Here is a 56,104-nt window from a genome sequence, read left to right as displayed (position 1 = left end):
CGCGCAGCCCGGTACGTGAGCAGGCGCATCACCGACGACCGCGGCCAGACCTCCTTCGAGTATCTGGGCATAGCGGTGGTGATCGCGGTGATCATCGGGGTCCTGACGAGCACGACGGACATCGGCCGGGCCGTCAAGAAGGCGATCACCAACGAGATCACCAAGATCGCCGGCGGCGGGGGCAAGTAGCCCGCGGGTGGGACGACAGGGGCCAGACCCTGGGGATCTACATCGTCGCCATGGCCGCCCTGTTCTTCCTCGCCTTCGCCTTCTTCGCCGTCGGCCAGGCGTCGGTCACGCGCAACAGCGCCCAGACGGCGGCCGATTCCGCGGCGCTGGCGGCGGCGAGGGAGCGGCGGGACGCGGTGCAGGACCAGTTCCTCGCCGCGCTGGCCGCGGGCGATCCCGACCTGCTGGGCCGCCTGCTGACGACGGTGGGTACCGTCGACCGCGGTGACCCGTGCGGCACGGCACGGCAGTTCGCAGCCGACAACGACGCCACCACGACCCGCTGCGACGCGCTCTCGGGACCGGTGGGCTACGTCGTGGACGTCGTGACGCGCGGCACGGTGGGTACGTCGGTGGTGGACGGCACGGAGAACGTCCGTGCCACCGCCACCGCGACGGCCGTGGTCGAACCGCGCTGCGTCTTCCGCGACAAGCTGGCGGCGGCACTCGAGTTCACCTGTGACCACCGCGAAGTGACGATCGATCCGAAGGCCGGGAACTTCCGGCTCAATCTGGCCACCTTCTACACAGTCCACCTGACCAAGTGAGAGGCGGTCGCGTGGTGCGGGAACGGGGAACGATGGGACACAGGCGCGGTGCCGCGTCCGCGGCGGTGACCGCCGTCGTGTTCGCGCTGGCACTCACCGGCTGCGGAGGCGGTGGCGGCGGGGCGAAGGGCGACGGCAAGCCGGCGGGATCCACGAGCGCCTCCCACGGAGCCGGGGCCACCGGAGCCGACAGCACACCCAGCGACGAGCCGTCGAAGGTGATCGCCCAGCTCAAGGGTGAGGCGGGCATGGTGGTGACCATCAACTCCGCGGTGCGCGACAGCGGCGGGTACGTCACGGTCAAGGGCGAGATCACCAACAACGGCGACGAGCCCTTCAGCGCCACCGACTGGATGGGGGAGGAGGTCGCGCTGCAGGCCTCGGGCGACTCGGTCGCCGGCGCCTCGCTCATCGACGAGGCGGGCAAGAAGCGCTACTACGTCCTCCGGGACACCGGCGGCATGTGCCTGTGCACGATGGGCCTGACCGGCATCGAGCCCCAGGAGACGCGGCCGTTCTTCGCGCAGTTCCCCTCCCCACCCCCCACCACCACCCAGGTGGAGTTCGAACTGCCCACCATGCCCCCCGCCAAAATCACCATCTCCGAGGGGTGATCCGGATGAGAAGCGCGGCGGCAGCCGCAAAGCTCACGCTCACCGTGGTCCTGTTCGCCGCGGCCACGGGTGTGGCGGTGGCACCGCAGGCGGTCGCGGACACGAATCCGCCGCCGAGCGCGGGGGAGCCGTCCCCGAGCGCACCGGTCCGCATCGACCCCGCCTCACCCAACCTCCAGCTGCCCGAGGGCTCGACGCTGGCGCCGCCGAAGGTGCTGGACATCGTGTCGGTGACGGACGAGTCCTCGGTGGCGGCGAGTCAGCCGGAGCAGCGGCAGGAGACGTCGAACTCGACGGTGACCTACGCGCTGCAGTCGGAGGTGGCGTTCGGCAAGGACAGCGCGGTGCTGTCGGCCGCCGCGACCTCGCGGATCCAGGCGATCGCGGCGGACATCAACACGCGGCACGTCACCTCACCCATCCGTGTCTTCGGTTTCACCGACGATCTGGGGAGCAGCGAGCACGGGGACGCGCTGTCGAAGCAGCGCGCCCAGGCGGTGTACCAAGTTCTGGCAACGGCGCTGAGCAGCGCCGGTGACTCATCCCACACATTTCAGGTGCGCGGCTACGGCGAGGACTATCCCATAGCGGACAATTCCACCGAAGTCGGCCGCCGGCAGAACCGCCGGGTGGAAATCACTTTCACGCCTCCTGCCGCGTAACGTGCGGGATGCGCGCCAGGACGCGGTACGGTGTAACTCCCCCCCTCGGGCCGGTTCGCTCTCCCCCCCTGCGAACCGGCCCGTTTTCTTTTCCCGGCCCCGGGTCAGCCGGTGACGTCCAGGCGTACGCCCGGCCGTACGCCCCAGCGGGCCAGTGCGCCCGCCTCGGCCTCCAGCACGTGCCGGGCCAGCAGCCGCGGGCGGCCGATGCGGCCGGGGGGCATCGTGCGGACCGCGATCACCCGCAGCCGGCGGTCCAGATAGGCCACGTCGATCGCGAACCGCATCCGCACGGTGTGCACGCTGGACGCGGGCGTCAGCAGCAGCGCGCCCTGCACACCGTCTGCTCCGAGCAGTCCGCGGGTCCTGGCCCGGTAGGTCGCGGCGACCCGCAGCGGCACGTCGGCCCGCGGGGCGTGCAAGGTGAGGTCACCGTCTCGCCAACGTCGGCCCATGGCCCCTCCCTTCGCGCAGGTGTCCGTGTACGGTCGGCCCGGTGCATGTCTATCCGATCGTGGCCGCCGCCGTGTGGGGAACGCTCAGCGGGCTGCTGCTGCCGCGCGCCGCGCACCGGTTGGCGGTCCCGTCCGGCGAACCCTGGGCCGCGGCCTGCCCGTCGGGCCACCTGCTGCCGCCGGGGCCGCGCGGCTGGCTCGGACCCGAGCGCTGCTCCGACTGCGGTGCGCCGGGCGGGCGTTACGGCCCCTGGCTGCTCGCCGCCGGGTGCGCGCTGCTGTGCGCGGGCCTGGCCGCCGCGGTCGGGCCGCACCCCGAACTCGCCGTGTGGCTGCTGCTGGTGCCCGTCGCGCTGACCCTCGCCCTGGTCGACCTGCGGGTCTTCCGGCTCCCCGACGTGCTGACGCTGCCGGCCTTCGCGGCCACCGCGGCCCTGCTCGGCGCCGCCGCGCTGCTGCCCGACCACCGGGGTTCGTGGCTGCGCGCCCTGCTGGCCGCCGCGGCCGTCGGCGCCCTCTACTTCCTGCTCTTCCTCATCAACCCGGCCGGCATGGGCTTCGGCGACGTCAAACTCGCCCCGACCGTCGCGCTGCCGCTGGGCTGGTACGGGTGGGGCACGGTCGTCGGCGGCACGTTCGCCGCGTTCGCCCTGGGTGCGGTGGTCGGCCTGGCCCTGCTGGCCACCGGCCGCGCCAGCCGCAAGTCCCCCCTGCCCTTCGGCCCGTTCATGCTCCTCGGCTCCGCCGCGGCCCTGCTGCTGACCTAGGCCGTGTTTTGGAAGTAGCGCCGTCCGCCCACAGGGCGGGCCCCGCGGCGTCTGGTGCGTGCGATCGCAAGGCGGAGGGTCGTCCTCGTAGTGGGCCTGCTCGGACGACTCCGACAACGCAGCGAGCGTGCGTGCCAGGCGTCGCGGGGCAGGCGGGACTTCCACAACACGGCCTAGAAGCCCAGCGCCCCTGACGGTTCCCTCTGCGCGAGAGGGTGAGCCATCAGGGGCGCGGGGAACTGCGCGCGCAAGCCACCCACCGGGGGAAGGTCCCGGGTCCACCGCGGCGGAACCTCCCGGGGAGCCCGGCCAAAGAACTACGCGTCGCTGCTGACCGACCAGAGGTTGACGCCCTCCGGCTCGACCGCGTGGCGGTCGATCTCGGCCAGCTCCTCCGCGGTGAGCGGGGCGGCGCCGACCGCCGCGACGTTGGCCTCCAGCTGGGCGACGGAGGACGCGCCGATCAGGGCGGAGGTGACGCGCGGGTCGCGCAGGACCCAGGACAGGGCGAGCTGGGCCAGGGACTGGCCCCGCCCCTCGGCGACGGAGTTGAGTGCCCGCAGCCGGGCGACCGTCTCCTCGTTGACCAGCGCGGGGTCGAGCGACTTGCCCTGCGCCGCCCGCGACCCCTCGGGGATGCCGCCGAGGTAGCGGTCGGTCAGCAGGCCCTGGGCGAGCGGCACGAAGCCGATGCAGCCCATGCCCTCCTCCTCCAGGACGTCCAGCAGGCCCTCGTCCTCGACCCAGCGGTTGATCATCGAGTACGAGGGCTGGTGGATGAGCGCGGGCACACCCAGGTCGCGCAGGATGCGCGCGGCCTCCCGGGTGCGCTCGGGGCCGTAGGAGGAGATGCCGACGTAGAGCGCCTTGCCCTGCTGGACGGCGGACGCCAGCGCGCCCATCGTCTCCTCCAGCGGGGTGTCGGGGTCGTAGCGGTGCGAGTAGAAGATGTCGACGTGGTCCAGGCCCATGCGGCCCAGCGACTGGTCGAGCGAGGAGAGCAGGTACTTGCGCGAGCCCCATTCGCCGTACGGTCCCGGCCACATGTCGTAGCCGGCCTTGGTGGAGATGACCAGCTCGTCGCGGTAGGGGCGGAAGTCCTGGGCGAAGAGCGTCCCGAAGTTGGCCTCGGCGGCGCCGTAGGGTGGGCCGTAGTTGTTGGCCAGGTCGAAGTGCGTGACGCCGAGGTCGAAGGCGCGGCGCAGGATGGCGCGCTGGGAGTCCAGCGTGCGGTCGTCGCCGAAGTTGTGCCACAGGCCCAGCGAGATCGCGGGCAGCTTCAGTCCGCTGCGCCCGGTCCTGCGGTACTCCATGGTCGCGTAGCGCTCTTCGGCGGCGCGGTAGAGGTCTCTGATGTTCACGGTTCCTCCTTATCACGGGCGCCTGAACCGCTTACTACCTGGCGGGAGATCCGTCCGCGTGCCGCGCCGGGGGGCCGGCCGCGCCGCGACCCGGTTCGTCCGGACGGCCTTTCGGGCAGTACCCTGGCGCCCGGGCGACCGAGCGCAGGAGGGGCTGGTACGCGATGAATCTGCGCGAGCTGGTGTACGGGCTGTACTCCCGCAGAGTGGAACGCCGGCTCGACGTGGCCCAGGGCCCCAAGCACATCGGTGTGATCCTCGACGGCAACCGGCGCTGGGCGAAAGCCGCGAGCAGCACGGCGGAGCAGGGCCACCAGGCGGGCGCGGACAAGATCGCCGAGCTGCTGGGATGGTGCGAGGAGACCGGTGTCGAGGTGGTCACCCTGTGGCTGCTGTCCACGGACAACTTCGACCGGCCCTCCGCGGAACTGGTGCCGCTGCTCGGCATCATCGAGGACGCGGTGGCGGGCCTGGCGGCGACCGGCCGCTGGCGGGTGCACCACGTGGGCACCATGGACCTGCTCCCCGACCGTACGCAGGCGGTGCTCAAGGAGGCGGAGCAGGACACCCACAACGTGGCGGGCCTGCTGGTGAACGTGGCGGTCGGCTACGGCGGCCGCCAGGAGATCGCCGACGCGGTCCGCTCGCTGCTGTACGAGCACGCGGGGCGCGGCACGTCCATCGAGGATCTGGCCGAGATCCTGGACGTCGAGCACATCTCGGAGCACCTCTACACCCGCGGCCAGCCGGACCCGGACCTGGTGATCCGCACCTCGGGCGAGCAGCGTCTGTCGGGCTTCATGCTCTGGCAGAGTGCACATTCCGAGTACTACTTCTGCGAGGTCTTCTGGCCGGCCTTCCGCAAGGTGGATTTCCTGCGGGCGCTGCGCGACTATGCCGCCAGGCATCGCCGCTACGGAGCGTAGCCAGGCGCTGACCTGGGCGAAAAGGGCTGTTGACGGCACAGGAAGCCGAGTTAACGTGGCGGGTGTCGCGGCCCGTTTGTCGCCGAATCGTGGATGAGCGGTCAGTGACCGGATCATGACCGTCGGATGACTGTCATATGCATCCGCATGGGTACCGGATTTCCCGGGCATACCACTGGCAGACCGGCATCCGGCCCACGGTTGCCGGACCGCAGCCTCACCTCTCCCCGAGGGGGTTCGTCCACACGTGGTGACAAGCAAGAATCGCCGTGTTCACGACCGGCGCACGTACGTACTCGACACCAGCGTGCTGCTCGCCGACCCCAATGCCTTCACCCGCTTCGACGAGCACGAGGTCGTGCTGCCGGTCGTGGTGGTGACGGAGTTGGAGGCCAAGCGCCACCACCCCGAGCTGGGTTACTTCGCCCGCCAGGCGTTGCGGCTGCTCGACGAGTTCCGGATCAGGTACGGCAGGCTCGACGCCCCGATCCCGATCGGCGACTTCGGCGGCACGCTCAGGGTCGAGCTGAACCACTCGGACCCCGGGGTGCTCCCCGCGGGATTCCGGCTCGGCGACAACGACTCGCGCATCCTGGCGGTCGCCCGCAACCTGCAGGCGGAAGGGTACGACGTGACCGTCGTGTCCAAGGACCTGCCGCTGCGGGTGAAGGCGTCCTCGGTCGGTCTGCTGGCCGAGGAGTACCGGGCCGAGCTGGCGATCACCTCGGGCTGGACCGGCATGGAGGAGCTGGTGGTCGGCGCCGAGCAGGTGGACGCGCTCTTCGCGCAGGAGACCGTCGACCTCCCCGAGGCCGCGGACCTGCCGGTGCACACCGGTCTGGTGCTGCAGTCGGAGCGCGGCAAGGCGCTGGGCCGCGTCACCGCCGACGGCAGGGTGCGGCTGGTGCGCGGCGACCGCGAGGCGTTCGGCATCCACGGCCGCAGCGCCGAGCAGCGCATCGCGCTCGACCTGCTGCTCGACCCGGACGTCGGCATCGTGTCGATGGGCGGCCGGGCCGGCACCGGCAAGTCGGCGCTGGCGCTGTGCGCGGGCCTCGAAGCGGTCCTGGAGCGCCGCCAGCACCGCAAGGTGATGGTCTTCCGGCCGCTGTACGCGGTGGGCGGCCAGGAGCTGGGCTACCTGCCGGGCAGCGAGGCGGAGAAGATGAGCCCGTGGGCTCAGGCCGTCTTCGACACGCTGTCCGCGGTCACCTCCAAGGAGGTCATCGAGGAGGTCGTGGCCCGCGGCATGCTGGAGGTGCTGCCGCTGACCCACATCAGGGGCCGCTCGCTGCACGACGCCTTCGTGATCGTCGACGAGGCGCAGTCGCTGGAGCGCAACGTGCTGCTGACGGTGCTGTCCAGGATCGGCGCCGGCTCCCGGGTGGTGCTCACCCACGACGTGGCCCAGCGCGACAACCTGCGGGTCGGGCGGTACGACGGCGTGGTGGCGGTGGTGGAGAAGCTCAAGGGACACCCGCTGTTCGCCCATGTGACACTCACCCGTTCCGAACGCTCCCCGATCGCCGCGCTCGTGACGGAGATGCTGGAGGACGGCGGGGCCTGATCGTTTTGTACGATGCCCCGATGTGCCCATGTATGACGTGAGTTGAGGCTGCTGCGCCCGGCGTGAAGGGCGCAGCAGCCTAGCGTTTTCCGGCCGCGATTTCCGAGTATCGACGCGCTTCCCGCGATGTGACCTTTGCCACTCAACCGGAAATTGCCGCGCGGCGTCTGCGTACGGCAGGGTGTGAGGCTGTCAGGCCCCGCTCATGGCACGCCCGGACCCTTCGGGGAAAGGGCGGACAGCACCACCACAAGTCAACATCGACCGCCATGAGCCGCCCGAGCAGTACGCGAATCCGCCACGGACTTCGCACCGGGCCAGTGCCCCCGTGACCGACCGGCCCGTACGGCGGACCGGAGAAGGGGGACAGCGCCAGGGGCACGATTTCGTCCGTGCGGTCACCAAGCGGGCGATGCCGGAAGGAAACCGTGTGAGCCGGATCTCGGTCCGGGGATTCGCGGTGGCGTCAGCCACTGCGGTCACCACTGTGGGCGCCGTTGTGGGCGTCGCGTCGGGCGCTGACCAGGGTGCGGGCAACGAGCCCGTGGAAGCGGCCGGTACGACGACCCTCCTCGCGGACATTCCCGCTGGACAGCAGGTTCAGCAGGCGTCGTTGACCGACCAGGTCGTGGCGCAGTCCGATGCGGCCGACGCGTCAGCGCGGCAGGCGGCGGAGCAGGACGCCCGCAAGCAGGCAGCGCAGGACGCGGCAGCCAAGAAGAAGGCAGCGGACGAAGCAGCCGCGAAGAAGCGCGAGGAGACGCTGGCGGCCAGCCGCGGCGACTCACGCGCCACCTTCCCCTTCAAGGCGTCCTACACGGTCGCCGAGGTCAAGGCGATGGCCCAGCAGATCGTGGGCAGCGGGCAGTACGCCTGCTTCTCCAACATCGTGACCCGGGAAAGCGGTTGGAACTACCTCGCGACGAACGCCTCCTCCGGTGCCTACGGCCTGGTCCAGGCGCTGCCCGGTTCCAAGATGGCCTCCGCGGGCTCCGACTGGCGGACCAACCCGGCCACGCAGATAAAGTGGGGCCTGAACTACATGAACGTCCGCTACGGCAGTCCGTGTGACGCCTGGGCGTACTGGCAGGTCCACCACTCGTACTAGAACGGCCGCCCGCCGTTCGACTGCACTTCGCGAAACCCCCGAGGCCGACCGCAGGCCCGGGGGTTTTGCCGTGCCTCCCCCGTCCGGGTGAGGGTGTGCCCGCCGAGGCAACCCCCGTGGCAGGTAACGTCGTCCTGCACAGCAGTGCCAAAGAATGGTCAAGGGCGGGGGAGAGCGATGCCGGACAAGCGCCACTGGAGCAGCGCGCTCGCAGCGGGGCTGGCCAACCTCGCGGGCCGGCTGGAGGATCGGCACACCGCGGTCACCGCACGGGAGGCCGCGCACCACCCGGACCTGGTCGACAGCGAGCCCGACGCCGACCACCTGCCCGCGGCAGCGCCCGCACCGCCCGCCGCACCCACGGCTGCTGACCCCGCGTCGGCCGGGCCGGACCCGCAGGCACCGGCCCCGGCCGCCGTCGTGCCCGCCCAGCGCTCGGCGCCGCCGCCCATGGACCCGGTCGCCGTGGTGCCCTGGAGCATGCGGGTCGCCGCCGAGATCGGCTGGCGGCTGCTGATCCTGGCGGGCACGGTCTGGGTGCTGATGCGGGTCATCGGCGCGGTGCGCCTGGTCGTGCTGTCCTTCGCCGCGGCCCTGTTGATAACGGCGCTGCTGCAGCCGTTCGTCGCCCGGCTCAAGAGGCTCGGCGTGCCGCGCGGGGTGGCCACCGCGATGGTCTTCGTCGGCGGCTTCGTCATCATGGGCCTGGTCGGCTGGTTCGTCGTCTGGCAGGTGATGGACAACATCGACAACCTGTCCAGCAGCCTCCAGGACGGTATCGCCGAGGGCAAGAAGTGGCTTCTCAACAGCCCTTTCCATGTCACCGACGACCAGATCAACCAGGTCGCCAAGAACCTCAGCGACGCCATCGGGTCGAACACCAAGGCGCTCACCGACGCCGGGCTCGAAGGCGTCACCGTCATCGTCGAGCTGCTGACCGGGGTGCTGTTGGCGATGTTCAGCACGCTCTTCCTGCTCTACGACGGCCCCAACATCTGGAAGTGGGTGCTGCGGCTGTTCCCCGAGGCGGCCAGGGAGGGCCTGGCCGGAGCGGGGCCGCGTGCCTGGCGGACGCTGACGCTGTATGTGCGGGGCACGGTGATAGTCGCCCTGATCGACGCGATCTGCATCGGCATCGGCATCTTCTTCCTCGGGGTGCCGATGGCGGTGCCGCTGGCCGTCGTCATCTTCCTGTCGTCCTTCATCCCGCTGGTCGGCGCGGTCGCCTCCGGCTTCATCGCGGTCGTCGTCGCGCTGGTCACCGAAGGGCCGTTCACCGCACTGCTGGTGCTCGCGGTGGTGCTGGCCGTGCAGCAGATCGAGGGCCACATCCTGCAGCCCTTCATCCTGGGCCGCGCCGTCCGGGTCCACCCGCTGGCGGTGGTGCTGTCCGTGGCGGCCGGCTCGATGGTCGCGGGCATCGGCGGCGCCGTCGTCGCGGTCCCCCTGGTCGCGGTCTCCAACACGGTCGTCGGCTACCTGCGCGCCTACTCCCGGGAGAAGGCGGCGCCCTCGGCCCCGCCGGCCCCGACCCTGCCGCCCGAGCCAACCCCGGAGCCCGCCCCGGCTCCAACCCCGGAGCCGACTCCGGAACCTGTCCAAGACCCTGCGTAGGGGCCGAGCACACAGGGGCGCGGGGAACTGCGCGACCAGCCCCCACCGGGCCGCGGGTCGTCACCGACCCGAAGGGGCTGTTTCTGTCGGAGACGGACCACCGGCCGGTGGCGGGTTGCGCGCGCAGTTCCGCCCCCAGAGCTTCGCCTGGGGTACCCCCAGCGCCTCCTGATGGCGCGCCCGGGGGCGCATTACTCGGTCTGGAGGCCGTCCGGGCGCATGAGGCGCCACAGAGGCGGAAGACTCAGCAGGGTCACCGCCAGGACGACGCCCGCGGCGATCGCGGACATCAGGGCCACGCTGGACCAGTCCATCTGGAAGGCGCGGCCCACCATGGCGATGAGCGCCGCGCCCAGGCCGACGCCGCCGGCGCAGGCCAGGGCGAGGCCGAGCACGATCGGGACCGCGGTCTGCCACAGCACCGACCACGCCAGCGCGCTGCGCCTGGTGCCGAAGGCGACCAGCACCGCCAGCAGCTTCTTGCGGTCCCGCAGCTGCTCCAGGATCGTCACCAACAGGCTCGCCCCGATCAGCACCATGGTCAGCGTGGCACCCGCGTACAGCCCGCGGCGCAGCTGCGTGTAGCTCGCCTTGGTCGAGGTGCCGCTGATGGTCATGACGTAGGTGTCGACGCCGAAGGACGCCGCGGTGTTGCGCACGTACTCGACGGCGTCGGGCTGCCGGTGGTCCAGGCCGATCATGATCTGCGAGCTGGGCTCGAACAGCCGGCTGCCGTCGATGGCCTCGGGGGTGGCGAACACCCCCCACTGCCGGTAGCCGGTCGGGTCGCGCCGGGAGCCCACCGTCGGGGTGCCGGCCGGGATCGTCCACAGCCTGGGGGTGCCGACGTAGTGGTCGTCCCACGCGGTGTTGAGGTCGATCCGGTGGCCCGCCCTGAGGAAGGCCGACGTCCCGCCGACGGCGTCGTCGGAGGACGGCGGCACCAGGAAGGTGCTGCCCGGCCTGCAGTCGGCGCCGATCGCGGCCAGCTCCCGCAGGCCCTTGCAGTCGCCGACGATCACCGGCAGGTAGACCCGGTCGGCGATGTCACCGGTGAAGGTGGCCGCGTCCGGCCGGGTGGCCTGGGAGCGCAGGTAGCCGGAAGCGGTGGCGACGCCCTTGGTCGCGGCGAGCTGCCGCAGGTCGCGTGCGGTCTGGTCGCTCGTGGTCCCGTTGGTGGACACCACCAGCTGGGCGCGTGAGAGGTCGGCGCCGGTGTCGAAGACGAAGTCGTGGTCGACGGAGGCGAACAGCATCTGCAGCCCGATGGCGCCGGCGACGGCCACCGTGACCCCGCTGACCAGCCGGGCCGAGGCGCCGCTGTTGAGCTGGAGCCTGCGGGTGGCGAGCTGCCAGGCGACGGGTCCGCCGCGCAGCCGCGCCACGGCCGCCTCGACCAGCCACGGCAGCACCGCGGTCACCCCGATCAGCAGCAGGACCACGCCGGCGGCGACCTGGTACTCGTTGATCGACGCACTGCCCTTGACCGTGCCGAACAGCGGTACGAGCAGGGCGAGTCCGCCGGCGGGGATCAGCAGCCGCCACCACAGCCTGCGCCGCCGCCCCACCCCCAGGCGGAAGACGCCGAGCGGTTCGATGACCGTACGGCGCAGGCTCAGCATCGTCACGGCGACCGCGGCCACCGGCACCGCGACCGCGATGAGCACGGTCAGCGCGGTGTCCGGCGCCAGGTCGGAGGGGAAGGCGGAGATGTCCCGTATGGTGACGTGTCCCGCGAACTGCCGGGCGGCCAGGAAGAACACCCCGCCGAGCAGAACCCCGAGCAGCGCCCCGAAGAGCGCCTCGCCCGCCGCGATCCGCCGGGTCGTGCGGATGTCGGCGCCGACCAGCCGCAGCGCGGCCAGCCGCCGGTCCCTGCGCTCGCCGCCGAGCCGTACCGCGGTCCCGATGAAGACCGCGACCGGCAGCAGCAGCACCACCAGGACCGTCACCAGCAGCAGGTCGAAGACCGGCCCGCGGATCTCGCTGTTGCTGTGCGCGCCGAACCGCCGCGCCCGGTCGGCGTTGCCGTGCTGCTGGGGGCCGCCGTAGGCGACGAGCTTGTCGCTGCCGGCGTAGTAGTAGAGGTCGGCGGGTCCGGTCAGGCCGGCCTTGCCGATGGTGCCGGTGATCTCGTACGGGATGCGCTCGCGCAGCAGCGGCGAGGACGCCAGCAGCTTCTTCAGGGCGGGGGAGACCACCATCGTGCCGGTGCGCGGTATCGCCGTGACGCCGGGCGGGGGTGTCGCGGCAGGACCCTCGGGGTGCAGCAGGACCCCGCTGATCGCCTCGCCGCGGAAGGTGGTGTCGGCGTCGGCCAGCAGGAAGGTGTCGGGGGCCGGTTCGATGTGGTCGCCGACGGACACGATGTCGCGGGCCACCCGCCGGTGGTCCCGGTTGTCCATCATGCCCGGCACCGCGGCGGCCAGCAGCAGCAGGCAGACGCCGAGCGCGACACCGACCGCGGTCAGCACCGTACGCAGCCAGCCCTCGCGTCCGCCGCCGGCCGCGAAGCGCGCGCCCATCGCCAGGTCGCGCAGCCAGGTGCGCAGGTCGGCGGGCGGCTCGGGTGCGGCCCGCCCGCGGGCGGCGGCGTCGAAGCCCGCGAAGGGCTCGTGCCCCGAGGAGGGCGAGGAGGGCGAGGAGGGGGAGGTCATGACACCCGCTCCATGTCGCGCGACTTCCCGTCCCGCACGACGATCTCCCGGTCCGAGTACGCGGCCACCCGCGGCTCGTGGGTGACGAGGACGACGGCGGCGCCGGTGTCGTGCGCGGCCTCGGTCAGCAGCCGCATCACCCGCTCGCCGTTCAGCGAGTCCAGCGCGCCCGTCGGCTCGTCGGCGAACACCACCCGCGGGTCGCCCACCAGGGCGCGCGCCACCGCGACCCGCTGGCCCTGCCCGCCGGAGACCTCGCCGGGCCGCTGCCCTGCGATGTCGGCGACCTCCAGGCGGTCGAGCCAGGTCGCGGCCAGCGCCTCGGCGTCCTTGCGCCTGCGGCCGGCGAGCCGCATGGGCATGGCCACGTTCTCCAGGCAGGTCAGCTCGGGCACCAGCTGGCCGAACTGGAAGACGAAGCCGAAGTCCGTACGGCGCAGGGCGCTGCGCTCGCCGTCGGACATCGCCGACAGCTGCCGCCCGCGGTAGCGGACCTCGCCCGAGTCGGGCGTGACGATGCCGGCCAGGCAGTGCAGCAGGGTCGACTTGCCGGAGCCGGACGGCCCCATCACGGCGACCACCTCGCCGGCCCGCACGGTCAGCTCCGCGCCGTCCAGCGCGGGCGTGCGGCCGTACGTCTTGCGCAGGTCGGTCGCGACGAGCAGCGGTTCCGCGGCGGTCACCTGGTCACCTCCGCGGCGAGCTGGTCGAGCCGGGCTGCGGTCAGTTCCAGCCAGCGCAGGTCGGCTTCGAGGTGGAAGAGGGCGTGGTCGCAGATCAGCTGGTCGGTGAGGTCGCCGCCGGACTTGCGCCGGGTCAGCTCCCGCATCAGCCGCAGGTGCTCCGCGCGCTGGGTGTCCAGCAGGTCGGCGGCGGGGCGGCCGGTCAGCAGGGCGAGGACGACCTTGGCGTAGAGGGTCGTCTGCAGATACGGCTCGGGCTTCTCCGGCTGCGCGAGCCACTGTTCGACGTCGGTGACCCCGGCGTCGGTGATGGCGTACCGCTTGCGCTCGGGTCCGCCGCCGGGCTCTATCCCGTCGACCTCGACCAGGCCGTTCTTCAGCAGTCTGGCCATCGTCGAGTAGACCTGGCCGTACGCGAGCGGCCGGTCGTGTCCGAAACGTTCGTCGAAAGCGCGCTTGAGGTCGTAACCGTGGCGCGGCCCGGACTCCAGAAGTCCCAGCAGGGTGTGGCCGATTGACATGCCGAGCACACTACACCATGGGTATACATCATGTGTATACCCATGGTGAATAATGGACGGCCGGAGTATATCCGCAGGTCAGGCCGGGCTTTCCGGCTCCTGGGGTACGGGCGGCTCGGCCTTCGGCGGCCGGCCGCGGCGCGGGATCGGGCGGGCCGCCGACGGCAGCCGGCCCGCGTCGGCCAGCGCCCGCCGCAGCAGGAACTCGATCTGCGCGTTGGTGCTGCGCAGTTCGCCCGCCGCCCAGGCCGCGAGCGCGTCGTGGACGGCGGGGTCGAGCCGCAGCAGCACTTGCTTCCGGGCGCGGGGGGCGGGCGCGGCGCCGGCCTGCTCTGCCAGGCCGGCACCGCCTGCGGGGTCGGCCTGTTCCGGCCGGCCGGGCTCCGTCACGTCGGGCGCTCCGTCACTGGTAGAGGGTCCCGGTGTTGAGCACCGGCTGCGCGGCGCGGTCGCCGCACAGCACCACCAGCAGGTTGCTCACCATGCTGGCCTTGCGCTCCTCGTCCAGGTCCACGATGTCCTGCTCGGCGATCCGGGACAGTGCGGACTCCACCATCCCGACGGCGCCGTCCACGATGGTCTGCCGCGCGGCCACGATGGCCCCCGCCTGCTGCCGCTGGAGCATCGCAGAGGCGATCTCGGGCGCGTAGGCGAGATGGGTGAAGCGGGACTCGATGATCCGCACGCCCGCCGACTCGACGCGGGCGGCGATCTCCGCGGACAGCCGCTCGGTGATGTCCTCGGAATTGCCGCGCAGCGACAGGGTCCGGTCGTCGTGCGCGTCGTACGGGTAGTTGGTCGCGATGTGCCGCACGGCGGTGTCGGTCTGGATGCCGACGAAGTTGGCGTAGTTGTCCACCTCGAAGACCGCCTGGGCGGTGTCGGCGACCTGCCACACCACGACCGCGGCCAGTTCGATCGGGTTCCCGTAGGCGTCGTTGACCTTCAGCACCGCGGTCTCGTGGTTGCGCAGCCGGGTGGAGATCTTGCGGCGGCTGGTCAGCGGGTTCACCCAGCGCAGGCCGTCCTGCCTGATGGTGCCCTGGTAGCGCCCGAACAGCTGGCACACCCGCGCCTGGCCGGGGGCGACCTGGGTGAGTCCGAACAGGGTGAGCAGCGCGCCCACCACGATCACGACCCCCAGTGCGATCAGCGTCGTCGCCAGCGCGCCGGGGTGGTCCTTGGCGTGCACCCCGCCCACCGCGATCAGGGCGGCGCCGCCCAGCACCACGAGCAGGGCGATCAGCAGGAAGGGCAGCCCCGGCATCCCCACCGCCCGCCGCTCCTGCACGCGGGGTGCGGGCATCGCGGGTATCGCGGGATCACCCGTGCTTCTGGGCTGGTTCTGTGCGGTGGGCTGGGACATGGCGTTTCCCCCTGCTTCCTGGGTGGTCGGTCTATCATAGTGATATCACATTGTCGCCATCACGCCCACACGATGCAGCCCCGGGGCACGGGGCTGTCAGCACGTGCCTCGGGGCTGCGGTCTCGCGTGTCCTCACGGCCACGCCACGTTCCTACGTTCACACCCTCCCGCCCTCAGCGCGCGGTGGGTTTGCGCTTCCGGGCGCGCCGGTCTTTCAGGGGCGCGGGGAACTGCGCGCTCAGCCCCCACCGGCCGGTGGTCCGTCTCCGACAGGAAAAGCCCCTTCGGGTCGTTGACGACCCGCGCGCCCGGTGGGGCCTGGGCACGCAGTTCCCCGCGCCCCTATGTGCTCGGCCCAGCCGAAGAGGAGGCGTACCCCTCGCGCAGAGGGACCTCCGTCAGAGGGGGAGCTCGAACCAGACGACCTTGCCCGCGCCCAAGCGGGTGGCGCCCCACCGCTGGGCCATGCGGTTGACGAGGTACAGGCCGCGACCGCCCTCCTCCTCGGGCGCGGCATGGCGCATCCGGGGAAGGAGCGGCGCGTCGTCGCCGACCTCGCAGCGCAGGACGTCGGTGCGCAGCAGCCGGAGCGTGATCGGACGCTCCGCGTACCGCACCGCGTTGGTGACGATCTCGCTGACGAGCAGCTCGGCCGCCTCCAGCTGGTCCTCCAGGTCCCAGCGGCGCAGCGCCTGGCGGACCAGGCGGCGGGCGCGGCCGGGGGTCTGTGCCTGCGGCTCCAGGAACCAGTAGGCGACGTCGCTGGGCGCGATGCCGTCGAAGCGGGCGGCGAGCAGCGCGATGTCGTCGTCGCGGTCGCCGGGGCCGAGGATCTCCAGGACCTCGTCGCACAGCGGTTCGAGCGGCGGCGGTGAGACCACCGACGCCGCGTCGTGCAGCCGCTCGCGCAGCAGCTCGATGCCGCCCCACACGTCGCGGCTGCGGGACTCGACCAGGCCGTCGGTGTAGAGCAGCAGCGTGGCCCCCGCGGGCGCGGGCAGCTCGACCGCCTCGAAGGGCACACCGCCGACGCCGATGGGGGCGCCCGGCGGGACGCGCAGCACTTCGGCGAGGCCGTCGGCGTGCAGCAGCACCGGCGGCGGGTGGCCCGCGTTGGCCACCACCAGGCGGTGCGCGATCGGGTCGTAGACGGCGTAGACGCAGGTGGCCATGCGGTCCTGGCCGAGCCGCTGGGCCTGCTCGTCGAGGTGGTAGAGGACCTCCTGCGGCGCCAGGTCGAGGCCGGCCAGGGTCTGCACGGTGGTGCGCAGCTGGCCCATGATCGCCGCCGAGGTCATGGAGTGGCCCATGACGTCGCCGACGACGAGCGCGACCCGGCTGCCGGGCAGCGGGATCGCGTCGTACCAGTCGCCGCCGACCCGCGCGGACTCCGCGGCGGGCAGGTAGCGGCTGGCCAGCTGGACGCCGGTGGGCTGCGGCAGCGAGTCGGGCAGCATCTCGCGCTGAAGCGCGTCGGCGATGTAGGCCTCGCGCCCGTAGAGGACCGCCTTGTCCACACCGAGCGCGGTGTGGGTGGCCAGCTGGGCCGCGACCAGCAGGTCGTCGGACTCGAAGGGCGCGCGGCCGGCCCGCCGCAGCAGCACCGCGGCGCCGATCACCCGGCGGCGGCCGCGCAGCGGGGCGAGCAGCGCCCGGCGGCCGGTCGGCAGGCCCACCGGGTCGTCGGGGCGGCCCAGCAGCTCGGCGAGGGCGTCGGCGGAGCGTACCGAGTCGGCGAAGACCGGGCGCACCCCGCGCAGCACCTCGGCGAGCGGCCCGTCGAGCAGCACTCCGATGGAGTCGCTGCTGCCGCCGTAGGAGGGCTCCATCGTCGGCAGCAGCGCGGGCAGCAGCGGGGTCGCGCCGACGGGCGCGTCGTCGTCGGCCTCGGTGGGGCCTTCGAGGCCGCCGTCGGAGCGGCGCAGCCGCAGCCGCAGCGGACCCGAGGGGCGCTCGTCGCCGACGGGCAGCGGGTCGCGCAGGTAGACCAGGATCGCGTCGGCGAAGGCGGGCACCGCGGAGCGGCACAGGCCGAGCAGGATCTCGTCGAGGTCGACACCGCGCGCGATCCGCCGGGTGGCCGCGCCGACGTAGCGGAGCCGGTCGGCCTCGGGACCGGTCTGCGCCGGCATCGGGATACGCATCCCCGCCGACTCCTCGTCCGCCGGGTGCCCGGCCGCCTCGATGGGGGTGCCGCGCGGCGGGGTGCTGACGAAGGCCGTCAGCGACTCCTCACCGGGGCGCTGGTCGTGGCGCGGCAGCCCCGCGCCCTGGTCCTGGCCCGATGCGCCCTCGTCCGGCTCCGGCCGGTCGTGGTCGCGGCGCCCCGCGGCCTGCGGCGGCGCGGGGCGTGCGGGGGCGCCGAGCGGCGGGGCCGCGTCGTCCGCCGGCTTTTCCGGCAGGCTGTACCCACCACGCGGGTCCGGCGCAGGCGGGGCGGGGTGCCTGGGTGGTCGGGGCGGGTCGGTGGTCACGCGAGTCTTTCCATCCGTGTGTGCGCCACGCGCTGGCCGCGGCGGTCTCGGGCCTTGTCGGTGTCTGCCGTCCTGCGTGCGTTCCTACCTGCGTTCGTGCCTGGGGCCGAAGGTGCGACGGCCCGTACGTCCCGGATGCGCGCCGCGGATCACCCGCGTCGGCAGCGGAGGAAGACCTGCAGCTCCGGCGGCACGTCCGAAGTGGCGGGCGCGTACGCGTACGCATCCTCCTCGATCACCTCGAAGCCCGCATCCGTGACGACCTGTCGCAGTTCGTCCCGTAGGTATCCCGATACCCGGATCGTGTTGCCGAGGAACGGAATCGGCACATCGTCCACATCGGCCTCGACCATCGACAGCGCCAGCAGCCCGCCGGGCTCCAGCAGGCCGTGCACCGCCCGCAGGGTGTCGGGGATCTCCGAGCGGCGCAGCATCAGCAGCGAGAAGAAGGCCGCGACCCCGGAGAAGCTGCCGGGCAGCAGCGGTTCGCCGGCGGGCAGGTCGGCGATGTCCGCCTGCAGGAACTGGGCCTCGGGCACGTGGGCGGCCGCCCTGGCGAGCATGCCGCCCGACAGGTCGACGCCGACCACCTGCAGCCCGGCGTCCACCAGCTGCCGTGCCGTCGGCAGGCCCGTGCCGCAGCCCAGGTCGAGCACCCTGGAGCCGGGCGGCACCGCGCCGGCGAGCCATTCGGCCGCGGCGACCTGGCCCTCCTTGTGCGGGAAGGCCTCGTCGTACCGGTCGCCGATCGCGTCGAACGCCTCGGCCTGCTCCATCCGGCCGCCCCAGGGCCGGTCGTCCACCGGCAGGTCGTTCACCGGCAGGTCCTGGCCGCCCTGCGTGCTCCGCGTCGTGCCCTCGCGCTCGTCGCCGCCGGTTCCCACTGCTCAGGGCCTCCCTGACTGGTTCTTCTGTCGTGACGGTCGTGCCGGTCGTCTCGGTCGTGGTGGTCGTCGTGCTCCGCCACGGGCTGGTGCCGGCCCACAGCGGGTCCGTGCCGGCGGCACCGGCGCCCCGCGTCCCGGCGGGCCTGCCGGTGACAGGGCGTCAAACTCTAGGCCTTACCCGGCGTTTGTGCGATGCTCCGGGGACCGATCCTACGGTTGACGGTCAGGGGCGCAACAAGGGGTTCAGGCGGATCGTCTCGCGGGCCGGACCCCGAAACGGTCACCTGCCGCGTGACCTGGGCCGTCCGCCGGGCGGTCCCAGTCGGCCGGCAGCGCGGGCACCGGCCACCGCGGGTCGGGCCGCCAGTCCTGCCAGTGGTCGCTGAAGGGCGGACCCCAGGCCTCGATCACCCGGACCGCCCGCCACCCCGCCTGCCGCACCCGGGCGGCCAGGGCCGCGGTCATCAGGCCGTCGGCCTGCGCCTGCGCGAACTCGTCCTCGTCCAGCCAGCGCCAGCTGCGGTCCTGGTGGACGGAGATGTCGAGGAAGTGGTCCTCCGAGTCGACCCCCGCCGACCAGCGGCGCAGGGGTTCCTCCAGGTTCACGTACCAGCTGCGGAACCGCCATTCCTGGTCCCAGAACAGCCACACCGACCACGGCTCACCCGGACGGGCGAGTTTCAGCACGCCCGCACCCCACCACTTCTCCACCCGGGTGGCCCGCGGCCTGACGTAGCGGGTCGCCAGCGGCTCGCGGTGCACCGGCGTGCCGTCCGCGATCACCGGGCGCACCACGGGGGTGTTCGGCGCCATCCACACCGCGAGCAGATCGGCGTCGTCGCGGACCACGGTCACCGGGCGGGCGATGTGCACCGCGTCCGTACCGTTGCCCCGGTAGCGCCACAGCACCTGGTCGCCGGGCGTCCAGAAGCGCCCCTGCGGTTCTCCTGCCGGGGTCGCGGTCCCCGTCTCGGTATGGGCTGTCATGAACAGAGCTTACGGATCACACGTTACGAGCGGGTCATACGCAACACGTCGAGTGCGTCGTCCAGCTGCTTTTCGGACAGCAGCCCGCGCTCCACGTAACCGCCGTCGATCACCGCCTGCCGGATCGTCTTGTGCTCCGCCAGCGCCCGCTTGGCGACCTTCGCGGCCTCCTCGTAGCCGATGTACCTGTTCAGCGGGGTGACCACGGACGGCGAGGACTCGGCGTACTCCCGTGCCCGCTGCTCGTTCGCGGTGATCCCGTCGACCGTGCGGTCCGCGAGCAGCCGGCTGACATTGGCCAGCAGCCGCACCGACTCCAGCACATTGCGGGCGATCACCGGCAGCATCACGTTCAGCTCGAAGTTGCCGGCCGCGCCCGCCACCGTGACGGTCGTGTCGTTGCCGATCACCTGGGCCGCGACCATCAGCACCGCCTCCGGGACCACCGGGTTGACCTTGCCCGGCATGATCGAGGAGCCCGGCTGCAGGTCGGGCAGCGTGATCTCGGCCAGTCCGGTCCGCGGCCCCGACGCCATCCAGCGCAGGTCGTTGGCGATCTTCGTCAGCCCGACCGCGATCGTCCGCAGCTGGCCCGAGGTCTCCACGACGCCGTCCCGCGCACCCTGCGCCTCGAAGTGGTCGCGCGCCTCGGTCAGCGGCAGCCCGGTCGCCCGCGCCACCTCGGCGATCACCGCGGCGGGGAAGCCCGCGGGTGTGTTGATCCCGGTGCCGACGGCCGTACCGCCCAGCGGCAGTTCGGCGAGCCGGGGCAGCGACGCTTCGAGCCGCTCGATCCCGTACCGCACCTGCGCCGCGTAACCGCCGAACTCCTGGCCCAGCGTCACGGGCGTGGCGTCCATCAGATGGGTGCGGCCCGCCTTGACCACCGACGCGAACTCCGCCGCTTTGGCCTCAAGGGACTGCGCCAGCCGGGTGAGCGCGGGGATCAGGTCGCGGGTGACGGCGGCGGTCGCCGCGATGTGCAGCGAAGAGGGGAAGACGTCGTTGGACGACTGGCTGGCGTTGACGTCGTCGTTGGGGTGGACCGGTCGGCCCAGCCGCTCGCTCGCCAGCGTCGCGATCACCTCGTTGGCGTTCATGTTGGACGAGGTGCCCGAGCCGGTCTGGAAGACGTCCACCGGGAAGTGCTCGTCCCAGCGGCCCGCGGCGACCTCCTCGGCCGCCTCCGCGACGGCCTCGGCCACGTCCTTGTCCAGGACGCCGAGCTGCCCGTTGACCCGGGCCGCCGCCGCCTTGACACGGGCCAGCGCCTCGATGTGCGCCCGCTCCAGCGGGCGGCCCGAGATCGGGAAGTTCTGCACGGCCCGCTGCGTCTGCGCCCGCCACTTCGCCGCCGCGGGCACCCTGACCTCGCCCATCGAGTCGTGCTCCGTGCGGTAGCCGCCGCCGTCCGTGGTCGCGTCGCTGTCACTCATACCTATAACAGTGCCCGGGAACACCGCGGTGTTCCCGGGCGGTGGCGCGGGACAGGCGGCACCTGCGCGTCCGGCGTTGCGGGAGCGGCAGGTCAGTCGATCGCGCCGCCGGCGCCGTCGGAGCGCCAGCGCACCCCGGGGGTCGCCTCCTCGGGCTCCTCGTACCAGCCCTCCTGGCGGCGCGGGCGCGGGATCTCGGCGCCGCGCCGCAGGATGCGCACGTCGCGCAGGTGCCGGCCGAGCAGCGCGCCGCCGAAGACCACGAAGCCGACGCCGACCAGCCAGGTCACCACCGTCAGCACGGTGCCGACCGGGCCGTAGGCGTCGCCGTTGCTGACCATCAGCCGGGCGAAGAACAGGTGCGAGAAGACCCGCAGCCCGGCCAGGCCCAGCATCGTGAAGACCGCGCCCGGCAGCGCGGTGCGCACCCGTACGGCCCCGTAGAGCAGGAAGTTCTGGCCCCAGGCGAAGAAGGCCACGCCGAGCCCGAAGGTCAGGGCGACCCGCAGGACGCCGCGGACCGGGCCGCTGCCCATGGCCGCTGCGCTCTGCGACTCGGCGAACAGATACGCCGTCATCACCGCGAGCCACACCGCCCGCCGGTAGTCCCGGTGCCACGGCCCCGAGGGCAGGTCCCAGATCTTGCGGTAGCCGGTCTCGACGCTGGCGACGAAGGTCAGCCCGAAGTAGGCGAGCGAGGCCAGGCTCCAGGCGCTGGTGGCGCTCAGCACGTTCCTGGGCGCCGCGAAGAGCGTACGCACCCGGTGCGAGCCGTCCACGTCGAGGCCCATGCCGTCCACGACCCACTGGGCGAACCCGGGCCTGTGCTCCCACGGCGTGGCCGCGGCGACCACGACGAGCAGCGGCATCAGGGTCACGAACCCGAGTGCCGCGAAACCCATCGAACGGTGCATCAGTTCGATGTGCGTGGCCTGCTTCCACAGCCGCCCGGCCGCGGACCGCTTCCATGCGCTGACCACACCGGCCATGGCGCACCACCCTCCCCAGCGTCTCCGCTGTGGATACCGGCCCACCTCCCCTCCGCGCAACTCGCCCCCTCTGTACAGGCGTTACGCCCCACATTGCCCGCCCCCCGCGGCGCCCCCGCCCGCCGCGGGCGGCTTCACGGGTGCAGCACCGTTTTTCCGGTGGTCGCGCGTGCCAGCAGCGCCCGGTGGGCGGCAGCGGCGTCCTTGAGGGCGAAGCGCAGCCCGACGACCGGGGTGAGCTGCCCGTGGGCGGCGGCCCGCAGCGCGCGCTCCTCCAGCGGGCGCAGGCCGCCGGGCCGTTGCAGGATGCGCGCGCCGACCGCAGCGCAGACGGTGATGCCGCGTACGTAGACGTCGCCCGCCGACAGCTCGGTCAGTGTGCCCGAGGCGGAGCCGAACATCACCAGCCGGCCGCCGACGCCCAGCAGCTCCATGGTGTCGCGCCCGACCGCGCCGCCGACGCCGTCCACCGCCAGGGTGACGGGCCGGCCGCCCACTGCGGTGCTGACGGCGGCCGGCCACTGCGGCTCCGCGTAGTCCACCGCGGTGGCGCCCAGCGAGCGGACCAGGTCGAGCTTGTCGGCGCCGCGGGCCAGCCCGACGACCTCGGCGCCCGCATTGCGCAGCACCTGGACCAGCAGGGTGCCGACACCGCCCGCGGCGGAGGTCACCACGGCAAGGTCACCGGGGGTCGGAGCCGCCAGCTCCATGACGGCCATCGCCGTACGGCCGGTGCCGACCATGGCCACCGCCTGGTCCGCGTCGAGCCCGGCCGGCAGCCGGTGCAGGGCGGCGGCATCGGCGAGCGCGGCCTGTGCGTAACCGCCGCCCGCGGTGCCGAGGTCGGCCACGACCCGCAGGCCGAGCAGGGCGGGGTCGACGCCGTGCCCGACCGCGTCGACCGTGCCCGCCACCTCGCGGCCCGGCGTCACCGGCAGGGCCGGCGGCGGCATCGGGCGCCCGGGGGAGCCGCCCGCGCGCAGCACCGCGTCCAGCAGCTGCACGCCGGCTGCCGCGACCCGGATGCGGACCTGGCCCGCGCCCGGCTCCGGCTCCGGCACCTCCTCGGGTACGAGGACCTCGGGTCCGCCGAAGGTGTGTTGTCTGATCGCAAGCACCGGGTCACCGCCCCGCTGCGGTGGGCGTCCGCAGGCCGTGCCGGTCGGCCCAGGAGGCGAGGGCCGCGGCGATGCGGTCGGGCTGGTCCTCGGGGGCGTGGTGGCCGGCCGGGCCGCACTCGGCGACCTCCAGGGCCGCGACGGCGGTGCGGCACCACTCCAGGACCGGGCCGGCGATCATGATGCCGGGTCCCGGGTCGAAGGCCAGCAGCAGCTTGGGCACCTCGGGGGTGGCCGCCAGCCAGCGGCCGTACTCCTCGATGCGGGCGACGACGTCGGCGGGTTCGCCGTCGAGCGGCATCGCGCGCGGCCACTCAAGGAGCGGGCGGCGGCTCTCGGGGGTGGGGTAGGGCCTGCGGTAGGCGGCCAGGTCGGCGTCGGAGAGGCCGCCGGCCACGCCTGCGGGCAGCGCCTGCTCGATGAAGACGTTCTCCTCGAGCACGAGCTGCTCGCCCGCGCCCGGGGTGCGGAAGGCGCGGAAGATCTGCTGGGCGCTCGCGGGGAACTCGCTCCAGCTCATGGGCCGCATGATCGTCTCCAGGAAGGCGACCCCGCGGGTCCTGCCGGGGTGCCGGGCGGCCCAGTCGAAGGCGAGGGCGCCGCCCCAGTCGTGGCCGACCAGGACCACGTCGTGCAGGTCGAGGGCGTCGAACCAGGCGTCGAGGTAGCGGGCGTGGTCGGTGAAGCGGTAGCCGCTGTCCGGCTTGCCCGAGTCGCCCATCCCGATCAGGTCGGGGGCCAGGCAGCGCGCCCGTTCTGCGACGCCGGGCAGCACGTTGCGCCACAGGTGGGAGGAGGTGGGGTTGCCGTGCAGGAAGACGAACGGGGCGCCGGTTCCGGCCTCGCGGTAGGCCATGGACGAGTCGAGGACATCGACGGCGGGCATGGGGATCTCCGTTTCCCTAGAATGGACAGGTGACTGACCAATCTACCCGATAGGCAGGTGCCTGACTATGTCGGAGTCCGCCGGTGCCCCGCCGCTGCTGGGACTGCTGCTGCGGCTGGCCACCCAGTACTGGACGGACGAGGTCGACGCGGCCCTGCGCGCGGCCGGTTTCGGCGACCTGCGCCCGGCGCACGCCAACGTGTTCCCCTTCGTCCCCGAGGAGGGCATCCAGGTCACCGAGCTGGCCAGGCTCGCCCGGGTGCGCAAGCAGAGCATGGCCCAGTCCGTCGAGGAGCTGGAGCGTGCCGGGTACGTCGAGCGCCGCCCCGACCCGCGCGACCGCCGCGCCCGGCTGGTCTTCCTGACCGAGCGTGGCGCCGCGCTGCGCCCGGTCGGCGTCACCGCGGGGCGCCAGGTCGAGCGGCGCTGGGCAGAACTGGCCGGCGAGACCGAGGTCGAGGCGCTGCGCGCCACCCTGCAGCGGCTGCTCGCGCCGCCGCCGGGCACCGACGCGTGAGGCCCCCCGCCGTGTGGCGGGGGGCCTCAGAGGGTGCGGGCAGCCGCGTCAGGCGCCCGGGCAAAGGCGGGCAGCCGGGTCAGGCGCCCGGGCGGAGGGGGATCGAGGTGAAGGTGGGGGCGGGGGAGGGGTCGGTGAAGAAGTCGTTGCCCTTGTCGTCCACGACGACGAAGGCCGGGAAGTCCTCGACCTCGATGCGCCACACCGCTTCCATGCCCAGCTCCGCGTACTCCAGGACGTCGACCTTCTTGATGCAGTCCTGGGCCAGCCGGGCGGCGGGGCCGCCGATCGAGCCGAGGTAGAAGCCGCCGTGGGCGGCGCACGCGTCGGTGACCTGGCGCGACCTGTTGCCCTTGGCGAGCATCACCAGGGAGCCGCCGGCCGCCTGGAACTGCTCGACGTAGGCGTCCATCCGGCCCGCCGTGGTCGGCCCGAAGGAGCCGGAGGCGTACCCCTCGGGGGTCTTGGCCGGGCCCGCGTAGTAGACGGCGTGGTCGCGCAGGTACTGCGGCATCTCCTCGCCCGCGTCGAGGCGCTCCTTGATCTTGGCGTGCGCGATGTCGCGCGCGACGACCAGCGGACCCGACAGCGACAGCCGGGTCTTGACCGGGTAGCGGGTCAGCTCCGCCCGGATCTCGTCCATCGGGCGGTTGAGGTCGATACGGACGACGTCCTCGTCCAGGTGCTCGTCGGTGGTCTCGGGCAGGAAGCGCGCCGGGTCGGTCTCCAGCTGCTCCAGGAAGACGCCCTCCGCGGTGATCTTCGCCAGCGCCTGCCGGTCGGCCGAGCAGGACACCGCGATCGCCACCGGGCAGGACGCGCCGTGCCGCGGCAGCCGGACCACCCGGACGTCGTGGCAGAAGTACTTGCCGCCGAACTGCGCCCCGATGCCGATGGTCTGGGTCAGCTCGAAGACCTTCTGCTCCAGCTCCTTGTCCCGGAAGCCGTGCCCGGCAGGCGAACCCTCGGCGGGCAGCTCGTCCAGGTAGTGCGCGGAGGCGTACTTCGCGGTCTTGAGGGCGAACTCGGCGCTGGTGCCGCCGACCACGATCGCCAGGTGGTACGGCGGGCAGGCGGCCGTACCCAGCGAACGGATCTTCTCCTCGAGGAACTTCATCATCGAGGCCTCGTTCAGTACGGCCTTGGTCTCCTGGTAGAGGAAGGACTTGTTGGCGCTGCCGCCGCCCTTGGCCATGAAGAGGAACTTGTACGCGCCGCCGTCGGTCGCGTACAGCTCGATCTGCGCGGGCAGGTTGGAGCCGGTGTTCTTCTCGTCCCACATCGTCAGCGGCGCCATCTGCGAGTAGCGCAGGTTGAGCTTGGTGTAGGCGTCGTAGATGCCGCGCGAGAGCGCCTCCTCGTCGCCGCCGGAGGTCAGCACCTGCTGGCCGCGCTTGCCCATGACGATGGCGGTGCCGGTGTCCTGGCACATCGGCAGCACGCCGGCCGCGGCGATGTTGGCGTTCTTGAGCAGGTCCAGCGCCACGAAGCGGTCGTTGGGGCTGGCCTGCGGGTCGTCCAGGATGCGGCGCAGCTGGGCGAGGTGGGTGGGGCGCAGGTAGTGCGAGATGTCGTGCATCGCCTCGGCGGCGAGCCGGCGCAGCGCCTCGGGTTCGACGGTCAGGAAGGTGCGGCCCTCCGCCTCGAAGGTGCTCACCCCTTCCGAGGTGACGAGGCGGTACGCGGTGGTGTCCTCGCCGAGAGGGAGCAGATCCGTATATTCGAACTCGGGCATAAGGGGCATTCCTCACTCGGCTGCGTCGTCGCTGAAGCCCGTCCAGCATACGAGCGCGGCGCCGCCGCCCGTGCTGTGAGGTAGGGCTCACCGCTACGGCGACCCTGGCTTCCGGCCACCGGCGGAGGCCCAACCCCTAGGGGTCGACTGCGGGTCGGCTCCGGCCGTTCTCGGGGTAGTCGCGATCTATCGCGTCTGTGTACGGTGGAACGGTGGATGAATCGCAGCTCCAGAAGCCCGCGCAGCAGCCCGTAGAGCCCGCGCAGCGCCCGGCGGAGACGGCCGTCGCGGCCACGCCGGCCGCACCTGCGGCACCCGCCGCGACCGCACCCGCCGCCGAGGCTGACCTGCGGGCGTCGGACGCCGACCGGGACCGGATCGCCGACATCCTGCGCGAGGCGCTGGCCGAGGGCCGGCTCGACTCGGCCGAGCACTCCGAGCGGCTCGACCGGGTCTACGCGGCAAAGACGCTGGGCGAGTTGGAGCCGCTGGTGCGCGACCTGCCGGTCGGGCGGGCCGCGACCGCGGCGCCCGCACCTGCCGCCCGCCCCTATGCGGGCGACGGCAGCGGCGAGAACCCCAACCTGGTCGGCATCCTCGGCGGCGCCGAACGCAAGGGCCGCTGGCGCGTCGGCCACAAGATCACCGCCGTGGCCATCATGGGCGGTGTCGAGATCGACCTGTCGGAGGCCACCTTCACCGCCCCCGAACTGGTCATCCACTGCACCGCCGTGATGGGCGGCGTCAGCATCCGGCTCCCGGAGAACGTGACGCTGCGCGGCGGCGGCGTCATCGGCATCATGGGCGGCTCCGACATCAAGGCCTACGAGTCGCCCGACCCCGGCGCACCCGTCGTCCGCGTCGACGGGGTCGCCTTCTGGGGCGGCGTCGAGGCAAAGGCCAAGCGGGGCAAGAAGATCAAGGACTGGACCAGGAAGTAACTCCCTCCGGCGCACGAACACGGTGCGCATGAAGTCGCGTACAGCGGGTAGGGGAACGGGACACGCCGCCGCGCTGCCGCCGCCGCACGCTGCGCACGGGGAGCAGTCGGCGCGGGCCAGCGTGGCATACCACGAGCCGTCGTCAGGAGTTTCCCGTGCTTCAACCGATCGAGCCCGTCATGGATCCCGCCACTCCACCAGGTCATCCACGCGACTTGGGCGGGCCCTGGCACTCGGAGGCGGCATGCCGCAGTGACGAGGCGGGGCTGTTCTTCGCACCGTCGAAGGAGCCCACCGCGGCCCGGCTGGCCCGCGAGGAGGCGGCCAAGCGGGTCTGCGCCCGCTGCCCGGTGATGCTGGAGTGCCGCGAGCACGCGCTGCTGCAGCCGGAGCCCTACGGCGTGTGGGGCGGTATGACCGCAGCCGAGCGCCGGGTGGTGCTGGCCCGCAGGCGCCGCCGCGAGGTCGAACTGCAGCGCCCCGCGGCCGGTATAGCCGTCGCGGGCTGACCGCCGCCCCGCACGTCCTGCCCGCCCGGTGCGCGCTCGGGGCGGTCCGGTCAGGGCAGGAGGTGCGGCGGGGCCGGCGGCGTGAGCAGGTGAGCAGGGGTCAGCGTGCCCGGTCGAAGTCGATGGCGCTGTAGGCGCGCAGCTTGGACAGCCGGTGCTCGGAGTCGATCTGCCGGATCGTGCCCGACTTGGACCGCATCACCAGGGACGACGTCGTCGCCGTCTCGCGCCGGTAGCGCACCCCGCGCAGCAGTTCGCCGTCGGTGACGCCGGTCGCCACGAAGAAGACGTTGTCGCCGCTGACCAGGTCCTTGGTCTCCAGGACCTTGTCCAGGTCGTGCCCGGCGTCCAGCGCCCGCTGCCGCTCCTCGTCGTCCTTGGGCCACAGCCGGCCCTGGATCGTGCCGCCCAGGCAGGTCACCGCGCAGGCCGCGATGATGCCTTCGGGCGTACCGCCGATGCCGAGCAGCAGGTCGACGCCGGTCCCTTCGCGTACGGCCATGATCGCGCCGGCCACGTCGCCGTCGGCGATGAACTTGATACGGGCGCCGGTCTCCCTGATCTCCCGCACGATGGCGTCGTGCCGCGGCCGGTCGAGCACGACGACCGTGACGTCCTCGGGGGCGCTGCCCTTGGCCTTGGCCACCCGGCGGATGTTGACCGAGGGCGGCGCGGTGATGTCGACGAACTCCGCCGCCTCCGGGCCGGCCACCAGCTTGTCCATGTAGAAGACCGCCGACGGGTCGAACATCGTGCCGCGGTCGGCGACCGCGAGCACCGAGACCGCGTTGGGCATTCCTTTGGCGGTGAGCGTGGTGCCGTCGACCGGGTCGACGGCGACGTCGCACTCGGGTCCTGTGCCGTCGCCGATCCGCTCGCCGTTGAAGAGCATCGGCGCTTCGTCCTTCTCGCCTTCGCCGATCACCACGACGCCGTTCATCGACACGGTGTGCACCAGGGTCCGCATCGCCTTGACGGCGGCGCCGTCCGCGCCGTTCTTGTCGCCGCGGCCGACCCACCGCCCGGCGGCCATGGCGGCGGCTTCTGTGACCCGGACGAGTTCCAGGGCCAGGTTGCGGTCAGGGGCTTCCGGGCTCACTTCGAGGGCGGGGGGCAGGTGTTGGTCGGTCATCGCAGCGCACCTTTCTGTACGAGGACGGCCGGATATGAGGGTGCTGCGACCTTATCGGTTTCCCGCGAATATGAGCAGGGTGCTTGTCACATGAGCGCATCGGGGCCGGGCGGCGGGCGGCCGGCGGGACCCGGCGGTCGGGGCACGCTGGGGCATGGGGGACGATAGGGGCGTGGCAGCAGACAAGCGTGGCAACAAGACGGTGAAGGACCTCGTCCTGTCCTTGATGGTGCTCAGCGTCGTCGTCGCCGTCATCTACATCTTCATCCCGCACGACTCCAAGGCCGACCCGGTCAAGCCGATCAGCTACTCGGTCGAGCTGGGCCAGGCCAGGCGGGACGCGCCCTACAAGGTCGCCGGTCCCGAGGGGCTGAGCGCCATGTGGCGCGCCACCTCGGTGCAGTACAACGCGGTCGACCCGCACAAGGTCACCTGGCACGTCGGCTTCGTCGACCCCGAGCAGCAGTACGTGGCGATCGAGCAGAGCAACGGCGACCCCGACCCCTTCATCGCCGAGGTCACCCTGAACGCGCACCGCGACGGCACCCGTACGGTCACCGCCGGCGGGCAGGTCTGGGAGCGCTGGACCGGCAAGCGGTACACCGCACTGGTGCGCAAGGAGCCGGGCGTGACCACGATCGTGCTCGGCACGGGTCCCGACAGCCAGCTCACGCAGATGGCCGCCGCGCTCAGGGAGCGCAGCGGCCAGTGAACCCGAACGGCCGGGCGGATGCCCGGCCGGCGGGGGATCCGGTCCCGGAGGACCGGACCGTGCGGGGTCAGACGGTGGTGACGACCTCGTCGTAGGACAGCCGCGGGTTGCGCGGGAACCACGCGTTCTCGCCGGGCTTGCCGATGTTGACCACGGCCAGCACCGAGTGCTCGCCGTCCGCGAAGAACTCCTTGTTGATGCCGTCGGCGTCGAAGCCGGTCATCGGGCCGGCCGCCAGGCCCGCCGCGCGCACGCCGATGATGAAGTAGCCGACCTGCAGGGCCGCGTTGAGCGCGGCCGACTTCTCGCGCACCGGGCGCTCGGCGAAGAAGACGTCCTTGGCCTGCGGGAAGACCGGGAACTGGGTGGGCAGCTCCTCGTGGAACTCGTTGTCCGCGGCGAGGATCGCGACCAGCGGGGCGGTCGAGGTCTTCGGCTGGTTGCCCTCGGCCATGTGCCGCACCAGGCGCTCGCGGCCCTCGGTGGAGCGGACCAGCACGACCCGCAGCGGCTGCTGGTTGAAGGCGGTGGGGGCGTACTTGACCAGGTCGTAGATCGCCTGGACCTGCTCATCGGTCACCGGGTCCGCGGTGAAGGTGTTCGCGGTGCGGGCCTCGCGGAAGAGGAGGTCCTGGGCGGCGGGGTCGAGCACGAGCGTCATGGAATACCTCTGGGGGGAGTCGGGTCGAGCGGTACGCGGTCTCCCGCGTTGCGGAACATCCAGCTCCAACATGAGTGAAGGCTCAACCATTCCGCATTCAACTGTGACCCCGGTCACAAGAACTGGCTGTGTGACCTGCGGTTTTCCGCCCGGGCGGCTCGTTGGCCGTCCCTTTTACGCGTCCGGTCCGCGCGTCCGGTCAGCGTCTCCGGTCAGCGTCTCCGGCCCGCGCTGTCGGCTTACGCGTCCGGTCCGGCCCCGTCCTCGCCGCCGTCCCCCTCGCCCGCCGCCTCGTCCTCCGCCGCAAGCGCCGCGTTCAGCCGCCTGCGGGCGCCCTCCAGCCAGTGCCGGCACACCTTGGCCAGCTCCTCGCCGCGCTCCCACAGGGCGAGCGACTCCTCCAGCGTGGCGCCGCCCGCCTCCAGCCGGCGCACGACGTCGATCAGCTCGTCGCGGGCCTGTTCGTAACCCAGTGCGGCGGTGGTGGTGTCCTGGTCTGCCATACGGCCAGCCTAGGGGCGACCGCCGACATCACCGGCCCGCGGCCGCATCGCCGTCGGACACCCGTACCGTGAAGTCGCCCGCCGCGACCCGCGCCCGCAGCTCCTCGCCCGCCGCGACCTCGGCCGGGTCGCGTACCGCCGCACCGTCCGCACGCTGGAGCACCGCATAGCCGCGGCGCAGCGTCGCCGCAGGGGACAGCGCCACCACCCGGGCCAGCGTGTGCGACAGGTCGGCGTCCGCCCTGTCCAGTGCGTGCCGCAGCGAACGGCGAGCGCGGTCGAGCCGGTCGGCCACCTCCGCCTCCCGCTCGTCGACCATCCGCTGCGGCGCCGCCATCGAGGGCCGGCTCAGCGCCGCTTCGAGGCCGCGCTCCTCACGGTCCAGCAGCCCGCGGATCACCCGCAGCGCCCGGTCGCTGACCAGCTGCACCTTGGCCAGTTCCTCGCGCACGTCGGGTACGACCCGCTTGGCGGCGTCGGTGGGCGTGGACGCGCGCAGGTCGGCGACCAGGTCGAGCAGCGGCGAGTCCGGCTCGTGCCCGATCGCCGAGACGACCGGTGTGCGGCAGTCCGCGACCGTACGCACCAGCTGCTCGTCGGAGAAGGGCAGCAGGTCCTCGACGCTGCCGCCGCCGCGCGCCACGATGATCACGTCGACCTGCGGGTGCGCGTCCAGCTCCCTGACCGCCTCGATGACCTGCGGCACCGCGTTCGCGCCCTGCACCGGGACATTGCGCACCTCGAACCGGACCGCGGGCCAGCGCAGCCGCGCGTTCTCCCGCACATCCCGCTCGGCCGCCGAGGCGCGCCCGGTGACCAGGCCGACGAGCTGCGGCAGGAAGGGCAGCGGGCGCTTGCGGTCCAGCGCGAAGAGGCCCTCGCCCGCCAGCTGCTTCTTCAGCCGCTCCAGCCGCACGAGCAGTTCGCCGACGCCCACCGGGCGGATCTCGACGGCCCGCAGCGACAGGCTGCCGCGCGGCCCGTACCACTCGGGTTTCGCGTGCAGCACCACCCGCGCGCCCTCGCCGATCACGTCCGCGACCTGGTCGAAGACGCCGCGGAAGCACGTGACGCCGATCGAGATGTCGTGCGAGGGGTCGCGCAGTGTCAGGAAGACCACGCCCGCGCCGGGCCGCCGGGACAGCTGGGTGATCTGCCCCTCGACCCACACCGCGCCGAGCCGGTCGATCCATCCGCCGATCAGCCGGGACACCTCGCCGACCGGGATCGGCGTGTCCGCCGAGGTGCTGAGAGCCATTCCCCGACCCTACCGGCGACGTGGGACACACCCCGGGGGCAAGAGTGCGGGCCGTTGACACTACAGTCGTGCAAGCTATGACGCCCGTACGAAATCAACCGGGGGAACGACCATGAACAGGCGCATCGTGACCATAGCCGTCGGCCTCGCCGCCACCAGCCTGCTGGCGGCCGGCTGCGGCGGCAAGGACGGCGGGGGCAGCGGGGGCGGCGGCGGCAAGGACAAGGCCTCGGCCTCCTCGGCCTCATCCTCCGGGCAGGCCGGCTCCTCCGGCAAGAGCGGCAAGTCCGCGGCACCCATCGTCAGCACCGCAGAGGCCGGCACCATCCTGGACACCTACGAGAAGGTCAACAACGCGGCCAACGTCACCCAGGACGGCGCCAAACTGGGCACCGTCGAGGGCGGCGCGCTCTACCAGCAGAGCCTGGCGCAGTACAAGCAGTTCCCGACCTACTCGGCCAAGGTCAAGGCCGACTACCGCAAGCCCTTCACCTACGTCGACCGGCATTTCCACATCCCGGCCGGCGGTTCGTGGTTCATGGTCGACGCGGCCGTCAGCGGCGGCAACTTCGACAAGGGCGAGCGCCAGCTGATCGTCTTCCAGCAGCAGACCGGCGGCCACTGGAAGATGGTTCTCGCCGACGACTTCACCGGCGCCGCGCCCGCCGTCGCCACGTCCGCGGACGGCGCGGCCACCGTCGTGGCCCCCGACGCCACCGTCGCCGGCACCAAGCTCTCCACCCTCGGCTCCGCCGCCAACGACCTTCGGGTCTCCGGCGGCAAGAAGGCCGGCGCGGTCCTCGCCGACTCCGCCGTCCGGCGGGACGCGGTCAAGGAGTACACCACGAGGAACGACCACTGGGGCCGCTACAAGACCTGCCTGCGCACCGACTTCGAGGACGCGGGCGCCAAGTGGGACAGCGCCTACACCACCTACCCGCAGACGTACGCGGTCAGGACCGCGGACGGCGGCGCGCTGGTCGCCTCGACCTCCTACTTCGTGAAGCTGGAGTTCTCCACCCGCCCCGAGCAGTGCACCGTCGTGCCCGGCGGCAACACCACCGTCTACCTGCACGGCGACCAGCCCGGCGTCCGCAGCCGCTTCGCCTCGCTCAACGCCGTCTCGGTGCCCGCCACCGGCAAGCCCGTGCAGCTCGGCGGCGACGTCCAGCTGATCGGCGCGAGCTCGTAACGCCGCCGCCGCCCGGCCCCCGCCCGCCCCCGGCGCACCCCCGACCGCCCCCGGTGCGCGGCGGGCGGCCACCGTACGATGGACCGCATGACGACCGAAACCAGCCGCCGTGTCCTGCTCGCCGCCCCCCGCGGGTACTGCGCAGGCGTGGACCGTGCGGTGATCACCGTCGAGAAGGCGCTGGAGCAGTACGGCGCCCCGGTCTACGTCCGCAAGCAGATCGTGCACAACAAGTACGTCGTGCAGACGCTGGAGAAGAAGGGCGCGATCTTCGTCGACGAGACCGCAGAGGTCCCGGAGAACGCGATCGTGATCTTCTCCGCGCACGGCGTCGCCCCGGTCGTCCACGAGGAGGCCGACCGGCGCAAGCTCGCGTCGATCGACGCGACGTGCCCGCTGGTCACCAAGGTCCACAAGGAAGCCGTCCGCTTCGCCAAGGACGACTACGACATCCTGCTCATCGGCCACGAGGGCCACGAGGAGGTCATCGGCACGATGGGCGAGGCGCCCGAGCGCACCCATCTGGTCGACGGCCCCAAGGACGTCGCCGACCTGGTCGTACGCGACGAGTCCAAGGTCGTGTGGCTGTCCCAGACCACGCTGTCGGTGGACGAGACGATGGAGACGGTCGACGCGCTCAAGGAGCGCTTCCCCCAGCTGCTCTCGCCGCCCAGCGACGACATCTGCTACGCCACGCAGAACCGGCAGGTCGCCGTCAAGCAGATCTCCGCGGAGTCCGACCTGGTCATCGTCGTCGGCTCGCGCAACTCCTCCAACGCGATCCGGCTGGTCGAGGTCGCCCTGCAGTCCGGCGCCGGCGCCTCGTACCTGGTCGACTTCGCCGACGAGTGCGAGGACGCCTGGCTGGAGGGCGTCGCCACGGTCGGCGTCACCTCGGGTGCCTCGGTCCCGGAGATCCTGGTCGACCAGGTGCTGGAGTGGCTGGCGGTACGGGGGTATGCGGACGTGCAGGTCGTCACCTCCGCCGAGGAGTCCATCCAGTTCTCCCTGCCCAAGGAACTGCGCCGGGATCTGCGTGCGGAGGCGGCGGCGGGGGAATCCGCATAGGGTGGAGTCTTTTCACGGAGCATTTCCGTGCCTCCCATGGGGGGAGCTACGAGAGGTGAGGTCCACAGCCCGCCTCTAGCCTGGAGGTCATGAACGTGTTCGGTGTGGACATCGGCGGTACGGGCATCAAGGGCGCCCCGGTCGATCTCGACAAGGGCGGCCTGTCCGACGAGCGGTACAAGGTACTGACCCCGCACCCCGCGACCCCGGACGCGGTGCTCGACGGCGTCCACGACGTCGTCTCGCACTTCGGCTGGTCGGGACCGCTCGGGGTGACCTTCCCCGGCGTCGTCGCCGACGGCGTGACCAGGACCGCGGCCAACGTGGACGCCGGCTGGATCGGCCTCGACGCCCGCAAGGCGATCAGCGACCGCCTCGGCCTTCCCGTGGTCGTGCTCAACGACGCGGACGCGGCGGGCGTCGCCGAGATGACCTTCGGCGCCGGGCGCGGCCACGGCGGCACGGTCATCGTGCTGACGCTGGGCACCGGCATCGGCAGCGCCGTCTTCGTCGACGGCCGCCTGCTGCCCAACACCGAGCTGGGCCACCTGGAACTGCACGGCCACGACGCGGAGAAGCGCGCCTCGGTCAAGGCCCGCGAGGACGAGGACCTGAGCTGGGAGCACTGGGCGCACCGGCTGCGCAAATACCTGGCGCACGTCGAGATGCTCTTCTCGCCCGACCTGTTCGTGCTCGGCGGCGGCATCAGCCGCAAGGCCGACAAGTTCCTGCCCTACCTGCACGGCCACGGGCTCAGCGCGCGGATCGTCCCCGCCGAGCTGCAGAACAACGCCGGGATCGTCGGCGCCGCGATGGCAGCCGCAAAGCTCTGACCGCGACGATCAGCGCGGCCAGCACGGTGCCGGTGTAGAGCCAGCCGGTCATCAGCGCCAGCCCCGTGAACAGCCCCAGCAGATGCCCGACCAGGCCGCCGCCCCCGCTGTCCGCGGTCAGCCCGATCCCCAGCGCGAAGGCGATCGGCGCGGACACCGGGGCCGCCACCAGGTCATAGGGGCGTACGTACACGGCGGCGGTCGCGCACACCGCGACGAAGACGACCCCGAAGAAGACGCCGGGGCCGTCGAAGAGCGCCGCGTCCGTCATGCCGGCCAGGACCGTCACCACGGTGACCAGCACGCCCGTGCCCAGGCCCGTCAGGCGGGGGCGGGGCCGCTGCACGGCGCGCAGCCGGCGGAGCAGGGCGGCCAGCGGGTGCGCGGGTCTGGCGGGGGCGGGGCGCTGGGGCCGGTAGACCGCGGCCGTGGGTTCGGCGCCGGGTGCCGTGGTGGGCGCGGCACCGGGGGCGCCCGGTCGCGCACTGTGTTGATCCACCTACCCAACGTAGGCGCACCACTCCCGGAATCCGCGCACCCGCAGCGGAATTTCGCCCGGCTGGGCGCCCGTGTTCGAAGCGGGGCGGGGGTCCCCGCCGCGGCCCCGTAGACTTGCCCACGGCATCCGGGCTGCGGACGCCTGCCCTGATCCGGGACTACGGGAAGCTACGGGAAGTCGCCACGTGTCGCTCACCATCGGAATCGTCGGTCTGCCGAATGTCGGCAAGTCGACGCTCTTCAACGCCCTGACCAAGAACGACGTGCTCGCGGCCAACTACCCGTTCGCCACGATCGAGCCCAACGTCGGCGTCGTCGGCGTCCCCGACCCCCGTCTCGACCAGCTCGCGTCGATCTTCGGCTCGGCCCGCACCCTGCCCGCCACCGTCGACTTCGTCGACATCGCCGGCATCGTCCGCGGCGCATCCGAGGGCGAGGGCCTGGGCAACAAGTTCCTCGCGAACATCCGCGAGTCCGACGCGATCTGCCAGGTCATCCGGGCCTTCAAGGACGAGAACGTCGTCCACGTCGACGGCAAGGTCTCGCCCAAGGACGACATCGAGACCATCAACACCGAGCTGATCCTGGCCGACCTCCAGTCCGTCGAGAAGGCCATCCCGCGCCTGACGAAGGAAGCCAGGCTGCAGAAGGAGAAGGCCGCGGTCCTGGCCGCCGCCGAGGCCGCCCAGGCCATCCTCGCCGCCGGCGACACCCTCTTCTCCCACGGCATCCACAAGGGCACCGAGCAGGGCACCCTCCTGCACGAGCTGCACCTGCTCACCACCAAGCCCTTCCTCTACGTCTTCAACGTCGACGAGGACGAGCTGACCGACGAGGCCTTCAAGGACGAGCAGCGCGCCCTGGTCGCCCCCGCCGAAGCGATCTTCCTCAACGCCAAGCTCGAATCCGACCTGGCGGAACTCGACGACGCCGAGGCCCTCGAACTCCTCCAGTCCGTCGGCCAGCAGGAACCCGGCCTCGCCACCCTGGCCCGCGTCGGCTTCGAGACCCTCGGCCTGCAGACCTACCTGACCGCCGGCCCCAAGGAATCCCGAGCCTGGACGATCAAGCGCGGCGCCACCGCCCCCGAAGCAGCCGGCGTCATCCACACCGACTTCCAGAAGGGCTTCATCAAGGCCGAGGTCATCTCCTTCACCGACCTGGTGGCAACCGGCTCCGTGGCCGAGGCCCGCTCCAAGGGCAAGGCCCGCATGGAGGGCAAGGACTACGTGATGCAGGACGGCGACGTGGTGGAATTCCGCTTCAACGTGTGACCGTGCGGATCCGCCTGGCGTCTTGGGCGCGGACCGTTGCGCAGGGAGGCTGCTTGCCCTGCTACCGCCGCGCGAGGGCGCATTGGGCGCCCTATGTGGCTAACGTGAATGTTACTGACATGTTTGTTAGTGGCATGTACGGTCGGCCCTTCCACCAGCGCGGCCGCGAGATGGTGCTCGGGCCGCTGCGCCGCTACCGGGTGACCGGTCCCTACCTGCGGTTCTGGTTGCATCTGCTCGGCCCGTACATGGGGGAGATCGAGCGCGGGCGGGGCGATCTGACGTTGGCGCGGATCCGGGAGGGCTGGACGAGTTGGCGCGGCCGGGCCGTCGAGCCGCTCATCCGCGAGGCGCTCGGCCGGATCCTGCCCGACGACAGGCTGCCCGCGGCTCCAGCGGTTGGGGGCTACTGGACCCGTACCAATGACGTCGAGATCGACATCGTCGGGGCGGACCGTGCCCCCATCGCCAAGGAACTGCTCTTCGTCGGCTCCATCGAGTAGCTGGAGCAGTCGCCCTTCGACCGGCACGACCTGGCGGCTCTTCACCGACACCGGGCCGCCCTCACCGACGAACCGGTTCCGGTCGTAGCCGTCTCACGCGGCGGAGTCGCCTGTCCGGGGCTCGATGCCGCCTACGGCCCGGAGGACTTGCTGACCGCCTGGCCGCTGTGAGCGGCGAATTGCAGGCGAGGCAAGACGGGCGGAGACATCCCCTCTCCGGCAGGAGACGCATCAGTCTCCCGAGGACACGCCTTTTTGCGAAGACAAGCCCCAGGTCGGCAACCTGGGGCCGCGGCCCGCTCCTGGCCCGAGTTCGACTTCCGGTCAGCCGACCGGACCGGGACACCTTCCGACCCCGCGGGTGATCGGTAGCTCACTTTTGGTTATCTTCATTGGGTGCATGATATTGTGCGTCCAATGAAGATGTCGCCCTCGCTCCTGCCGTTGCTGCGCTCGCAGCTGCAAGGGGATCTCCTCGCCCTGGTCGTGCTGCATCCCGAGCGGGAGTTCTCGCTGACCGAGCTGTCTGCTGAGGTGGGGGCCTCGCACACCGCAGTGCTGCGGGAGGTGGACCGGCTGGTCGAGGCCGGGATCTTCCGCGACCGGCGGGTCGGGCGGAGCCGGCTGGTGGCCAGCAGGACGGACACGGCTCTTGCCGGGCCGCTCGCTGAGGTGATCGCGGTGACGTACGGGCCGCTTCCCGTGCTGTCCGACGCGTTGTCGGGGCTGGCGGGGGTGCGCGAGGCGTACATCTACGGGTCCTGGGCGGCGCGGTACGAAGGCGAACCGGGGGTGCCGCCGGCCGACCTGGACGTCCTCGTCGTGGGCGACCCCGACCCGGACGCCCTCTTCGACATCGCCGAGGCCGCCTCCCGCCGCCTGCGCCGCGAGGTCAGCGTCCACCGGGTCTCGGCCGAGGCGTGGGCCGGGCCGACGGGCGACCCGTTCCTGACCAGCGTCCGCGAACGCCCGCTGGTCCGGCTGAACACGCACGAGGAGAGACACTGAGCCGCTGGAACCAGGGACGGTCGACCGTCGACGCACTCATCGCCAACCGTTCACTCGAACGCGTACCCGCCTCCCGGTCGGCCGCCGAGGCGGAGTTGGTCCGCGCCCGTACGCACGTCGATTCGGCGCACCGGCTGTTGGAGTCGGACCCGGAAGGCGCGTACACCCTCGCGTATGACGCCGCACGCCGGGCGCTGGCCGCGGTACTGCAGAACCAGGGTCTGCGGGCCACCAGCCGCGGTGGCCACACCGCTGTCTACGAAGCCGTCCGGGCACAGCCCGACCCGCCTCTTGGCAGCGTCCTGCGCCCCTTCAATCGGATGCGCGTCCGGCGCAACGAGGTCGAGTACCGCTCCTCCGAAGCCCCTGCGGTCACCTCCGCGGAGGTCGCCGCGGACGTGGCGAAGGTGGAAGCGCTGATCGAGCTTGCAGAGAAGGCGATCCCGAACATGCCGCGCTACTGAGGGCCGGGGCGCCCGGGGGGGGTGTCCGGGGGTGGTGGGAGGATGCGCGGACCGGGTGAGGGAGGGGCGGGGTGGAGCGGGAGGCGGTGCTCAAAGGGGCGCGGCTGGTTGGGGCTGCGCGGGCGTTGGGCGGGGACCACGCGCGGGCGGTCGAGGCGGTACGGGCGGCCCTCGCGCCGATTCATGACGCCGCCGTGCGACGGGAGCTGGACGCCATACCGGTGGCGCGGCTGCAGGACGTCACCGAGGGGCGGCTGCGGCTGGGGAGCGTCGAGAAGAGCGGGCTGCGCACCGTCGGGAGTGTGCTCGACGCCGGTGCCTACCGGCTGCGGCAGATTCCCGGGGTCGGGCAGCGTACGGCCGACCAGATGCTGGCTGCCGCGCGCCGGCTCTCCGACGCGGTGCACGAGACGGTGGCCGTGCACATCGACGTGGACCGGCAGGACGCGCGGACCACCGTGCTCGTGGTGGCCCTGCACGTGCTGGTGGAGGCAGGACCGGAGGCCCGGCGTGCGGTCGACAGGGCCGCGGCCCTGTCGGAACGGCTGGAGCCGCTGCTGGTCCTGGCCAGGCCGGCCGCCGGACGGCTCAGGATGCTGCTGGCCGGCCGCGAGAAGAAGGCCCGCGCGCGGGCGGCGGCCGCCGAGGTCGGGTCGCTGGTGGACGAGGCGGAACGGGCGGGCCTGCCCGAACTGTTCGCGCAGGCGTCGGTGGACCTGCTCAGGGGGCCGTGGTCCGGCGTCGAGGCCTGGGTGGGCTTCGAGCTGCGCTCGGCCGAGTACTACGGCGTGCTGGCCGAGATCTCCGGGCAGGTGCCCGACGCGGCCCGCGCCGAGGGCTTCCTGCCGGACGACATCGCGGAACGCGTGCGGACCCAACACCTGGACGACACGCACCGGCGGGTCTCGCTGCGCGGATACCAGGCGTTCGGGGCCAGGTTCGTGCTGGCGCAGCGGCGGGTGGTGCTCGGGGACGAGATGGGGCTCGGCAAGACCATCCAGGCGATCGCCGTCCTGGCGCACCTGGCCGCCGAGGGGCAGAGCCACTTCGTGGTCGTCTGCCCGGCGAGCGTCCTGGTGAACTGGACGCGGGAGATCGAGGCCCGCAGCGCGCTGCGGACCGTGGTGCTGCACGGACCCGACCGGCAGGACGCCTTCGCGGAGTGGAAGGGCCGGGGCGGGGTCGGGGTGACCACCTTCGAGGCGCTGCGCGGATTCCCCGCTCCCGGCGGCGGCGAGGTGGGGCTGCTCGTGGTCGACGAGGCGCACTTCGTGAAGAACCCGGAGGCCAAGCGGTCCCGGGCGGTCGCGCTGTGGGCGGCTCGCTGCGAGCGCACCGTCCTCATGACCGGCACGCCGATGGAGAACCGGGTCGCGGAGTTCCGCAACCTCGTCGGGATGCTCGACGCCGACGTGGCCGACGCGCTGGGCGAGGGGGACGCGGCGGCCGGGTCGGTCGCCTTCCGCAGGGCCGTCGCCCCGGTCTACCTGCGGCGCAACCAGGAGGACGTGCTGACGGAACTCCCGAGCCTCCAGCAGACCGACGAGTGGGAGGAGTTGAGCGCGTCGGACGAGGAGGCCTACCGAGCGGCGGTGCTCGCGGGCAACTTCATGGCGATGCGCAGGGCCGCGTACATGCGCCCCGAGAAGTCGGCGAAGCTGGAACGGCTGCGGGAGATCGTCCAGGAGGCCGGGGAGAACGGGCAGAAGACGGTGGTCTTCTCCAACTTCAAGGACGTCCTGGGCATCGTGGCGCGGGAACTCGCCCCGCAAGGCGCCGCCGGCGCCCCGGTGTTCGGCCCGCTCACCGGGAGCGTCCCGGCCGGCCGGCGGCAGCAGATCGTCGACGCCTTCGCCCAAGTGCCCGGTCCCGCCGTGCTGTTGGCGCAGATCCAGGCCGCGGGCGTCGGCCTCAACATGCAGGCCGCCTCGGTCGTCGTCATCTGCGAACCTCAGCTCAAGCCGACCGTCGAGCACCAGGCGGTGGCCCGGGCGCACCGCATGGGCCAGGTCAGGCCGGTCCGGGTGCACCGCCTGCTGGCCACCGGCGGAGTGGACGAACGCCTGGTGAAGCTGCTGGCGGCCAAGACCCGCCTCTTCGACGCCTACGCCCGCCGCAGCGCCGTGGCCGAGGCCACCCCCGACGCCGTCGACATCTCCGACAGCGAACTGGCCCGCCGGATCGTCGAGGAGGAGCAGGCCCGCCTGAGAGCGCCGGACGCAGGCTAGCGCGCGGTGTCCGGGGCGGGGTCCGCCTCCGGGAGCGGGGTGAAGATCGGCTCGTACGGGAGGTGGTCGTCGTCGGGGACGAAGGGGAGATAGTCGGGGGTCGTGCGGGCGGCCGTGGTCAGGAGGCGGGTGGCCGCCTGCTCCGGGGGGAGCGGGGGGAGGGCGAGGGCGGCGAGGAGGGCGTCGCGTTCGGCGTCGAAGTCGGGCTCTTCGGCGCGGAGGTCGGCGAGGAGTTCGCCGACCGGGAAGCCCTGGGCCAGGTCGCGCCAGAAGGGCAGGACCGCGATCAGGGTGAGGGCCTCGGCCAGGTCGGCGCCGATCAGGGTGGCCTGGCCCTCGGAGTCGGCGTAGAGGACGGGGCGCGGTTCGGAGCCGGGTTCGCCGCACAGGAAGTACGTGCCGCCCGCGCCGCAGCCGGCTATCGGCTGGAGCGGGGCTCCGGTGGGGAGGACGACGTCCTCGACGGGGTCGCGGCGTTCGATGTCGAAGTCGCCAGGCCAGGCGAGGGCCGCGGCGATCGCGGGGTCGGCTTCGATACGGCGGAGCAGGTCGTCTGCGGCGGTCATGAGGGGAAGGTAACAGCCGCCTCCGACAGTGCAGTCGGCCGCGGACGCCGCGGGTGCGCGGCCATGCGGGAGCCGAGCCGGGCGACACGGCTGAGCACCCCGGCGGCCGCGGACAGCGTCGTGGCCGGCGGCAGGACGAAGCGGACCTCGACGCCGCGCAGCCCGCTGCCGCCGGTCACCCTGCCGACGTCCCGCGTCGGGAGGTGCTCGGTCGCCTCCCTGGCGGACGGTGTAGCCGGAGCGGGGGACGCGCGTGTCCTCGATGCCGGCCGCGGTTGCGTTCAGCGCGGGTCGGCCACCTGCCGCCCGAGGTCGACCTCGGCGCCGTCCGCGCGCTGGAGCCCGCGTTCCAGGAGCCGGGTCATACGGTCGGCCGTCTCCGGGCGGCCCGAGGTGCGGAAGTAGGCGGCGAGGCTGGCCGCGGGCTCCTCGTCCGGGATCGGCAGGCTCGCGACGACCAGGGCCTTCGCCTCGGTGACCGCGACCCGGTCGAACCCGGCGACGCGGCGGGCGAAGGCGTCCACGAAGCCGTCCAGCTCACCGGCGGGCAGTACCCGGTTCACGTAGCCGTACGCGGCGGCCAGATCGGCGGGGAAGTCGTCGGCCCCGAGCAGGATCTCCATGGCGCGGGCCTTGCCGACAAGCCGGGTCAGCCGGCCCATCGGGTTGCCGCCCGGCACGGAACCCATCCCCACCTCGAACTGGCCCAGTACGGCCTGCGGCCCGGCGAAGCGGATGTCGGTGGCCAGTACGAACTCGCTGCCGGCGCCCCGGGCGCGCCCGTTGACGCAGGTGACGGTCACCGGGGGGACCCTGCCGAGCCGGACCAGGTTGTCCCCGTACGGGTGCAGGCCGGTCGGGCCGGGCTGCATGGCGGCGACCCGGGCGCGGTCGGACAGCACATCCCAGTGCGCCATGAAGAAGTCCGGGTGGGAGCTGCGGAAGACCACGACGTTGAGTTCCGGTGCCTGCTCGATACGGGTCACCAGGTCGGCGAGCTGCTCGACCGTGTCGACGTCGATGAGATTGATGTCCCCGTTGGTGAAGGTCACCTTCCAGTAGGAGGGGGACACCTCCTCGACGTGGAACTGGGATTGCGTCATGGGCAGACGATAAAAGGGGTGCGGTCCGGCCCGCGCGAGGCGCGCTGCGGCTGCCGCCCGTTCGGGAAAGTGCCTGGTCCCAGGCCCTGTGCCTGCCGGATGCGGCACCGCCGGTCGGATGAAACACTGAGGGAACACGACACGGGCGGTGGCGCATGATGGCAAGCGGTGCGGAAGGCGCGGGCGGGCGGCTGGCCGGGCAGACGGTCGTCGTCGTGGGCGGCAGTGCGGGTATCGGGCTTGAGACCGCCCGCCAGGTGCGGGCGGAGGGGGGCGACCTGGTGCTGGCCGCACGCAATCCCGAGCGCCTGGAGCGGGCGGCGGCCGAGCTGAAGCCGCTGAGCACGGCCGCCTTCGACGCGAACGACACCGCCCGCCTCGAAGGCTTTTTCCAGGACCTGCCGGGCCGGGTCGACCACGTGCTGGTCACGGCCGGCGCCCCTGCGTACACGCCGCTCGACGAGCTGGACCTGGCGGCGGCGGGGCGGGACTTCGGCGGGCGGATCGCGATGACGCTGGCGGTGGCGCGGGCGGGGCGGGAGAAGGTCAGGCCAGGGGGGACGCTGCTGTTCATCGGCGGGACCGGCGGCCGGCGTCCGGCCCGGGGCATGGCCGTGATGGGTGCGGTCACCGCGGCCCTGCCCGCGCTGACGGCCAACCTGGCCCTGGAGATCGCCCCGGTCCGGGTCAACCTGATCGCGGCCGGGTTCGTGGACACCCCGCTGTCGGCGTCGCTGCTGGGCGATCAACTGGAGGCCCGCCGCGAGGAGTTGCGCAGGACGCTGCCCATCGGGCGGGTGGTCGGCCCGGAGGACGTCGCCGCCCTCGCGGTGCACCTGATGCTCAACGAAGCCCTGACCGGGGCCACTTACGACATCGACGGCGGCCAGCAGTTCGTCAGCGCATGAGCGCAGGGAAAGCGAGGCACACACCATGGACATGAAACTCGAAGTCGTCGTGGTGCCGGTCTCCGACGTCGACCGGGCCAAGGGCTTCTACACGGGCCTGGGCTGGCGCCTCGACGCGGACGTCGCCCCCGACGACACCTTCCGGGTCGTGCAGGTGACGCCGCCCGGCTCACCCGCGTCCGTCATCTTCGGCACCGCGGTCACCGAGCAGGCGCCGGGCACGGCCCGCGGGTTGCAGCTGATCGTGGACGACATCACCGCCGCCCGCGAGGAGTTGGCCAAGGGCGGTGCCGAGCCGAGCGAGGTCTTCCACGACGCGGGCGGCGTCTTCCACCACGCCGGGACCGACGCCCGGGTGCCGGGCCGCGACCCGGACGGCACCAGCTACGGGTCCTTCGTGTCCTTCGCCGACCCGGACGGCAACGGCTGGCTGCTGCAGGAGATCACCGACCGGCTGCCGGGCCGGCTGGACCCGTCCACCACCGCGTACTCCTCGGCGGACGACCTGGCCTCGGCGATGCGCAGGGCGGCGGCCGCCCACGGCGAGCACGAGGCGCGTATCGGGGCGGAGGACCCGGACTGGCCCTCCTGGTACGCCGCTTACATGGTCAGCGAGCAGGCGGGCACACCGCGCCCGATCTGACCGCACCCGCGACGAAGCCCCCGCCGGCCCGACGGCACCCGTGCGTCACGTGCCCCTGTCACCATGCGGTGGATTTGGCTCTGATCGTATGGAAGCTGGCTCGTAACCGACCTTTGTCGGTCTTGTCTCCCGCTTGACCCACCCCGATGATGGTCAGGCGGTGCGCAGGCGCCGCTGATTCGTCCCCGGCGCGGGGGCGCGTGACGACGCGAACGGGTCAAGGAGACTGACATGAGTGATGCCGGGGAGACCACCGGCTCAGGCGCGTACGGGACTTCCCCGTCGGCGGGGGACCTTTCCGTGGCCACCGTGATCCCGGACCGCGGAGGTTCCACGCTCGGCGGCGCGGCCGACGCCGCGGTGCTGCGCAGGCTGCTGCCCTCCGGGCGCTCCGAGGGTCCGGGCTTCAATTCGAGCATCTGACGGTGACGGGACCAGGGGGATGACGGGGGCGCCCGGCACCGCCGCGGGCGCGGCTTTCCGCCAGTTCGTCCTGAAGATGCACAGCCGGTGCGACCTGGCGTGCGACCACTGCTACGTCTACCAGCACGCCGACCAGAGCTGGGCCGCCCGTCCGCGGGTGATCTCCGAGCGGATCGTGGACGCGACGGCCGCACGTATCGCGGAGCACGTCGCGGCGCACCCGGAGATCCCCCGGGTCCACGTCATCCTGCACGGCGGCGAACCGCTGCTCGCCGGCCGCGCCCGGCTGGCGCGTACCGCCGCCGTGCTGCGGGGCGCGCTGGACGGGCTGTGCGAGCTGGACCTGCGGATGCAGACCAACGGGCTGCGGCTGGACGAGGACATGTGCGCGATGCTCGCCGCCGAGGGGATCAGCACCGGCATCTCGCTCGACGGCGACCGCGCCGCCAACGACCGGCACCGTGTCCGGGCCGACGGCACCGGCTCCTACGACGCGGTGGTCCGCGCGGTGCGGCTGCTCGGGTCGCCGCGCCACCGCAGGGCGTTCGCGGGGCTGCTGTGCACGATCGACGTGAACAACGACCCGACCGCGGTCTACGAGGCGCTGGCCGCACTCGAACCGCCCCGGGTGGACTTCCTGCTGCCGCACGCCACCTGGGACCACCCGCCGGCGCGCGACCCGACGCGCCCCGCGGCGTACGCGCGCTGGCTCATCGCCGTCTACGACCGGTGGACCGCCGACCGGCGGCCTTTCCCCGTGCGGCTGTTCGACTCGCTGGAGGCGGGCAGGGACGGGCGGGAGTCCTTCACCGAGTCGCTGGGACTCGGCAGCCCCGACCTGGTGGTGGTGGAGACCGACGGCGAGATCGAGCAGGCCGACTGGCTCAAGACCGTGGCGCCGGGCGCGCCCGGCACCGGTTTCCACGTGCTGCGCAACTCCTTCGACGAGGCCGCGGCCCACCCGGGTTTCCTGGTCAGGCGGCAGGGCCTCGACGGCCTGTCAGCGACCTGCCGCGACTGCTCGGTGGTACGGATCTGCGGCGGCGGGCTCTACGGCCACCGGCACCGCGCCGGCAGCGGGTTCGACAACCCCTCCGTCTACTGCGACGACCTCTTCCGGCTGATCGGCCACGTCCTTGAGGCGCCGCGCCCGCGCCCGCCCGCCAGGCCGCATGTGCTGACCGCCCGCGGCTTCGACGCGATCGCGGCGGGCGGCGGCGACAGCGAGGCGCTGCAGGCGCTGGCCGCGGCCGAACTCAGCGCCAGGCGCGCGCTGGTGGGGGCGGTGTGCGGGCGCCACCCGGGACCGGAGGCCGACCTGCTGACCCGGCTGGACCTGGCGCACCCGCGGGCGGCGGCCGACGTCCTGCGCCACCCGTATCTGGGCCTGTGGGCGGTGCGCGCGCTGGAAGGGGAGCTGGACGGGCCGGCGGTCCGCGGGCGGCTCGCGGAGATCGCGACGGCGGTGGCGTATGCCGCGGGGGAGGAGCTGCGGGTCGAACTGGTCCCGCAGGACGGGGCGTTGCACATCCCGGGCGCCGGGCGGCTGACCGTGCCCGACGACCTGGCCCGGGTCGTTCTGGCCGTGAGGCGGCGGGAGTTGCTGCTGCAGGCCGGCCTGCACCTGCCGCCGCAGCCGGTGACCGGTGCGCTGCGGCCGGGATTCGGCTGGGAGCCGGTGCGCAGGATCGACGCCGGCGCCTTCCGCTTCCTGGTCGAGGACGGGGACCCCTTCAGGGACGGCTACGGCACCGCTGCGGCGCCCAGGCTCGGCGACGAGGAATTCGCCCGGTGGCAGCGGGCGTTCGGCGAGGCGAGCCGGCACATCCGGCTGCGGTACGGGCGGCTGGCGCCGGGAATCCGCACCGTCGTGACCGCATGCACACCGCTGGCGGGGGAAGGTCCCCAGGGGGCTGTGGCCGTGAACCCGGCTGCTTTCGGTGCCCTCGGCCTGGCGCTGCCGGACAGTGCCGCGGACCTTGCCGGGCTTACCGCAGAAGGAGTGCAGCAGGTGAAGTTCAACGCCCTGTTGGACCTGTTCGACCTGGCGGGCAGTCAGGCGGCGGCCGAAGGCCTCAGGTCGGTGTATCTCGGCCGGTCGGCGGCGTCGGCGATCCGCGACGACGGCCTGACCGCCCTCGGGCGCCGGGTGGCCGCGGGCCTGCGGGGCTGACGGGCGATGTTCACCGCGGACGACCTCACCGCGGACCTGCGAAGGCTCGGCCTGGGCGCCGACGCGGACGCCGGCCGGCGGGTGCGCCATGTGCTGGTGCACGCGTCGCTGCGCTCGGTCGGCCCGGTGTGCGGGGGCAGCCGCACCGTGGTGCGCGCGCTGCGCAAGGCGCTCGGCCCGCACGGCACCCTGGTGGTGCCGACGTTCACCGAGCGCAAGTCGCTGACGTCACGCGCCCACATCGGAATGACCGTGGGCCTGACGGATGCTCAGGCCGTGACCTACCGTGAGCGGATGGACCCGTTCGACGCCGCCGCCACACCCTCCGAGGGCATGGGGCGGCTCGCCGAGGAGGTGCGCCAGACGCCGGGCGCCCTGCGCAGCCGCCACCCGACGACGTCCTTCGCGGCGATCGGGCCGCTGGCCGGCCGTATCACCTCGGGCCACGCGCTGGACTGCCTGCTCGGCGAGTCCTCGCCGCTGGCCCGGCTGTACGAGGCCGGTGCGCACATCCTGCTGCTGGGCGTCGGCTTCGAGGTGTGCACGGCCTTCCACCTGGCCGAGTACCGGGTCCCGGCACCCGCGCGGCGGCGCTACTACTGCCGGGTGGCGGGCGAGGGCGGTCCGCGCTGGGCCGCCTTCAGCGACGTGGACCTCGACGACCGCGACTTCGGGCAGCTGGGCGCGTGGGTCGCCGGGCGCACCAAGGGCGGCCGCCCCCTGGTGACCCGCGGGCGCTTCGGCGACGCGCCGGCCCGGCTGCTGCCGCTGGCGCCGGCGGTGGACGCGGCGGTCAGCTGGATGACGGCCCGCCGCGCCGCGGTCCGGGTGGCGGCGGAGGCCGAGGAGAGCGACAGTGCCTGAGAGCCTCTTACCGCGCAGGAGCCCGCAGAACCCGTACGGCTTCCTCAGCTACGGTCGCACCCCGCAGGTCAAGGACGGTCACCGGCCGCCCGACACCGGGCTGATCCGGCTGCACGACCGGCTGTCGGAGGACGTCATGGCGCTCACCGACCTCCAGGTGGGGCGCACCCCGGTCTACCTCGACCGGCGCACCCGGCTCGGCTCGGGCTGGAAGGACGAGCTGAAGCGGCACCTGGCCGAGTGCCAGGTGCTCATCCCGGTGCTCTCGCCGCGGCTGTTCGCCAGCAAGTGGTGCGCCGTGGAGTGGCAGTGCTTCGAGCTGCGCCAGCAACTCCAGCGCGACAAGGGCACCTTCACGCGCAACGCGGTGGTGCCGGTGCTGTGGACGCCACTGCGTTACCGCGACATCCCCAGCCCCTACTCGGACCTGCAGTACACCCACGAGGGGATGGGCCACGCGTACGCGGCGGGCGGCCTGTTCAGCCTGCTGTCCAACGGCCGGCACACCACCTTCAACCGGGTGGTCTACCAACTGGCCATGACCGTGGTCGACGTGGCGGTCAGCGCCCGCCTCGAACCGTGCGACCCGGCACTCTTCGACGACATCTTCGACTCACTCGACAGCTCCGCCGGGCAGGAGTAACCGATGCATGACAGCCGATCCGACGCGGACGTCGGCGACGCGTCTCCGTACTTCTTCCTCAGCTACGCCGCCACCCCCGCACCCGGCCACGTGCCGGCCGAGCGCCCGCTGCCCGACAAGAACGTCGCCGAGTTCTACGCCGACCTCAGCGCCGAGGTGACCCGGATGTCGGGCACCAGGGCGCGGATGCCGGTCGGCTACGTCGAGGCGCCGGGCCGGGACCGGGCGCAGACCGACCGGGCGCTGTCGCGCTGCCACAGCTTCGTCCCGCTGGTCTCCCGGCGCTACTTCACCGACACCGACTGCGGACGGCAGTGGTACGGCTTCACGCACCGCTCGCCGGCCGGCGCACTGCTACCGGTGCTGTGGACACCGGTCCCGACGACCGCCCGCCCGGTGGTCGTCGACCTCGAACTGCCCGTTCCGCAGCCGCCGGCCACCGCGACCGAGGTCGATCCGCAGACGCTGGAGCTGTACGCGCAGGACGGCCTGTACGGGCTGCGGCAGGACACCGACCACGCGGCGGCGTACGCCCAGTGCGTACGGCGGATCGCCCAGTGCGTGGTGCAGGCCGCACGGCGGGGCCGCGGACCGGGCTGGGCGGCGCGCGAGCCGGCGCCGACGGCGGAACTGCCCGACGCGTTCGCCATCTCGCCGCTGCACCCACTGGGGATCGCCGTGCTCGCCCCCGACATCGACCACCTGCCGCCCGGCCGCTCCGACGTCAAGTACGGGCGCGGGCCGCGCGACTGGCAGCCCTTCAGCGACACACTCGGCACCTCGCTGGCCGAGCGCACCGCGGGCCTGGCCCGCAACCTCGGCTTCGCGCCGACCGTGTGCACCTTCGAGCAGGCCGAGCCGGTGCTGCTGGGCCGCACCCAGCCCACCGGCCCCTGGGTGCTGATTCTCGACCCGTGGGTGCTGCACGACCCGCGGGCCGCGGAACGGCTCGCCGCCTTCGACGCCCTCGACCTGCCGTGGGTCACGGTGCTGACCCCGCTGGCCGACGACCCGCAGACCCGGGAGCACCAGGGCGAACTGGCGGCGCGGCTGCGGGCGGTGCTGCCGCGGCGGCTGGCCCGCGGGCGGGCCATACAGCGCGCGGCGGTGGCGGGGATCGAGAACATCGAGGCCTTCAACTCGCGCTTCATGGAGCTGGCCGACAGCGCGGCTCAGCGCTACCTCAGCCGCGCTCCGCTAGCGTCGCAGCCCAGGTCCTCTTCACCGCACACCGAGCAGCAGGGCGACCAGGAGGCCCAGTCGTGACCCGCACCACCGCGAACCGCCAGGACGGCAGGATCGTCACCTTCTACAGCTACAAGGGCGGCACCGGCCGCACCATGGCGCTGGCCAACGCCGCCTGGATCATCGCCTCGCAGGGCAAGCGCGTCCTGGTGGTCGACTGGGACCTGGAGGCGCCGGGCCTGGACCGCTTCCTGCGGCCCTTCCTCGAACCGGACGCGCTGCACGACCGGCCCGGTGTGCTGGACCTGATCAACGACTACATGCTGCGGGTGCCCGAGGTGCTGGGCGGTGTGAGCCCAGGACCCGAGGCGATGCCGCGCCTGGAGGCCTGGATCACCAGCCAGGCCGACATCACCCAGGCCGTCTCGCCGGTGAACTGGAGCTTCGCCGGCGGCGGCCTGCTGGACTTCATCTCGGCCGGCCGCCAGGACCGCAACTACTCGTCGATCTTCTCGCAGTTCAACTGGAACGTCTTCTACGAGGACCAGTTCGGCGGGCAGTTCCTCGACGCGCTGTGCCGGCAGTTCCGCCGCGAGTACGACTACGTGCTGGTCGACAGCAGGACCGGCCTCAGCGACATCTCCGACATCTGCACCATCCACTTCCCCGACGTCCTGGTGAACTGCTTCACGCACAACGACCAGAGCATCGAGGGCGCCGCCGCGGTCGCCCGCCGGGTCGAGGACACCTACGGCGACCGCAGGATCCGCATCCTGCCGGTGCCGATGCGGGTGGAGGACTCCGAGGCCGAGCGCCTGGAGGCGGCGAGGGCCAAGGTGCGGCTGACCTTCGACCAGTTGCTGGCCCGCACCGGCGGGGTGGACCTGCGCCGCTACTGGGGCCAGGTCGAGGTGCCGTACAAGCCGACGTACGCCTACGAGGAGATCCTGGCGACCTTCCGCGACGAACAGGGCACCCCCGCCTCGCTGCTGGCGGCCTGCGAGCGGCTGACCGAGGTCATCACCGAGGGCGAGGTCACCGCGCTGGCGCCGATGAGCGAGGAGGAGCGGCAGCACTACCTCAAGACGGTGGTGCGGCGCCGGCCGCCGGACCCCACGCATGTCTTCCTCAGCCATGTGCCCGAGGACCAGATGTGGGCGGACTGGATCACCCGGGTGCTCAGCGAGGCCGGTTTCACCGTCGGCGACGCCCGCTCCCAGGACGGGGCGGGGGCCGGGGTGCCGCTGCGCGACGACACCGACAGCAAGGTGCGGGCCGCCTCGCGCACCGTCGCGATCCTGTCCGCGACCTACCAGAAGTCCCCGCAGGCCAGGGCGGTGTGGGAGGCGGTGGCGGCCACCGACCCGATGGGGTCGCGGCGCGCGCTGGTCCCGATCAAGGTCGGCAACATCCGGCTCGACCACCCTTTCTCCGACCGCACCCCGGTGGACCTGAGCGCCCTCAACGAGGACTCGGCCCGCAAGGCGCTGCTGCGGGCGATGGACGCGCCGACCGAGCAGCGCGAGCACCCCGCCGACGCCACCGAGGGCCGGCCCCGCTACCCCGGCGCGGAACCACCGGTGTGGGCCGCGCCGGTGCGCAACCCCGCCTTCACCGGCCGCGAGGAGCTGCTGGAGAGCCTGCGCGACCGGCTCACCGAGGCCGGCACCGCGACGCTGCTGCACGGCATGGGCGGTGTGGGCAAGTCCCAGCTGGCCATCGAGTACGCCTACCGCTACCGCGCCAACTACGACGTCGTGTGGTGGATCGAGGCCGAGTTCGGCGACCTCGCGCTGCGCCAGTACTCCGAGCTGGCCGGACCGCTCGGCCTCGCCGACCGGGACAGCATCAGCGCCACCGCCGACGCCGTACGCGACGTGCTGCGCCGCGGCGAGGTGTACGACCGGTGGCTGCTGATCTTCGACAACGCCACCACGCCCGAGTCGATCGAACGGCTGCTGGTCAACCGGCCCGGCGGGCACGTGGTGATCACCACCCGCAACGAGGGCTGGGCGCAGATCGCCGCCCGCGTCGAGGTCGAGGTCTTCACCCGCGCCGAGAGCGTCGACCACCTCTCGCACCGGGTCTCCGCGATCAGCGCCGAGGAGGCCGACGCCGTCGCCGACGCGCTCGGCGACCTGCCGCTGGCCATCGACCAGGCCGCGGCCTGGCTCAACGAGACCGGCGAGGAGGCGGCGGTCTACCTCAGCCTGCTGGAACAGCAGCTCGCCGACCTGACCGCGGGGCAGGCGGCGGCCGACACCTACCCGCTGCAGATCGGCGCCACCTGGAACCTGTCGGTCCAGCAGCTCAACTCGCCGGTGGCGCACCGGCTGCTGCAGATCTGCGCGCACTTCGGCGCCGACCCGATCTCGCTGGACCTGCTGCACGGCAGGGAGATGACCGACGCGCTCAGCGCGCTGCAGCCCGCCAGCGAGGGCACCGCCCTGGTCTCCCGCGCCACCCAGCAGCTCAGCCGCTACGCCCTGGCCAAGGTCGACCGCAAGAGCCGCAGCCTCCAGGTCCACCGGCTGGTGCAGGCCGCCGTCCGCGCCTCGATGACCGAGGAGGAGCAGTCCGCGGCCCGCGGCACCGTACGCAACGTGCTCAGCGGCGCCAGGCCCTCGGAGGGCGACGTGGAGCGCCCGGAGAACTGGCCGCGCTACAACACCATCTGGCCGCACCTGAAGACCCCGTGGATGCGCCTGTCGCTGGACGACCGCATCCGCCGCCTGATGACCGAGTGGCTGCGCTACCTGCGCACCCGCGGCGAGTACGACGAGGCCGTCGAGCTGGGCGAGGAACTGCTGGTGCGCTGGGACAAGGAGGCAGGACCCGACGACCGGTGGACGCTGCACCTGCGCTTCCAGATCGCCAACGTGCTGCGCTCCCAGGGCTGGTACGAACGCGCCCTGGACATCGACCGGGACGTGATCGCCCGGCAGCGCGCCACCCTGGGCGACGACGACTCGCAGACCCTGATGACCGCCGGCAGCCTCACCGCCGACCTGCGGGCCGTCGGCCGGGTCCGCGAGGCGCTGGACATCGACCGCGAGACCTTCGACCGGTCCGTGGACCTCTTCGGCGAGGACCACCCGCGCAGCCTGGTCGCCGCCAACAACCTCGCGGTGTCCATGCGGATGGCCGGCGACTGCTACTCGGCCCTGGACGTCGACAGCGGCAACCGGGACTACCGCTCCGAGACGCTGGGCCACGACCACCCCTACACACTCGCGTCGGTGATCAACCTCGGCCGCGACCAGCGCTCCTGCGGTGACTACGAGTCCTCCGCGCACACCCTGCGCAGCGCCTACAACACCGCGTGCGCGCAGCCCAACCTCGGCCCCGAGTCGCCCTCGGCGCAGGAGGCGGCGAAGGCGCTCGCGGTCACCCTGCGCCGGCTCGGCATGCTGAACGAGGCGATCGAGCTGAGCCAGGGAGTGCTGGACAACTGCCGCCGCAGGCTCGGCGACGACTCACCGGAGACGCTGGTGGTGCGCCTCGGCCTGGCCGGGCACCTGGCCGCGGCCGAACGCCACGACGAGGCCTACCAGGAGACCGCGGAGCTGCTCGGCAAGTTCCGCAGGGCGCTCGGCGACAGCCACCCCAACACCCTTGCCTGCGCGGTCAACCACGGCATCAACCTGCTCAACACCGACCGCGTCCACGAGTCGTTGGCGCTGTGCGAGCAGTCCAGCGCCTCGCTGAAGAAACTGCTCGGCGCCGAGCACCCGTTCAGCATGAACTGCCTGGTGAACCTGGGCAACGCCAATGCGGCGCTGGGCAATTCCGAGCAGGCCGAGGCCCACTACCGGGAGGCGCACGCCGCCCTGCACGCCAGCCTCGGGGGCGACCACCCCTCGACGCTCACCTGCGTGGCCAACCTGTCGATCCTGCTGCTGGAGACCGACCGGGCGGCGGAGGCCGAGCAGCTGGCCGGAGCAGGGCTGGACGCCATCGCCCGCAAGCTCGGCCCCAAGCACCCCCGGGTGGCCCGGCTGCGCAGCGGCCAGCGGGTGGGCCTGGAGCTGGACCCGCACCCGGTGTGACCGTGCCCCGCGGCACGACCCGCTCCCCGGCGCCGGGGGCGGGTCACGCGGTACGGGTCAGGCCGTCCTGGCGGCGGCGTCCTTGCGCGCCTGGTCCTTGAGCCAGCCCAGCACCCGCGGCAGCACGGAGACGGCGTCGAAGTGCGCCGCCGAGGGCTGCAGGATGACCGTGGCCCGCGGGATGCGGCCGGCCAGCCACTGGAAGTGCCCGACGGGCGAGAACACGTCCCGCTCGCCGTGCCACAGCAGCGTCGGCACGGTGATGCCGGCCGGGTCGAAGCCCCACGGCTTGCAGAAGGACACCGCGTCGTCGATCCAGCCGTCGGCGCTCTCGCCGACGCCCATCAGGAAGTTCTGCTTGAGCATGCCCCGGATGCCGGCGTCCGCCACCACCCGCCGGTCGACCGCCTGCATCTCCTCGTCGAGGCCCGACAGCAGCGAACCCGGGTCGGCCTTGATGGCGTCCGCGTTCTGCACCAGCGTGGTCTGCAGCTCTTCGAGGTTCTCCCGGGCGTTGCGGTACTCGCGCACATTGGACTTGGTCATGCCCTCGAACCAGTCCAGCTCGGGGGCGTCCGGCGGCGCCAGGCTCACCAGGACGCCGGCGCTCAGCACCCGCTCGGGGTGCAGCGCGGCGCAGGCCAGCGCGTGCGGTCCGCCGCCCGAGCGGCCCACGACCGAGAAGCCGCCGAGCCCGAGGTGGTCGGCGATGGCCACGACGTCGTCCGCGGCATGTGCCACGGAGCGGTGCGCCAACCGGGTGGACTGCCCGTAGCCGGGGCGGTCGTAGGCGATCAGGCGGATGCCGAGCTGGTAGAGCACCATCGAGCGCGGGCGCGGACCCTTGCGGCTGCCGGGGGTGCCGTGCAGCAGGAACACGGGGTGTCCCTGCGGGTCGCCCCAGGAGTCGAAGACGAGTTTCCGCTTGTCCGCGGTGAGTGCCGTACTCGCCACGCCCGGCCTCCAGTCCACCTGCGTCGTAGGTGCCGAAATCCTCTCAGACCAGGAGGCACCATTGAGCCAGGATGCAGCGCGTCGGGCCGCGCGTCACTATCGGCGTCGCGAGTCGGCCGGATTACGCCAGATTACGTCGGGTGGGCGGCCCTGCCCGGCTCGACGGCCAGGGGACTACCGCCCGGCGTCGCGCCCTGCGTGCTTGTCCCTGATCCGGGCCGCCTCCTTGCGCACCTCGGCCTGCGTGGCGCGCTCGCGCCGCAGCCAGTCGGGGCTGCGCTGCTTCAGCTCGTCGATCTGCGCGGTGGTGAGCGGCTCGGTGACGCCGCCGCGGGCCAGGCCCGCGATCGACACGCCCAGCTTCGCCGCGACGACCGGACGCGGGTGCGGGCCTTCCCTGCGCAGGTCCTGCAGCCACTGCGGCGGGTCGGCCTGCAGCGCGTTCAGCTCGCTGCGGGACACGACACCCTCCTGGAACTCCGCGGGGGTGGCCTGGAGGTACACACCCAGCTTCTTCGCCGCGGTCGCGGGCTTCATCGTCTGGGTGGTCTTCTGCGACGTCATGCCGTCAAGGGTAACGAGCGCGTACGGCGGCCCCGACCATCGCGGATAGCCTTGGCGGGTGACAGGCTCGCAGGCACCCTCCCCCTTCCGGCTCGCCTACGTACCCGGCGTGACGCCCGCCAAATGGGTGCGGATCTGGCAGGAGCGGCTGCCCGACGTCCCGCTCGACCTGGTGCCGGTGCCCGCGGGCGAGGCGGCGGAGCTGCTGCGCGCCCGGGGCGCCGACGCCGGGTTCCTGCGGCTGCCGGTCGACCGGACGCAGCTGAGCGCGATCCCGCTCTACACCGAGACGACGGTCGTCGTGGCCCCCAAGGACCACCTGGTGGCGGCCGTCGAGGAGGTCGCGGCGGCCGACCTGGCAGACGAGGTCGTCCTGCACCCGCTGGACGACACCCTCGGCTGGGAGCGGCCCCCTGGCCGCCCCGCGCTGGAGCGCCCGGCGACCACCGCCGACGCGATCGAGCTGGTCGCCGCAGGGGTGGGCCTGCTGGCCGTCCCGCAGTCGCTGGCCCGGCTGCACCACCGCAGGGACCTCACCTACCGCCCGCTCACCGACGCCCCGCAGTCCCAGGTGGCGCTGTCCTGGCCCGAGGACGCGACCACCGACCGGGTCGACGACTTCATCGGCATCGTGCGCGGCCGCACCCCCAACAGCACCCGCGGCCGCTCCCGGGCGCCCGAGCCGGAGAGGGAGCAGAAGCAGAAGCCGAAGCCGAAGCCCAAGGCGCAGGCCAAGCCGCGGAAGCCGCAGCAGAAGCCCGCCAGGTCCGGCGCCCCCCGCCCCGCCAAACGCGGCAAGCCCCGCCGCCGCTCGTAGGTCCCGGGGCCGGCCTCACTCCCCGGCGGGGAAGAACACCTCGGCCACGTGGTGGGTGTCGGCGTACTCCCGGATCGCGGTGATGAGCCCGTTCTCGACGGTGAAGACGCCCAGGCAGCGGTTGCGGTAGGCGGCTCCGGCCGCCGTGGTGCCCTGCGAGGTCCACTCGGCGACGACCTGGGCGCCCTCGGCGACGACGCCGGTCAGCGCGATCACCAGCGGCACACCGGGCGCGAAGCGGGCGCCCATGCCGCCGAGGAAGTCGTCCACGATGCTGTCGCGGCCCTTCCAGACCCCCGATATCGGCAGGCTGCCCGGGTAG

At 72.6% G+C, this 56,104-nt stretch carries 55 protein-coding genes and 1 pseudogene (2 of these 56 only partly in view); 30 read left to right on the top strand and 26 right to left on the bottom strand.

Annotated elements, in window-relative coordinates:
- The 4 genes in view from JT723_RS30270 to JT723_RS30255 are tightly spaced (at most 32 nt apart) and all read left to right on the top strand, a layout consistent with a single transcriptional unit that may run on beyond the window.
- A protein-coding gene (locus JT723_RS30270; protein ID WP_205048049.1) for a Flp family type IVb pilin crosses the window boundary here: on the top strand, window positions 1–189 show its 3' portion. The gene continues 63 nt to the left of window position 1, outside the view; only the last 189 of its 252 coding nucleotides appear in the window; its start codon lies beyond the left edge, outside the window; the stop codon is at window positions 187–189.
- 29 nt (window positions 190–218) lie between these two features.
- Window positions 219–776, top strand: coding sequence for a pilus assembly protein TadG-related protein (locus tag JT723_RS30265; RefSeq protein ID WP_265749835.1), 558 nt, complete (start codon window positions 219–221; stop codon window positions 774–776).
- 32 nt (window positions 777–808) lie between these two features.
- Window positions 809–1,390 (top strand): hypothetical protein, encoded by a 582-nt coding sequence (locus JT723_RS30260; protein ID WP_205048031.1) that lies wholly within the window; start codon window positions 809–811, stop codon window positions 1,388–1,390.
- A 5-nt stretch (window positions 1,391–1,395) separates the two neighbouring features.
- Window positions 1,396–2,052, top strand: a complete 657-nt coding sequence (locus JT723_RS30255; RefSeq protein WP_205048030.1) for an OmpA family protein — start codon at window positions 1,396–1,398, stop codon at window positions 2,050–2,052.
- Between the two features lie 104 nt (window positions 2,053–2,156).
- Here JT723_RS30255 and JT723_RS30250 read toward each other — a convergent pair whose 3' ends face one another.
- A complete protein-coding gene (locus JT723_RS30250) occupies window positions 2,157–2,507 on the bottom strand; it encodes a DUF192 domain-containing protein (RefSeq protein ID WP_205048029.1) in 351 nt (116 codons plus the stop codon).
- Between the two features lie 41 nt (window positions 2,508–2,548).
- On the opposite strand from JT723_RS30250, the gene JT723_RS30245 reads away from it, so the two are divergent.
- Complete coding sequence (locus tag JT723_RS30245) at window positions 2,549–3,274, top strand: prepilin peptidase (protein ID WP_205048028.1); 726 nt, start codon at window positions 2,549–2,551, stop codon at window positions 3,272–3,274.
- 317 nt (window positions 3,275–3,591) lie between these two features.
- Here JT723_RS30245 and mgrA read toward each other — a convergent pair whose 3' ends face one another.
- Window positions 3,592–4,635, bottom strand: coding sequence for an L-glyceraldehyde 3-phosphate reductase (mgrA, locus tag JT723_RS30240; RefSeq protein ID WP_307794081.1), 1,044 nt, complete (start codon window positions 4,633–4,635; stop codon window positions 3,592–3,594).
- 164 nt (window positions 4,636–4,799) lie between these two features.
- On the opposite strand from mgrA, the gene JT723_RS30235 reads away from it, so the two are divergent.
- From JT723_RS30235 to JT723_RS30220, 4 genes are all read left to right on the top strand, one after another.
- Window positions 4,800–5,561: an isoprenyl transferase gene (locus JT723_RS30235; protein WP_205048027.1), complete on the top strand. Its 762-nt coding sequence runs from the start codon at window positions 4,800–4,802 to the stop codon at window positions 5,559–5,561.
- Window positions 5,562–5,808: 247 nt separating this feature from the next.
- A complete protein-coding gene (gene phoH2 / locus JT723_RS30230; protein ID WP_205048026.1) occupies window positions 5,809–7,128 on the top strand; it encodes an RNA 5'-3' helicase PhoH2 in 1,320 nt (439 codons plus the stop codon).
- Between the two features lie 430 nt (window positions 7,129–7,558).
- Window positions 7,559–8,236, top strand: a complete 678-nt coding sequence (locus JT723_RS30225; RefSeq protein WP_456057498.1) for an aggregation-promoting factor C-terminal-like domain-containing protein — start codon at window positions 7,559–7,561, stop codon at window positions 8,234–8,236.
- 177 nt (window positions 8,237–8,413) lie between these two features.
- Window positions 8,414–9,850, top strand: coding sequence for an AI-2E family transporter (locus tag JT723_RS30220; RefSeq protein ID WP_205048024.1), 1,437 nt, complete (start codon window positions 8,414–8,416; stop codon window positions 9,848–9,850).
- A 191-nt stretch (window positions 9,851–10,041) separates the two neighbouring features.
- Here JT723_RS30220 and JT723_RS30215 read toward each other — a convergent pair whose 3' ends face one another.
- From JT723_RS30215 to JT723_RS30160, 12 genes are all read right to left on the bottom strand, one after another.
- Window positions 10,042–12,507, bottom strand: a complete 2,466-nt coding sequence (locus JT723_RS30215) for an ABC transporter permease (RefSeq protein WP_240166399.1) — start codon at window positions 12,505–12,507, stop codon at window positions 10,042–10,044.
- Entirely contained in the window at window positions 12,504–13,190 is a 687-nt protein-coding gene (locus JT723_RS30210) for an ABC transporter ATP-binding protein (protein WP_205048023.1), read from the bottom strand. Before JT723_RS30210 ends, JT723_RS30215 begins: the two co-directional genes overlap by 4 nt.
- Window positions 13,187–13,711 (bottom strand): PadR family transcriptional regulator, encoded by a 525-nt coding sequence (locus JT723_RS30205; protein WP_205048022.1) that lies wholly within the window; start codon window positions 13,709–13,711, stop codon window positions 13,187–13,189. The genes JT723_RS30210 and JT723_RS30205 overlap by 4 nt, the downstream gene beginning before the upstream one ends.
- A gap of 78 nt (window positions 13,712–13,789) precedes the next feature.
- Entirely contained in the window at window positions 13,790–14,050 is a 261-nt protein-coding gene (locus JT723_RS30200; RefSeq protein ID WP_205048046.1) for a type II toxin-antitoxin system antitoxin, read from the bottom strand.
- A 64-nt stretch (window positions 14,051–14,114) separates the two neighbouring features.
- The gene (locus JT723_RS30195; protein WP_205048021.1) at window positions 14,115–15,077 is read right to left on the bottom strand and encodes an SPFH domain-containing protein; all 963 of its coding nucleotides are present in this window, start codon (window positions 15,075–15,077) and stop codon (window positions 14,115–14,117) included.
- 398 nt (window positions 15,078–15,475) lie between these two features.
- Window positions 15,476–17,551 (bottom strand): ATP-binding SpoIIE family protein phosphatase, encoded by a 2,076-nt coding sequence (locus tag JT723_RS30190; protein WP_251512395.1) that lies wholly within the window; start codon window positions 17,549–17,551, stop codon window positions 15,476–15,478.
- Window positions 17,552–17,700: 149 nt separating this feature from the next.
- Window positions 17,701–18,327 (bottom strand): class I SAM-dependent DNA methyltransferase, encoded by a 627-nt coding sequence (locus JT723_RS30185; RefSeq protein WP_205048045.1) that lies wholly within the window; start codon window positions 18,325–18,327, stop codon window positions 17,701–17,703.
- A 354-nt stretch (window positions 18,328–18,681) separates the two neighbouring features.
- The gene (gene fomD, locus JT723_RS30180; RefSeq protein WP_205048020.1) at window positions 18,682–19,425 is read right to left on the bottom strand and encodes a cytidylyl-2-hydroxypropylphosphonate hydrolase; all 744 of its coding nucleotides are present in this window, start codon (window positions 19,423–19,425) and stop codon (window positions 18,682–18,684) included.
- 23 nt (window positions 19,426–19,448) lie between these two features.
- Window positions 19,449–20,861: a class II fumarate hydratase gene (locus JT723_RS30175; RefSeq protein ID WP_205048019.1), complete on the bottom strand. Its 1,413-nt coding sequence runs from the start codon at window positions 20,859–20,861 to the stop codon at window positions 19,449–19,451.
- Between the two features lie 92 nt (window positions 20,862–20,953).
- Window positions 20,954–21,850 carry a YhjD/YihY/BrkB family envelope integrity protein gene (locus JT723_RS30170; protein WP_205048018.1) on the bottom strand — a complete coding sequence of 299 codons (897 nt, stop codon included), beginning with the start codon at window positions 21,848–21,850 and terminating at the stop codon, window positions 20,954–20,956.
- A gap of 134 nt (window positions 21,851–21,984) precedes the next feature.
- Window positions 21,985–22,968 (bottom strand): zinc-binding dehydrogenase, encoded by a 984-nt coding sequence (locus tag JT723_RS30165; RefSeq protein ID WP_205048017.1) that lies wholly within the window; start codon window positions 22,966–22,968, stop codon window positions 21,985–21,987.
- Window positions 22,969–22,972: 4 nt separating this feature from the next.
- The gene (locus JT723_RS30160; protein ID WP_205048016.1) at window positions 22,973–23,854 is read right to left on the bottom strand and encodes a haloalkane dehalogenase; all 882 of its coding nucleotides are present in this window, start codon (window positions 23,852–23,854) and stop codon (window positions 22,973–22,975) included.
- Between the two features lie 67 nt (window positions 23,855–23,921).
- On the opposite strand from JT723_RS30160, the gene JT723_RS30155 reads away from it, so the two are divergent.
- Complete coding sequence (locus JT723_RS30155) at window positions 23,922–24,371, top strand: MarR family winged helix-turn-helix transcriptional regulator (protein ID WP_205048015.1); 450 nt, start codon at window positions 23,922–23,924, stop codon at window positions 24,369–24,371.
- 79 nt (window positions 24,372–24,450) lie between these two features.
- Here JT723_RS30155 and JT723_RS30150 read toward each other — a convergent pair whose 3' ends face one another.
- Window positions 24,451–26,106 carry a fumarate hydratase gene (locus tag JT723_RS30150; protein ID WP_205048014.1) on the bottom strand — a complete coding sequence of 552 codons (1,656 nt, stop codon included), beginning with the start codon at window positions 26,104–26,106 and terminating at the stop codon, window positions 24,451–24,453.
- 212 nt (window positions 26,107–26,318) lie between these two features.
- On the opposite strand from JT723_RS30150, the gene JT723_RS30145 reads away from it, so the two are divergent.
- Both JT723_RS30145 and JT723_RS30140 read left to right on the top strand, forming a co-directional pair.
- Complete coding sequence (locus JT723_RS30145) at window positions 26,319–27,047, top strand: DUF1707 SHOCT-like domain-containing protein (RefSeq protein WP_205048013.1); 729 nt, start codon at window positions 26,319–26,321, stop codon at window positions 27,045–27,047.
- A 179-nt stretch (window positions 27,048–27,226) separates the two neighbouring features.
- Window positions 27,227–27,556 carry a WhiB family transcriptional regulator gene (locus JT723_RS30140; RefSeq protein ID WP_235001883.1) on the top strand — a complete coding sequence of 110 codons (330 nt, stop codon included), beginning with the start codon at window positions 27,227–27,229 and terminating at the stop codon, window positions 27,554–27,556.
- A 100-nt stretch (window positions 27,557–27,656) separates the two neighbouring features.
- Here the strand turns inward: JT723_RS30140 and glpX are convergent, their stop codons facing one another.
- The gene (glpX, locus tag JT723_RS30135) at window positions 27,657–28,688 is read right to left on the bottom strand and encodes a class II fructose-bisphosphatase (protein ID WP_205048012.1); all 1,032 of its coding nucleotides are present in this window, start codon (window positions 28,686–28,688) and stop codon (window positions 27,657–27,659) included.
- A 172-nt stretch (window positions 28,689–28,860) separates the two neighbouring features.
- Between glpX and JT723_RS30130 the strand changes: the two genes are divergently transcribed.
- Window positions 28,861–29,400: a DUF4245 domain-containing protein gene (locus JT723_RS30130; RefSeq protein ID WP_307794082.1), complete on the top strand. Its 540-nt coding sequence runs from the start codon at window positions 28,861–28,863 to the stop codon at window positions 29,398–29,400.
- A gap of 67 nt (window positions 29,401–29,467) precedes the next feature.
- On the opposite strand, the gene JT723_RS30125 is transcribed toward JT723_RS30130, so the two are convergent.
- The 3 genes from JT723_RS30125 to xseA all read right to left on the bottom strand — a co-directional run bounded on the left by JT723_RS30125 (window position 29,468) and on the right by xseA (window position 31,822).
- Entirely contained in the window at window positions 29,468–30,061 is a 594-nt protein-coding gene (locus JT723_RS30125; protein WP_205048010.1) for a malonic semialdehyde reductase, read from the bottom strand.
- 239 nt (window positions 30,062–30,300) lie between these two features.
- Complete coding sequence (locus tag JT723_RS30120; RefSeq protein ID WP_205048009.1) at window positions 30,301–30,564, bottom strand: exodeoxyribonuclease VII small subunit; 264 nt, start codon at window positions 30,562–30,564, stop codon at window positions 30,301–30,303.
- Between the two features lie 28 nt (window positions 30,565–30,592).
- Window positions 30,593–31,822 carry an exodeoxyribonuclease VII large subunit gene (gene xseA, locus JT723_RS30115; protein WP_205048008.1) on the bottom strand — a complete coding sequence of 410 codons (1,230 nt, stop codon included), beginning with the start codon at window positions 31,820–31,822 and terminating at the stop codon, window positions 30,593–30,595.
- Window positions 31,823–31,934: 112 nt separating this feature from the next.
- Here xseA and JT723_RS30110 point away from each other — a divergent pair, with 112 nt between their 5' ends.
- The 3 genes from JT723_RS30110 to ppgK all read left to right on the top strand — a co-directional run bounded on the left by JT723_RS30110 (window position 31,935) and on the right by ppgK (window position 34,915).
- A complete protein-coding gene (locus JT723_RS30110; RefSeq protein WP_205048007.1) occupies window positions 31,935–33,014 on the top strand; it encodes a DUF8094 domain-containing protein in 1,080 nt (359 codons plus the stop codon).
- A 78-nt stretch (window positions 33,015–33,092) separates the two neighbouring features.
- On the top strand, window positions 33,093–34,082 hold the full coding sequence (locus tag JT723_RS30105) for a 4-hydroxy-3-methylbut-2-enyl diphosphate reductase (protein ID WP_205048006.1): 990 nt from the start codon (window positions 33,093–33,095) through the stop codon (window positions 34,080–34,082).
- A gap of 89 nt (window positions 34,083–34,171) precedes the next feature.
- The gene (gene ppgK / locus JT723_RS30100; RefSeq protein ID WP_205048005.1) at window positions 34,172–34,915 is read left to right on the top strand and encodes a polyphosphate--glucose phosphotransferase; all 744 of its coding nucleotides are present in this window, start codon (window positions 34,172–34,174) and stop codon (window positions 34,913–34,915) included.
- Here ppgK and JT723_RS30095 read toward each other — a convergent pair.
- Entirely contained in the window at window positions 34,836–35,414 is a 579-nt protein-coding gene (locus JT723_RS30095; protein ID WP_205048004.1) for a DUF6542 domain-containing protein, read from the bottom strand. The genes ppgK and JT723_RS30095 overlap by 80 nt on opposite strands.
- A 184-nt stretch (window positions 35,415–35,598) precedes the next feature.
- On the opposite strand from JT723_RS30095, the gene ychF reads away from it, so the two are divergent.
- The 5 genes and pseudogenes from ychF to JT723_RS30070 all read left to right on the top strand — a co-directional run bounded on the left by ychF (window position 35,599) and on the right by JT723_RS30070 (window position 40,890).
- Window positions 35,599–36,687 carry a redox-regulated ATPase YchF gene (gene ychF, locus JT723_RS30090; RefSeq protein ID WP_205048003.1) on the top strand — a complete coding sequence of 363 codons (1,089 nt, stop codon included), beginning with the start codon at window positions 35,599–35,601 and terminating at the stop codon, window positions 36,685–36,687.
- 188 nt (window positions 36,688–36,875) lie between these two features.
- A pseudogene (locus JT723_RS30085) lies at window positions 36,876–37,361 on the top strand (DUF234 domain-containing protein); the annotation flags it as partial.
- Between the two features lie 246 nt (window positions 37,362–37,607).
- A complete protein-coding gene (locus JT723_RS30080; protein WP_240166398.1) occupies window positions 37,608–38,198 on the top strand; it encodes an ArsR family transcriptional regulator in 591 nt (196 codons plus the stop codon).
- 137 nt (window positions 38,199–38,335) lie between these two features.
- Window positions 38,336–38,662 carry a hypothetical protein gene (locus JT723_RS30075; protein WP_240166397.1) on the top strand — a complete coding sequence of 109 codons (327 nt, stop codon included), beginning with the start codon at window positions 38,336–38,338 and terminating at the stop codon, window positions 38,660–38,662.
- Window positions 38,663–38,766: 104 nt separating this feature from the next.
- A complete protein-coding gene (locus tag JT723_RS30070; RefSeq protein ID WP_240166410.1) occupies window positions 38,767–40,890 on the top strand; it encodes a DEAD/DEAH box helicase in 2,124 nt (707 codons plus the stop codon).
- On the opposite strand, the gene JT723_RS30065 is transcribed toward JT723_RS30070, so the two are convergent.
- From JT723_RS30065 to JT723_RS30055, 3 genes are all read right to left on the bottom strand, one after another.
- On the bottom strand, window positions 40,887–41,456 hold the full coding sequence (locus JT723_RS30065) for a hypothetical protein (protein WP_205048001.1): 570 nt from the start codon (window positions 41,454–41,456) through the stop codon (window positions 40,887–40,889). The genes JT723_RS30070 and JT723_RS30065 overlap by 4 nt on opposite strands.
- Complete coding sequence (locus JT723_RS30060; RefSeq protein WP_205048000.1) at window positions 41,453–41,635, bottom strand: hypothetical protein; 183 nt, start codon at window positions 41,633–41,635, stop codon at window positions 41,453–41,455. Before JT723_RS30060 ends, JT723_RS30065 begins: the two co-directional genes overlap by 4 nt.
- 102 nt (window positions 41,636–41,737) lie before the next feature.
- Window positions 41,738–42,559, bottom strand: a complete 822-nt coding sequence (locus tag JT723_RS30055) for an enoyl-CoA hydratase/isomerase family protein (RefSeq protein WP_205047999.1) — start codon at window positions 42,557–42,559, stop codon at window positions 41,738–41,740.
- 155 nt (window positions 42,560–42,714) lie between these two features.
- On the opposite strand from JT723_RS30055, the gene JT723_RS30050 reads away from it, so the two are divergent.
- The 8 genes from JT723_RS30050 to fxsT all read left to right on the top strand — a co-directional run bounded on the left by JT723_RS30050 (window position 42,715) and on the right by fxsT (window position 53,447).
- Window positions 42,715–43,467 (top strand): SDR family oxidoreductase, encoded by a 753-nt coding sequence (locus JT723_RS30050; RefSeq protein ID WP_240166396.1) that lies wholly within the window; start codon window positions 42,715–42,717, stop codon window positions 43,465–43,467.
- Window positions 43,468–43,498: 31 nt separating this feature from the next.
- Window positions 43,499–44,110: a VOC family protein gene (locus JT723_RS30045; protein WP_307794034.1), complete on the top strand. Its 612-nt coding sequence runs from the start codon at window positions 43,499–43,501 to the stop codon at window positions 44,108–44,110.
- Window positions 44,111–44,341: 231 nt separating this feature from the next.
- Window positions 44,342–44,533 carry a hypothetical protein gene (locus JT723_RS30040; RefSeq protein ID WP_205047997.1) on the top strand — a complete coding sequence of 64 codons (192 nt, stop codon included), beginning with the start codon at window positions 44,342–44,344 and terminating at the stop codon, window positions 44,531–44,533.
- Between the two features lie 19 nt (window positions 44,534–44,552).
- Window positions 44,553–46,706: an FxsB family cyclophane-forming radical SAM/SPASM peptide maturase gene (locus JT723_RS35970; protein ID WP_205047996.1), complete on the top strand. Its 2,154-nt coding sequence runs from the start codon at window positions 44,553–44,555 to the stop codon at window positions 46,704–46,706.
- Window positions 46,707–46,712: 6 nt separating this feature from the next.
- Complete coding sequence (locus JT723_RS30030; protein WP_205047995.1) at window positions 46,713–47,570, top strand: AAC(3) family N-acetyltransferase; 858 nt, start codon at window positions 46,713–46,715, stop codon at window positions 47,568–47,570.
- A complete protein-coding gene (locus JT723_RS30025; protein ID WP_205047994.1) occupies window positions 47,563–48,213 on the top strand; it encodes a TIR-like protein FxsC in 651 nt (216 codons plus the stop codon). Before JT723_RS30030 ends, JT723_RS30025 begins: the two co-directional genes overlap by 8 nt.
- A 3-nt stretch (window positions 48,214–48,216) precedes the next feature.
- Window positions 48,217–49,479 (top strand): FxsC protein, encoded by a 1,263-nt coding sequence (gene fsxC / locus JT723_RS30020; RefSeq protein WP_205047993.1) that lies wholly within the window; start codon window positions 48,217–48,219, stop codon window positions 49,477–49,479.
- On the top strand, window positions 49,476–53,447 hold the full coding sequence (gene fxsT / locus JT723_RS30015) for an FxSxx-COOH system tetratricopeptide repeat protein (protein WP_205047992.1): 3,972 nt from the start codon (window positions 49,476–49,478) through the stop codon (window positions 53,445–53,447). Before fsxC ends, fxsT begins: the two co-directional genes overlap by 4 nt.
- Window positions 53,448–53,504: 57 nt before the next feature.
- Here the strand turns inward: fxsT and JT723_RS30010 are convergent, their stop codons facing one another.
- On the bottom strand, window positions 53,505–54,401 hold the full coding sequence (locus JT723_RS30010) for an alpha/beta fold hydrolase (RefSeq protein ID WP_205047991.1): 897 nt from the start codon (window positions 54,399–54,401) through the stop codon (window positions 53,505–53,507).
- Window positions 54,402–54,575: 174 nt separating this feature from the next.
- Window positions 54,576–54,965, bottom strand: coding sequence for a DUF5997 family protein (locus tag JT723_RS30005; protein WP_205047990.1), 390 nt, complete (start codon window positions 54,963–54,965; stop codon window positions 54,576–54,578).
- A gap of 58 nt (window positions 54,966–55,023) precedes the next feature.
- Here JT723_RS30005 and JT723_RS30000 point away from each other — a divergent pair, with 58 nt between their 5' ends.
- Window positions 55,024–55,782: a LysR substrate-binding domain-containing protein gene (locus JT723_RS30000; protein ID WP_205047989.1), complete on the top strand. Its 759-nt coding sequence runs from the start codon at window positions 55,024–55,026 to the stop codon at window positions 55,780–55,782.
- A 15-nt stretch (window positions 55,783–55,797) separates the two neighbouring features.
- Here the strand turns inward: JT723_RS30000 and JT723_RS29995 are convergent, their stop codons facing one another.
- On the bottom strand, window positions 55,798–56,104 hold the 3' portion of the coding sequence (locus JT723_RS29995) for a nuclear transport factor 2 family protein (protein ID WP_205047988.1). The gene runs 113 nt beyond the window's last position; 307 of the gene's 420 nt are visible here — the last part of the coding sequence; its start codon lies off the right edge, out of view; its stop codon occupies window positions 55,798–55,800.

The organism is Actinacidiphila bryophytorum (assembly GCF_016916835.1).
GTDB classification, from domain to species: domain Bacteria; phylum Actinomycetota; class Actinomycetes; order Streptomycetales; family Streptomycetaceae; genus Actinacidiphila; species Actinacidiphila bryophytorum.
Note: the sequence above shows the minus strand (reverse complement) of the source record. Positions and strands in the feature narration are given on the sequence as shown.

Bases quoted from the DNA above. Each gene is read 5' to 3' on its own strand.
- JT723_RS30260 (WP_205048031.1), top strand. From the start codon at position 809: ATGGGACACAGGCGCGGTGCCGCGTCCGCGGCGGTGACCGCCGTCGTG.
- JT723_RS30255 (WP_205048030.1), top strand. From the start codon at position 1,396: ATGAGAAGCGCGGCGGCAGCCGCAAAGCTCACGCTCACCGTGGTCCTG.
- JT723_RS30250 (WP_205048029.1), bottom strand. From the start codon at position 2,507: ATGGGCCGACGTTGGCGAGACGGTGACCTCACCTTGCACGCCCCGCGG.
- JT723_RS30235 (WP_205048027.1), top strand. From the start codon at position 4,800: ATGAATCTGCGCGAGCTGGTGTACGGGCTGTACTCCCGCAGAGTGGAA.
- JT723_RS30220 (WP_205048024.1), top strand. From the start codon at position 8,414: ATGCCGGACAAGCGCCACTGGAGCAGCGCGCTCGCAGCGGGGCTGGCC.
- JT723_RS30215 (WP_240166399.1), bottom strand. From the start codon at position 12,507: ATGACCTCCCCCTCCTCGCCCTCCTCGCCCTCCTCGGGGCACGAGCCC.
- JT723_RS30205 (WP_205048022.1), bottom strand. From the start codon at position 13,711: ATGTCAATCGGCCACACCCTGCTGGGACTTCTGGAGTCCGGGCCGCGC.
- JT723_RS30195 (WP_205048021.1), bottom strand. From the start codon at position 15,077: ATGTCCCAGCCCACCGCACAGAACCAGCCCAGAAGCACGGGTGATCCC.
- JT723_RS30185 (WP_205048045.1), bottom strand. From the start codon at position 18,327: ATGGAGCAGGCCGAGGCGTTCGACGCGATCGGCGACCGGTACGACGAG.
- fomD (WP_205048020.1), bottom strand. From the start codon at position 19,425: ATGACAGCCCATACCGAGACGGGGACCGCGACCCCGGCAGGAGAACCG.
- JT723_RS30175 (WP_205048019.1), bottom strand. From the start codon at position 20,861: ATGAGTGACAGCGACGCGACCACGGACGGCGGCGGCTACCGCACGGAG.
- JT723_RS30170 (WP_205048018.1), bottom strand. From the start codon at position 21,850: ATGGCCGGTGTGGTCAGCGCATGGAAGCGGTCCGCGGCCGGGCGGCTG.
- JT723_RS30160 (WP_205048016.1), bottom strand. From the start codon at position 23,854: ATGCCCGCCGTCGATGTCCTCGACTCGTCCATGGCCTACCGCGAGGCC.
- JT723_RS30155 (WP_205048015.1), top strand. From the start codon at position 23,922: ATGTCGGAGTCCGCCGGTGCCCCGCCGCTGCTGGGACTGCTGCTGCGG.
- JT723_RS30150 (WP_205048014.1), bottom strand. From the start codon at position 26,106: ATGCCCGAGTTCGAATATACGGATCTGCTCCCTCTCGGCGAGGACACC.
- JT723_RS30140 (WP_235001883.1), top strand. From the start codon at position 27,227: ATGGATCCCGCCACTCCACCAGGTCATCCACGCGACTTGGGCGGGCCC.
- glpX (WP_205048012.1), bottom strand. From the start codon at position 28,688: ATGACCGACCAACACCTGCCCCCCGCCCTCGAAGTGAGCCCGGAAGCC.
- JT723_RS30125 (WP_205048010.1), bottom strand. From the start codon at position 30,061: ATGACGCTCGTGCTCGACCCCGCCGCCCAGGACCTCCTCTTCCGCGAG.
- JT723_RS30120 (WP_205048009.1), bottom strand. From the start codon at position 30,564: ATGGCAGACCAGGACACCACCACCGCCGCACTGGGTTACGAACAGGCC.
- xseA (WP_205048008.1), bottom strand. From the start codon at position 31,822: ATGGCTCTCAGCACCTCGGCGGACACGCCGATCCCGGTCGGCGAGGTG.
- JT723_RS30110 (WP_205048007.1), top strand. From the start codon at position 31,935: ATGAACAGGCGCATCGTGACCATAGCCGTCGGCCTCGCCGCCACCAGC.
- JT723_RS30105 (WP_205048006.1), top strand. From the start codon at position 33,093: ATGGACCGCATGACGACCGAAACCAGCCGCCGTGTCCTGCTCGCCGCC.
- ppgK (WP_205048005.1), top strand. From the start codon at position 34,172: ATGAACGTGTTCGGTGTGGACATCGGCGGTACGGGCATCAAGGGCGCC.
- JT723_RS30080 (WP_240166398.1), top strand. From the start codon at position 37,608: ATGAAGATGTCGCCCTCGCTCCTGCCGTTGCTGCGCTCGCAGCTGCAA.
- JT723_RS30065 (WP_205048001.1), bottom strand. From the start codon at position 41,456: ATGACCGCCGCAGACGACCTGCTCCGCCGTATCGAAGCCGACCCCGCG.
- JT723_RS30055 (WP_205047999.1), bottom strand. From the start codon at position 42,559: ATGACGCAATCCCAGTTCCACGTCGAGGAGGTGTCCCCCTCCTACTGG.
- JT723_RS30050 (WP_240166396.1), top strand. From the start codon at position 42,715: ATGATGGCAAGCGGTGCGGAAGGCGCGGGCGGGCGGCTGGCCGGGCAG.
- JT723_RS30045 (WP_307794034.1), top strand. From the start codon at position 43,499: ATGAAACTCGAAGTCGTCGTGGTGCCGGTCTCCGACGTCGACCGGGCC.
- JT723_RS30040 (WP_205047997.1), top strand. From the start codon at position 44,342: ATGAGTGATGCCGGGGAGACCACCGGCTCAGGCGCGTACGGGACTTCC.
- JT723_RS35970 (WP_205047996.1), top strand. From the start codon at position 44,553: ATGACGGGGGCGCCCGGCACCGCCGCGGGCGCGGCTTTCCGCCAGTTC.
- JT723_RS30030 (WP_205047995.1), top strand. From the start codon at position 46,713: ATGTTCACCGCGGACGACCTCACCGCGGACCTGCGAAGGCTCGGCCTG.
- fsxC (WP_205047993.1), top strand. From the start codon at position 48,217: ATGCATGACAGCCGATCCGACGCGGACGTCGGCGACGCGTCTCCGTAC.
- JT723_RS30005 (WP_205047990.1), bottom strand. From the start codon at position 54,965: ATGACGTCGCAGAAGACCACCCAGACGATGAAGCCCGCGACCGCGGCG.